48 protein-coding genes (2 of these 48 only partly in view) are annotated in these 57,671 nt (G+C 38.4%); 28 read left to right on the top strand and 20 right to left on the bottom strand.

Annotated features, from left to right (window positions below; translation table 11 throughout):
• Together H5088_RS07915 and H5088_RS07910 are read left to right on the top strand one after the other, a co-directional pair.
• A protein-coding gene (locus H5088_RS07915) for a hypothetical protein (protein ID WP_039487544.1) crosses the window boundary here: on the top strand, positions 1 to 7 show its final stretch. 263 nt of this gene lie to the left of the window's left edge; the window shows 7 of its 270 coding nt (coding positions 264-270); the start codon falls outside the window, past its left edge; it ends in the stop codon at positions 5 to 7.
• Between the two features lie 323 nt (positions 8 to 330).
• Positions 331 to 1,293 carry a sensor domain-containing diguanylate cyclase gene (locus H5088_RS07910; protein ID WP_182725352.1) on the top strand — a complete coding sequence of 321 codons (963 nt, stop codon included), beginning with the start codon at positions 331 to 333 and terminating at the stop codon, positions 1,291 to 1,293.
• Positions 1,294 to 1,367: 74 nt separating this feature from the next.
• Here H5088_RS07910 and H5088_RS07905 read toward each other — a convergent pair whose 3' ends face one another.
• Together H5088_RS07905 and H5088_RS07900 are read right to left on the bottom strand one after the other, a co-directional pair.
• Positions 1,368 to 2,408 (bottom strand): metal-dependent hydrolase, encoded by a 1,041-nt coding sequence (locus H5088_RS07905; protein ID WP_182752622.1) that lies wholly within the window; start codon positions 2,406 to 2,408, stop codon positions 1,368 to 1,370.
• Between the two features lie 107 nt (positions 2,409 to 2,515).
• Entirely contained in the window at positions 2,516 to 3,403 is an 888-nt protein-coding gene (locus H5088_RS07900; protein WP_182692513.1) for a LysR family transcriptional regulator, read from the bottom strand.
• Positions 3,404 to 3,519: 116 nt separating this feature from the next.
• Here H5088_RS07900 and H5088_RS07895 point away from each other — a divergent pair, with 116 nt between their 5' ends.
• The 6 genes from H5088_RS07895 to H5088_RS07870 all read left to right on the top strand — a co-directional run bounded on the left by H5088_RS07895 (position 3,520) and on the right by H5088_RS07870 (position 9,173).
• On the top strand, positions 3,520 to 4,692 hold the full coding sequence (locus H5088_RS07895; protein ID WP_182752634.1) for an MFS transporter: 1,173 nt from the start codon (positions 3,520 to 3,522) through the stop codon (positions 4,690 to 4,692).
• Between the two features lie 418 nt (positions 4,693 to 5,110).
• Complete coding sequence (gene dkgB, locus H5088_RS07890) at positions 5,111 to 5,926, top strand: 2,5-didehydrogluconate reductase DkgB (protein ID WP_154902884.1); 816 nt, start codon at positions 5,111 to 5,113, stop codon at positions 5,924 to 5,926.
• 78 nt (positions 5,927 to 6,004) lie between these two features.
• Positions 6,005 to 6,292 (top strand): putative quinol monooxygenase, encoded by a 288-nt coding sequence (locus tag H5088_RS07885; protein WP_002958660.1) that lies wholly within the window; start codon positions 6,005 to 6,007, stop codon positions 6,290 to 6,292.
• A gap of 772 nt (positions 6,293 to 7,064) precedes the next feature.
• Entirely contained in the window at positions 7,065 to 7,409 is a 345-nt protein-coding gene (locus H5088_RS07880; RefSeq protein ID WP_182692515.1) for a hypothetical protein, read from the top strand.
• A 456-nt stretch (positions 7,410 to 7,865) separates the two neighbouring features.
• Positions 7,866 to 8,270, top strand: a complete 405-nt coding sequence (locus tag H5088_RS07875) for a hypothetical protein (RefSeq protein WP_182752621.1) — start codon at positions 7,866 to 7,868, stop codon at positions 8,268 to 8,270.
• A 138-nt stretch (positions 8,271 to 8,408) separates the two neighbouring features.
• Entirely contained in the window at positions 8,409 to 9,173 is a 765-nt protein-coding gene (locus tag H5088_RS07870; protein ID WP_154902882.1) for a 2-keto-4-pentenoate hydratase, read from the top strand.
• 8 nt (positions 9,174 to 9,181) lie between these two features.
• Here H5088_RS07870 and H5088_RS07865 read toward each other — a convergent pair whose 3' ends face one another.
• Positions 9,182 to 9,835, bottom strand: a complete 654-nt coding sequence (locus H5088_RS07865; RefSeq protein ID WP_002958653.1) for a DUF6058 family natural product biosynthesis protein — start codon at positions 9,833 to 9,835, stop codon at positions 9,182 to 9,184.
• A gap of 172 nt (positions 9,836 to 10,007) precedes the next feature.
• Between H5088_RS07865 and dapA the strand changes: the two genes are divergently transcribed.
• Entirely contained in the window at positions 10,008 to 10,925 is a 918-nt protein-coding gene (dapA, locus tag H5088_RS07860; protein ID WP_182734785.1) for a 4-hydroxy-tetrahydrodipicolinate synthase, read from the top strand.
• 129 nt (positions 10,926 to 11,054) lie between these two features.
• Positions 11,055 to 12,359: a DEAD/DEAH box helicase gene (locus H5088_RS07855; protein WP_002958629.1), complete on the top strand. Its 1,305-nt coding sequence runs from the start codon at positions 11,055 to 11,057 to the stop codon at positions 12,357 to 12,359.
• 30 nt (positions 12,360 to 12,389) lie between these two features.
• On the opposite strand, the gene H5088_RS07850 is transcribed toward H5088_RS07855, so the two are convergent.
• Complete coding sequence (locus H5088_RS07850; protein WP_182752620.1) at positions 12,390 to 13,889, bottom strand: amidase family protein; 1,500 nt, start codon at positions 13,887 to 13,889, stop codon at positions 12,390 to 12,392.
• A 95-nt stretch (positions 13,890 to 13,984) separates the two neighbouring features.
• Positions 13,985 to 15,592 (bottom strand): NAD(P)/FAD-dependent oxidoreductase, encoded by a 1,608-nt coding sequence (locus H5088_RS07845; protein WP_182752619.1) that lies wholly within the window; start codon positions 15,590 to 15,592, stop codon positions 13,985 to 13,987.
• Between the two features lie 194 nt (positions 15,593 to 15,786).
• On the opposite strand from H5088_RS07845, the gene fdxA reads away from it, so the two are divergent.
• The 3 genes from fdxA to H5088_RS07830 all read left to right on the top strand — a co-directional run bounded on the left by fdxA (position 15,787) and on the right by H5088_RS07830 (position 20,812).
• Positions 15,787 to 16,110 (top strand): ferredoxin FdxA, encoded by a 324-nt coding sequence (fdxA, locus tag H5088_RS07840; RefSeq protein WP_002958626.1) that lies wholly within the window; start codon positions 15,787 to 15,789, stop codon positions 16,108 to 16,110.
• 136 nt (positions 16,111 to 16,246) lie between these two features.
• Positions 16,247 to 18,490, top strand: coding sequence for a carbohydrate binding family 9 domain-containing protein (locus H5088_RS07835; protein ID WP_182752618.1), 2,244 nt, complete (start codon positions 16,247 to 16,249; stop codon positions 18,488 to 18,490).
• A 567-nt stretch (positions 18,491 to 19,057) separates the two neighbouring features.
• Complete coding sequence (locus H5088_RS07830; protein WP_404936288.1) at positions 19,058 to 20,812, top strand: putative bifunctional diguanylate cyclase/phosphodiesterase; 1,755 nt, start codon at positions 19,058 to 19,060, stop codon at positions 20,810 to 20,812.
• A gap of 79 nt (positions 20,813 to 20,891) precedes the next feature.
• Here H5088_RS07830 and H5088_RS07825 read toward each other — a convergent pair whose 3' ends face one another.
• From H5088_RS07825 to H5088_RS07795, 7 genes are all read right to left on the bottom strand, one after another.
• The gene (locus H5088_RS07825; RefSeq protein ID WP_024603578.1) at positions 20,892 to 21,593 is read right to left on the bottom strand and encodes a TorF family putative porin; all 702 of its coding nucleotides are present in this window, start codon (positions 21,591 to 21,593) and stop codon (positions 20,892 to 20,894) included.
• A gap of 9 nt (positions 21,594 to 21,602) precedes the next feature.
• Positions 21,603 to 22,820: a BCCT family transporter gene (locus tag H5088_RS07820; protein WP_182752616.1), complete on the bottom strand. Its 1,218-nt coding sequence runs from the start codon at positions 22,818 to 22,820 to the stop codon at positions 21,603 to 21,605.
• Positions 22,821 to 22,978: 158 nt separating this feature from the next.
• Entirely contained in the window at positions 22,979 to 24,646 is a 1,668-nt protein-coding gene (betA, locus tag H5088_RS07815) for a choline dehydrogenase (protein WP_182752615.1), read from the bottom strand.
• Between the two features lie 11 nt (positions 24,647 to 24,657).
• Positions 24,658 to 26,121, bottom strand: a complete 1,464-nt coding sequence (betB, locus tag H5088_RS07810; protein ID WP_182752614.1) for a betaine-aldehyde dehydrogenase — start codon at positions 26,119 to 26,121, stop codon at positions 24,658 to 24,660.
• Position 26,122: 1 nt separating this feature from the next.
• Positions 26,123 to 26,698 carry a transcriptional regulator BetI gene (gene betI / locus H5088_RS07805; protein ID WP_024603276.1) on the bottom strand — a complete coding sequence of 192 codons (576 nt, stop codon included), beginning with the start codon at positions 26,696 to 26,698 and terminating at the stop codon, positions 26,123 to 26,125.
• A gap of 409 nt (positions 26,699 to 27,107) precedes the next feature.
• The gene (locus tag H5088_RS07800; RefSeq protein ID WP_002958617.1) at positions 27,108 to 27,413 is read right to left on the bottom strand and encodes a hypothetical protein; all 306 of its coding nucleotides are present in this window, start codon (positions 27,411 to 27,413) and stop codon (positions 27,108 to 27,110) included.
• Positions 27,413 to 27,670, bottom strand: coding sequence for a DUF3081 domain-containing protein (locus H5088_RS07795; RefSeq protein ID WP_008169639.1), 258 nt, complete (start codon positions 27,668 to 27,670; stop codon positions 27,413 to 27,415). The genes H5088_RS07800 and H5088_RS07795 overlap by 1 nt, the downstream gene beginning before the upstream one ends.
• Before the next feature lie 146 nt (positions 27,671 to 27,816).
• Between H5088_RS07795 and H5088_RS07790 the strand changes: the two genes are divergently transcribed.
• On the top strand, positions 27,817 to 29,097 hold the full coding sequence (locus H5088_RS07790; protein ID WP_002958615.1) for a flavohemoglobin expression-modulating QEGLA motif protein: 1,281 nt from the start codon (positions 27,817 to 27,819) through the stop codon (positions 29,095 to 29,097).
• A gap of 71 nt (positions 29,098 to 29,168) precedes the next feature.
• Here H5088_RS07790 and H5088_RS07785 read toward each other — a convergent pair whose 3' ends face one another.
• From H5088_RS07785 to H5088_RS07770, 4 genes are read right to left on the bottom strand one after another with little or no spacing between them, the layout of a single operon-like run.
• Complete coding sequence (locus tag H5088_RS07785; protein ID WP_182752613.1) at positions 29,169 to 29,972, bottom strand: DUF1338 domain-containing protein; 804 nt, start codon at positions 29,970 to 29,972, stop codon at positions 29,169 to 29,171.
• A gap of 35 nt (positions 29,973 to 30,007) precedes the next feature.
• Positions 30,008 to 31,474 (bottom strand): succinylglutamate-semialdehyde dehydrogenase, encoded by a 1,467-nt coding sequence (astD, locus tag H5088_RS07780; RefSeq protein WP_182752612.1) that lies wholly within the window; start codon positions 31,472 to 31,474, stop codon positions 30,008 to 30,010.
• 7 nt (positions 31,475 to 31,481) lie between these two features.
• Positions 31,482 to 32,516: an arginine N-succinyltransferase gene (gene astA / locus H5088_RS07775; protein ID WP_024595454.1), complete on the bottom strand. Its 1,035-nt coding sequence runs from the start codon at positions 32,514 to 32,516 to the stop codon at positions 31,482 to 31,484.
• A gap of 50 nt (positions 32,517 to 32,566) precedes the next feature.
• Positions 32,567 to 33,772: an aspartate aminotransferase family protein gene (locus tag H5088_RS07770; protein ID WP_182752611.1), complete on the bottom strand. Its 1,206-nt coding sequence runs from the start codon at positions 33,770 to 33,772 to the stop codon at positions 32,567 to 32,569.
• Between the two features lie 194 nt (positions 33,773 to 33,966).
• Here H5088_RS07770 and H5088_RS07765 point away from each other — a divergent pair, with 194 nt between their 5' ends.
• The 3 genes from H5088_RS07765 to H5088_RS07755 all read left to right on the top strand — a co-directional run bounded on the left by H5088_RS07765 (position 33,967) and on the right by H5088_RS07755 (position 36,307).
• A complete protein-coding gene (locus H5088_RS07765; RefSeq protein WP_002958609.1) occupies positions 33,967 to 34,395 on the top strand; it encodes an Lrp/AsnC family transcriptional regulator in 429 nt (142 codons plus the stop codon).
• A 266-nt stretch (positions 34,396 to 34,661) separates the two neighbouring features.
• Positions 34,662 to 35,036 (top strand): hypothetical protein, encoded by a 375-nt coding sequence (locus tag H5088_RS07760; RefSeq protein WP_182752610.1) that lies wholly within the window; start codon positions 34,662 to 34,664, stop codon positions 35,034 to 35,036.
• Positions 35,037 to 35,137: 101 nt separating this feature from the next.
• Entirely contained in the window at positions 35,138 to 36,307 is a 1,170-nt protein-coding gene (locus H5088_RS07755) for a cache domain-containing protein (RefSeq protein ID WP_182752609.1), read from the top strand.
• Positions 36,308 to 36,364: 57 nt separating this feature from the next.
• Here the strand turns inward: H5088_RS07755 and H5088_RS07750 are convergent, their stop codons facing one another.
• Positions 36,365 to 37,297, bottom strand: coding sequence for a hypothetical protein (locus H5088_RS07750; protein WP_182671206.1), 933 nt, complete (start codon positions 37,295 to 37,297; stop codon positions 36,365 to 36,367).
• Between the two features lie 386 nt (positions 37,298 to 37,683).
• Here H5088_RS07750 and H5088_RS07745 point away from each other — a divergent pair, with 386 nt between their 5' ends.
• From H5088_RS07745 to rluF, 10 genes are all read left to right on the top strand, one after another.
• Positions 37,684 to 37,986, top strand: a complete 303-nt coding sequence (locus H5088_RS07745; protein ID WP_024595450.1) for an isoamylase early set domain-containing protein — start codon at positions 37,684 to 37,686, stop codon at positions 37,984 to 37,986.
• Positions 37,987 to 37,995: 9 nt separating this feature from the next.
• Entirely contained in the window at positions 37,996 to 39,990 is a 1,995-nt protein-coding gene (gene malQ / locus H5088_RS07740) for a 4-alpha-glucanotransferase (RefSeq protein WP_182752608.1), read from the top strand.
• Complete coding sequence (gene glgB / locus H5088_RS07735) at positions 39,991 to 42,198, top strand: 1,4-alpha-glucan branching protein GlgB (RefSeq protein WP_182752607.1); 2,208 nt, start codon at positions 39,991 to 39,993, stop codon at positions 42,196 to 42,198.
• The gene (gene glgX, locus H5088_RS07730) at positions 42,191 to 44,254 is read left to right on the top strand and encodes a glycogen debranching protein GlgX (protein WP_182752606.1); all 2,064 of its coding nucleotides are present in this window, start codon (positions 42,191 to 42,193) and stop codon (positions 44,252 to 44,254) included. Before glgB ends, glgX begins: the two co-directional genes overlap by 8 nt.
• Positions 44,247 to 46,784, top strand: coding sequence for a glycogen/starch/alpha-glucan phosphorylase (locus tag H5088_RS07725; protein WP_182752605.1), 2,538 nt, complete (start codon positions 44,247 to 44,249; stop codon positions 46,782 to 46,784). Before glgX ends, H5088_RS07725 begins: the two co-directional genes overlap by 8 nt.
• Before the next feature lie 14 nt (positions 46,785 to 46,798).
• Positions 46,799 to 48,100, top strand: a complete 1,302-nt coding sequence (gene glgC, locus H5088_RS07720) for a glucose-1-phosphate adenylyltransferase (protein ID WP_002958601.1) — start codon at positions 46,799 to 46,801, stop codon at positions 48,098 to 48,100.
• Between the two features lie 80 nt (positions 48,101 to 48,180).
• On the top strand, positions 48,181 to 49,716 hold the full coding sequence (locus H5088_RS07715; protein WP_182752604.1) for a glycogen synthase: 1,536 nt from the start codon (positions 48,181 to 48,183) through the stop codon (positions 49,714 to 49,716).
• 89 nt (positions 49,717 to 49,805) lie between these two features.
• On the top strand, positions 49,806 to 51,020 hold the full coding sequence (locus tag H5088_RS07710; RefSeq protein WP_149603661.1) for an EAL and HDOD domain-containing protein: 1,215 nt from the start codon (positions 49,806 to 49,808) through the stop codon (positions 51,018 to 51,020).
• 30 nt (positions 51,021 to 51,050) lie between these two features.
• Positions 51,051 to 52,121 carry a DUF418 domain-containing protein gene (locus tag H5088_RS07705; protein ID WP_165724078.1) on the top strand — a complete coding sequence of 357 codons (1,071 nt, stop codon included), beginning with the start codon at positions 51,051 to 51,053 and terminating at the stop codon, positions 52,119 to 52,121.
• A gap of 86 nt (positions 52,122 to 52,207) precedes the next feature.
• Positions 52,208 to 53,233 carry a 23S rRNA pseudouridine(2604) synthase RluF gene (gene rluF / locus H5088_RS07700; protein WP_182752603.1) on the top strand — a complete coding sequence of 342 codons (1,026 nt, stop codon included), beginning with the start codon at positions 52,208 to 52,210 and terminating at the stop codon, positions 53,231 to 53,233.
• A 22-nt stretch (positions 53,234 to 53,255) separates the two neighbouring features.
• Here rluF and H5088_RS07695 read toward each other — a convergent pair whose 3' ends face one another.
• The gene (locus H5088_RS07695; protein WP_182752602.1) at positions 53,256 to 53,840 is read right to left on the bottom strand and encodes a hypothetical protein; all 585 of its coding nucleotides are present in this window, start codon (positions 53,838 to 53,840) and stop codon (positions 53,256 to 53,258) included.
• Between the two features lie 49 nt (positions 53,841 to 53,889).
• Positions 53,890 to 54,144 (bottom strand): MetJ regulator of methionine regulon, encoded by a 255-nt coding sequence (locus H5088_RS07690; protein WP_165724056.1) that lies wholly within the window; start codon positions 54,142 to 54,144, stop codon positions 53,890 to 53,892.
• 242 nt (positions 54,145 to 54,386) lie between these two features.
• On the opposite strand from H5088_RS07690, the gene H5088_RS07685 reads away from it, so the two are divergent.
• On the top strand, positions 54,387 to 54,719 hold the full coding sequence (locus H5088_RS07685) for a PBPRA1643 family SWIM/SEC-C metal-binding motif protein (RefSeq protein WP_182752601.1): 333 nt from the start codon (positions 54,387 to 54,389) through the stop codon (positions 54,717 to 54,719).
• A gap of 109 nt (positions 54,720 to 54,828) precedes the next feature.
• Here H5088_RS07685 and H5088_RS07680 read toward each other — a convergent pair whose 3' ends face one another.
• Positions 54,829 to 57,671: the 3' portion of an efflux RND transporter permease subunit gene (locus H5088_RS07680; protein WP_182752600.1), read on the bottom strand. It continues 226 nt past the right edge of the window; the window shows 2,843 of its 3,069 coding nt (coding positions 227-3,069); its start codon lies off the right edge, out of view — the gene reads right to left on this strand; it ends in the stop codon at positions 54,829 to 54,831.

Raw genomic sequence — 57,671 nt, 5'->3', positions numbered from 1 at the left:
AAATTAAAGTGTTTATTTTTGTAAGTATGCCAAATCCAGTGGTTATTTAAATAAAACTAAATAGCCACTACTACTTTTTAACTAGAAAGTAGTAATGTTGTATCAACCACTACTCCCACCTGTTTTCATCATAATTTTTTGCGGATTTAATCTTATCTTTATTTAGGTACGACTTACTGATATTCATAAGTATTTATTGCTATTTTAAGGTAATGTTCTAGTTTTAATAGACAGACTGTTTATAATTTAAATAAGTTTATGGGTTATATACTCGAAAATATTCGCTCCCATTTCGTAATTCATAAAACACTTAAAATTAATTGAGCTTTAATGATTAAACCTGAGATCCCAAGTAACGAAGCAGAGCGATTACATGCGTTAAAAACATTAAAAATTCTAGATACGTCGCATGAAGAGCGCTTTGATCGTGTTACTCGTATTGCCAAGCGTATGTTTAATGTTTCTATTTCATTGGTTACTTTAATTGACGAAGACCGCCAATGGTTTAAATCTAGGCAGGGGCTTGATGCGCCTGAGCTTCCTCGCGAAACCTCATTTTGTGGCCATACCATAAATCAAGACGAGCTCTTAATAATCCCAGATACAGCCCAAGATAAAAGGTTTTATGATAACCCTTTTGTTGCAGGCGATCCTAAAGTACGCTTTTATGCAGGCTTTCCTTTAAAATTAAGGCAAGGGGTTATTATAGGCACTTTATGCCTTGCCGATAATAAACCTAGACACCTTAATGATGAAGAAAAACAATTACTAAGAGATTTAGGCACGTTGGTTGAGCAAGAGATTCAATCAATTCAACTAGCTACAATTGACGAGTTAACAAGAATCTCTAACCGGCGTGGCTTTTTGAACCTTGCTGAGCATACGCTAAATGTATGTAGGCGAAACAAAGTATCAATGTCGTTTATATTGTTTGATCTTAATAAGTTTAAACAAATTAATGATGTTTATGGACACCACGAAGGCGATTTTGTATTGAATAAATTTGCGCAAATTATGCTTAGTTCATTTTGTGATTGTGAAGTAATAGGCAGACTTGGCGGAGATGAGTTTGTAGTAATGCTAAGTGATTTAGATGAAACAAAAGCTGAGTTTGTTTTACAAAGGTTTGCGGATGCAATTGCGCATGCCAATAATACCTTAAATAAGCCATACAAAATTGATTACAGTGTAGGGGTAACACACTTTAAATACGATACAGGTAAATCGGTTGAGGATATGATTCAAGATGCTGATGTTGCAATGTATCAGCAAAAAAAGCAGCAATCACTTTAGTGAGCTATTTAGTTTAATTGCTGCTTGAACTTCACTTAACTTCCTCATGCTAGTACGAATCTTATAATAGGTAGTTATTGGCTATTGCAGTCATTTTTTGCAGAGGGTGATGCTAAAGACACATTTGGTTGCCAAATCCTGTCCCATATTTTATGAAGATTGTTTAAGTTTGGTCTTTGACTTATTTTTTCAAAGTTACCAATGCTCACCTCTGAATCATTTTTTTGACCCACTACAAAATTAAACACATAGTTGCATTCCATGCCCATACGTAAATCAGAAAGTACAATATTGCTTTGCTGTTGACGCACCGAATAAAACCCTTTAGTAAACCACTGCAAGCGCTTTATAGCCCATTCATCGCTAATATTATTTAACAATGAAGGCGTTGTTTGATAAGGCGTTAATGTAACATCGTTGGGCACGTCAAATACTGATGCATAACCTTCGTAGTATTGTCCGTCAGACATCACAACAATACGCCACAGCAAAGTGGTTAGCGGGGCAGGCGTACTAATATACGCATTTACTGGTATTTGCCTGTTGTTGAGTGCTGTTTTTACCTTGTCATCAATACTTACTTTTAAAATTAAAGCACAAAATAAATATAGACTACTTAAAACTAAGGCCGCTGCATTTATATGATAAGCCGTTGCTGCTTGTATTTTGGGTATTAGCGTACATATTACGCCAATTAATAAAGGAAGCGTGTAAGCGGGGTCAATAATAAACACACTAGAAACCGCAAAGGGATACTCAGTAAAAGGCCAAAGTAATTGTGTACCATATACCGTTAGGCTGTCTAATATGGCATGTGTAGATAAACTTAAAAATACTAGCCAAAACCAGCGCACTTTATAAATTTGCATTCCCGCGTGTATTTTTAATATTAGCCATACAATGAGCGGACTAATTAATAAATGTATTAATAACGAATGGCTAAAGCTACGGTGGTAAGTAAATGCTTCTACAGAGCCACCATAAGGCAAAAATACATCTAAATCAGGAAGTGTGCCTAAAATTGCTCCCCATAAAACGGCTTTTCGACCTATTTTATTGCCTAATACCGCATAACCTACAGCACTACCTAATGCTACCTGCGTTAAAGAATCCATTTTGATTAATACCTTTAATTGCGACTTTTATTATTTATACTTTTTGATTATTAAAAAGCGTCAAAAAATAATGTGAAATATTTGATAAGCACATCAATGCCCAAAATTTATAAACTAAGCCTGGGCTTTATAAAATCTAAAAACGCTGTAATGCGAGACGATACCGCACTATTTTTATAATACACGGCTTGTATAATTTCTCGGTTATTAGGTGAGCTAACTGCACTGGGTAACACTTCAACTAATTTACCTGTTTTTAGATCATTGCCAATCATAAAGTGAGAAAGTAGCGCAACGCCTTGGTTTGCAATACATAGTTGCCGCACTGTTTCGCCGCTGCTTGCGCTAAGCGAAAACGTAAATAAAGCGGGCTTTACTAACGGCCAAGTGTTTAATTTAGGGGAGTCACTAAAACCAATTATCTTGTGATTTTGTAAGTCATCTATTTGCGTAATTGTTGCGTTGTTTTTTATATATTCTGGGCTGGCTACAATACGTAACTGGCTGCTGCCAAGTTTACGAGCATGTAAATTTGAGTCTTTTAAATCACCAATGCGTATGGCTAAATCGGTTTTATGTTCAAGTAAATCAATAATGCTGTCGTGTGAGGTTATATCAAGCGTTATGTGGGGGTATTGCTTGGCAAATTCGCCAATTAAAGGTGTAAGTTGGTGCAATACAAAAGGGCTTGCCGCATCTATTCGCAGCTTGCCACTTGGCGCTTGTTTTAAAAGCTTTATGGCTTCTTCACCGGTATAAAGCGTATTTAACCCTTCGCGTGCAAATTTTATAAAAGTATGGCCTTCTTCGGTAAGCTCTAACCGGCGTGTTGTTCTGTTTAGCAAAGTACATTGCAGTGTATTTTCAAGGCGTGATACAGCTCGCGACACTTTAGCCACCTGCTGATCGAGCAAGTTAGCCGCCCCGGAAAAGCTTCCGCAATCTACTACCGTTATAAACGTTTCTAAATCTTCAGTTTTTGAATGAACTGCCATAAGTATACCAACACCATCTTTGCATTATTAACAAAAGTATTTTGTCACTAATGCTATTTTTTGCAAACGATATTTTAGCCAAACTACATTCTTCAAATATTAATGAGGATATAACTATGCCATTGGCTTTGTGGGCGCTTACCTTAAGCGCATTTGCAATCGGAACAACTGAGTTTGTAATAGTGGGATTAGTACCCACCATTGCAAACGACTTAGGCGTAAGCCTACCTTCAGCAGGTTTGCTTGTAAGTTTATATGCGGTTGGCGTTGCCATCGGTGCGCCGGTGCTAACGGCTTTAACGGGTCGTTGGAATCGTAAAGTGGTACTAATAAGCTTAATGGGCTTATTTGTTTTAGGTAACTTACTTGCATGGCAAGCGCCAAGTTACGAAACATTAATACTTGCGCGCATTTTAACAGGGCTTGCCCATGGTGTGTTTTTTTCAATCGGATCGATGATTGCCACAAGTCTAGTAAGCAAAGACAAAGAAGCCAGTGCAATAGCCATTATGTTTACCGGGCTTACTGTAGCACTCGTAACTGGTGTGCCACTAGGTACATGGATTGGACAACACTTTGGTTGGCGTGCAACGTTTTTAGTTGTGTCGGTATTAGGTTTAATTGCATTAATCGGCAGCTCTATTTTAGTGCCAAAAAATTTAAAACAATCAATACCAGCGACGTTTAAAGAGCAACTACAAGTAATCGTAAAACCGCGTTTATTACTGGTGTATTTAATGACGATATTGGGCTATGGCGGCACGTTTACAGCGTTTACTTATTTAGCACCTATTTTAGAGCAACAAACAGGTTTTGCGCCTTCGGCTATTGCCTTAATAATGCTTGTTTACGGTGTATCGGTAGCGGTAGGTAATATTTGGGGTGGAAAGTTGGCCGACAAACGCAGCCCAATTAGCGCACTGAGCATTATATTCAGCGCTTTGAGTATTATTTTAATGATATTTACTTTTACGATGGAATCAAAAATTGCTGCTGTACTTACTATTTTAGTATGGGGCGCATTTGCTTTTGGTAATGTGCCAGGCTTGCAACTTTATGTAGTAAAGCAAGCGCAAAAGCACACGCCCAATGCGGTAGATGTTGCATCAGGTTTAAACATAGCCGCATTTAATATTGGTATTGCACTTGGCTCAATTATTGGCGGTAGCGTAGTAGAGAACATGACCCTGCAAGATACAGCATGGATAGGCGCCGTTATCTCTGTTTTAGCACTTGGTGTTACACGCTACAGCGGTATGCTTGATAAACGTGAAATTCAGCAAGCATAAAGCCTTAGCAGGGTCTGTTGACCTTTTAGGATTAAATTTGTTCAATCTAGGGATGATTTAATCACGGAGCGAGGTTTGTAACCTAGTGGGCTAAGTAAAAATCGAGGGACAAAGAGTAAATCCACCCTAGGAAGAACCTACAGGCAGCGCGTATTTGGCATTTATGCTGCGTTATCGCCTATTAATGTGGAACAACCACACTGCATAGGCTCTGCCTTGCCTAAATACCAAATACACTGCTGCAAATGTAATCTCTAAAGATTAACAGACCCTAACCTTGAAACTAAAATTAATGACCTCATACATGTTATGAGGTCATAGATTTTTAAGTGACAGTCGTAATAAGAAGTAAAAGGTGTATTTCGTAAAACTTTTAAAAGTTTGTATTTCAAAACCGATTATTTTATAAGGATAAACCATGACAAAACGTGTAATAGAAATGCCAGAACTAGGTATGGGAACATTCCGCTTAGAGGGCGACACTGCCTATAACTCAGTAAAAATGGCACTCGAAGTTGGGTTTCGCCATATTGATACCGCACAAATTTATGGCAACGAAGAGCAAGTAGGTCAAGCCATAAAAGATAGTAATATTCCGCGCAGTGAAATATTCTTAACCACCAAAGTGTGGAATAACAAATTAAATAAAAGCGACTTTATCCCAAGCGTTAAAAAGTCACTTGAAAAGCTACAAGTTGATTCGGTCGACTTACTGCTAGTTCATTGGCCATCGCCTGCTAACGACGAGCCAATGAGTGAATACCTCACTGAATTACTAAAAGCGAAGCAGCTTGGTTTAACTAAGCACATTGGTGTATCAAACTTCACCATTGCAAACTTAAATGAAGCAATGCAAACACTTGACTCGCGTGAAATATTTACCAATCAGGTTGAGGTTCACCCATATTTAACTAATACTAAATTGCGTGCATTTTGTGCTCAGCACGATATACACGTGACAGCGTACATGCCATTTGTAGTAGGCAAAGTACTTAAAGATCAAACCATTATCGACATTGCTAAAAAGCACGATGCAAGTCCAGCACAAGTTGTTTTAGCATGGGTTAACGCAAGCGGCATGACGACAATTCCATCATCAACTAAGCGCAAAAACTTAGAAGATAACTTTAACGACCACGTTAAGTTAGATGATGAAGACATAGCCCGCATTGATGGTCTTGATTGTGGCGACCGCCAAGCAACACCAGACTTTGCGCCGCAGTGGGATCAGTAAACTTACCTCAAACGCAAAGTTAAACTAAATATTTTAAGGTGTAGATTATCTACACCTTAACTTTTAAAAGGAATACACATGTTAACGGTTATAGCGGCACTGTCGTGCAAAAATATTGATGCAGATGTGATGCTTACAGCACTTGAAAACTTACAAAAGTCATCGCGCCAAGAAGTAGGGTGCTTACGTTATGAACTATCTGTAAAAAGTGATGATGAACATACCGATTATGTTGTTAGCGAACAGTGGGCGTCTGACGAGCACTTTGAAGCGCATAAAAACGAGCCACACTTTAAAGCATTTGGTACGCAAGTTACTGGGCTTTTAACCAATAGTAGTATTGATGTATATAAATCAATTGGTTAAATTCTTTTTATAGTGCCTATTATGGTACGTATTAAAATACTTAGCTAAATTACATATCATAAAGTAAATACTCAAATAGGTGCTGTTATCTTACATCACCTTTTATTCTTACACTCCAACCTGCCTAAATACCCAACTTCGCCAATATCAATGAAACCTATTAGGACTCTTTTTTGTTAATTCGCATTCGTAGTGCTTCGAAATCAAAAGAGGTTCATAACTTTATTAAGAGTCGTTTTGCTATCACAACCCACTCTAATAAATAGCCTATTTAATTTGTTGTTTACATTAAAATTCTCTGGTGTAAATTATAGAAATATAACATGGCATTTTAGTCAGCCGTAAATAGTTCGAGTGGTACTGAATAAGAGACTCAAAATAGCAAACTATTTATATATTTTTTGTGTGTTATATTTTTAGAGCTGAGTTAATTAAACTAATAATGGAGACATGGGTATGGAAATTAATAAATCAAATCAATCTATTCTTATTTTTGTAATCCCTTTATTAACTGCGTATTTCGGATCAAAAGTTATATTTCACTTATTTGCTTTTGAGTATCTTGTGTTTACAGATACTTTTGACATTCTAAAGCTACTCATTGATATTAGTGTATTTGGAGTGTTGTTCTATATTAGTTCGCTGGGCGTTGGTTATGTCATCAGAGCTAAAACATAAGTTTTTAATCATTATCTGGTAAATTGCTAGCTAAAAAATCACAGCCAATAAAGCCTTAACAGCTTTAAACTGTATAATTTATATGGAGATAATAATGAAAAAATTAATCGCAATAGTAGCGTTGTTAGGCTTTGCCTCATTTGCACAAGCTAATGATAGTTTTGTAGTGAATGCTAAATTTTATGATAATAAAAACTTAATTGGTTCACCTGTTTTAGTAGTCAATTCAAATGAAGAGGCGTCAGTTTCAGTTGATAATTTGTATAGTTTTGCTCTTACAGTAACGCCAATTGATGATTCTACTGTTAGTTTAGCAACTGACCTAAAACTAGGTGGAAAACATATGGCTCCCTCTTTAGTTGTTGAAATAGGCAAAGAAGCAAGTATTAATGTTGATGGTAAAGAACTGTCAGTTTTAGTAAGCAAATCAAGCAGCTAATAATACCAACCTGCATAAATCTTTGATCAATTTAACGAATTAAATTGCACTATAACGTCGTTAAAAATTTTTTATTTAGAACAACTAGATATAAAAATTTTTGCCTAGTTCTAGCGTAATTTTCTTAACGTTAAATAGACCCCATATATAAGCAGATTGGTATAAGTTAAAAATTAGGAATATAACTAATGAGAAATTCAAAAAATGAGATAGTAAAATATGGAGTCTCTTTTGGTACGGCCCTAGCAATTGCTATTTCATGGAGTGCTAATGAGTCTGTTTTATGGGCAATTTTGCACGGTTTTTTGTCTTGGTTTTATGTTATTTGGCATGTAATTACGCGATAAGTATTTTCGCGTGTGTACTCATTGATTATGTATATTTCGGTCAATGTTAATACTCGAGCAATTACCATCTAAAACTATTAAGTTAAAAATATAAAAGGAATAATTAATAATGAAAGGTGCTGGTGGAAGCTCTGGTGGTATTGGGCATTTTTTTATTGGTTTAATTATGATGTGCGGTGGATTTTATATGCTGCTAAACGCAATTTCGGTGACCTCTAATTTTGAACTAAGTTCTCGCATTTATAGTGTTAATGCTTTAGGTGGCTTTGGCGTTACAGGCGGCATGGTTATGATCCCGTTTATTTTTGGTGTGGGTCTGATTTTTTATAATTCTAAAAATATTTTAGGCTGGGTGCTATCTCTTGGCTCGTTAACCGCACTCATATTTGGTGTTATATCGAGTGTTCGATTTAGTATGCGAACTATGACGTCGTTTGATTTGATTGTTATTATAATTTTAGCGTTTGGTGGCTTAGGGCTGTTTTTACGATCGCTTAAATCTATTGATACTTAAATAATTACCACGTTTTGTTTTAAATACAATTTTAATTATAGGCATTTAACATGATGTTCCAATGCCTAAACTAATATATGAATAATGTAACCCTTCCTATTTACTGCTTAACCAGTAACGTATTTTAAAGAGATTTATGTGAACAACTCAATACAGCTAAAACTAATTGCTACTCACTTATTAGCACAAAGAGAAGAAAACCCAGCGCGTTCAAACTTTCCTAAAGAGTTAGTACTAGACTCGACTGACGATGCGATTGAAGTACAAAAGTTGATGATTTATTTAAATGATCAAACTGTATATGGCTGGAAGTGTATGCTGCCTTTAGATGATGGCTCAATTATATTAGCGCCTCTTTTACATGCACCTATAAAACAAGCTGAAAATTGCCCACTGTATACAACAAATAACAAAGCGCTGATAGAACCAGAAATTGCATTTATTTTACAAAGCGATTTACCAAGTAATAAAACCTATACAAATGAAGACGTAGATACTGCATTTGCCAGCGCCCATTTAGCACTTGAGCTTATTCAAAAAAGGTTTGATGAAGGCACTCCAAGCACTCACATTGAAAAGCTGGCTGATGGCCTATCTAATCAAGGCGTGTATTTAGGCCCACAAATAGATAAAGCCAAAGCGTATAACGCAAATACTGTAAATATTAACGTTAAGCAAACTGAGCTGGAGTTAAACTTGGCAGGTGTGCATCCTGCAGAACTTGCACAGCTTCCACTTTATTGGGCGGTTAATTACTTATCAGCAAAGGGAATTAATTTAAAAACTGGGCAAGTGTTTATAACAGGCTCTTATTGTGGTGTTGTTGAGCTTAATACAGATCAGTTAACCACGGTTAGTTACGAAGACTTAGGGTCTGTTAGCACTACGTTTTTATCAAAGTAAATTTAGCGTTACTTAATAGATAAATCATATTTTAAAATAAGCGCATCTATATAGCGGGTGCGTAATGTGTGTTGTTTTTCATGATCGGCGCCATGCCCTAACGCTTTGTTTAAAAGCTTCATGGCGGGGTGTAGTAGCGCTCTTTCTTCTTGGTTTAAACTCGCTTTACTGCGCAGTTCTGTAATGTCGTCAACTAATAGCCTGCCAATGTCTACCGAGACTATTTCGTCTATTAATCCATTTTGAGTAAGTACGCCATATTTACTGCATAAAAACTGTTGCCAAACTTGCTGTAAGTGCTCGTCTATTTCACAGCCAAATAGCTCTTCGCTAAACGTAAATCCTTGCTGAGCGAGTTTAGTTAGGCTTGCAGTATATTGCTGCGCAAAATAATTAAAAGCATGGCTTGATGATTCTATTTTTTGTTTTAAAAGACCTTGCCCCCAATTAACACAGCCGCGCGGATAATAGTCGTCATATTCTTCGCATTCATACAAACCCGAATATGAGCTGCAGCTAAGTTGACTTTTAATACAGTAACTTGGTTTGGGGAACACACTTCGCTCTTGCCAAGCTAAAAGTGTATCTGCATCTATGTTTAATGCTTGGCACAGTTCATCGGTGTTATAAAAATGAGTTGCTAAGTAGTCAGATAAACGCATAAAGCCTCTGGTATCGTTAAAAATAAAAGTACTGTCTATATATACAGTTATTCATTTTGTATTACCAAACTCAATAACACAAGCGATTTTACAATTAAATGTGCGCTTATACCTCCAAAAATACCGGCAAGTATGTTACAAATAGCGCAAGTTTTATAAATAATGAATTTTTATGCGCACCCTAGACCAAATTAAACAAGCAAGCCTTATTACAGCTATTAAAACGCCATATTTAGCAAACGGTGAAATTGATCTCGCAAAGTACGATGAACTCGTTGAAATACAAATTGCAGCGGGCGTTGATGGCATTGTAGTCGGTGGCACAACAGGCGAAGGCCAGTTAATGAACTGGGAAGAGCATTTAATGCTTATAGCGCACAGTGCAAACAAGTATGGTGACAAACTGGTTATTGTTGGTAATACCGGTAGTAACAACACCCGTGAAGCGATTAAAGCAACTAAATATGGCTTTGCCAGCGGTATGGATGCAGCACTGCAAATTAACCCATATTACGGACGTACGTCAATCGCGGGTGTTAAAGAGCACTTTAAACGCGTACTTGATATTGGACCTGCCTTTATTTACAACGTAGCCGGTCGCACAGGTCAAGACCTAACACCTGATATTATTGAACCATTAGCACAGCACTCGAACCTAATTGGTATTAAAGAATGTGGCGGCAATGAGCGCATTGCACACTATGAGCAGCAAGGTATTGCATGTTGGTCGGGTAACGATGACGAAAGTCACGATGCGCGCCACACACATAAAGCGCACGGTGTTATTTCGGTTACTTCTAACTTAATACCTGGGTTATTTCGTCAGTTAATGGATACGCCAAGTAACGAGCTAAATGCGTCGTTACAACCATTAATGAACTGGTTGTTCTGTGAGCCAAACCCTATTGCTATTAACACTGCGATGATGATGACAGGTGCAGTAAATCCAGTATTTAGATTACCGTATTTACCGCTTAGTGATGAGCAACAAAAAGTAGGTTTGCCATTAATAAATGAGCTTAACGAACGTGAAGTTGTCGGTGGTAAAGCACAGTTATTAAAACAAAATGAGGTATTAACGCTTTCTTGAGTTGATAATCAATATTTTAATGACTTAACAAACTAATTTTTAGCTTTTAATCCAGTTTAAAGCTAACTGTTGACTCGTTTTTGCTGTATAATTTGCGACCCTTGATAATGTGGCCGTAGGTTATACAGCATGAATTTTAAATCTTTTAGTTTCGCTCCTGAAATCATCCAGGCGTTGGACGAACTTAACTATCACACTCTTACGCCCATTCAGCGCGCAGCAATCCCTGCTGTTCGTAAAGGTAAAGACGTTTTAGCCAGTGCACAAACTGGTACCGGCAAAACTGCCGCGTTTGCTTTACCTATCATCCAAAAATTGGTTGAGTCTGAACTCAGCACAACGAATGCACCTCATGCGTTAGTACTTGCTCCAACGCGTGAACTTGCAGAACAAATTGCAAATAATTTTAGAGATTTTGCAAAGCATACATCACTTAAAGTCGTTAGTTTATTTGGTGGTGTTAGTACCGCCGGCCAAGCAAACGCTTTAAAAGAAGGTGTTGATATTGTTGTTGCAACACCAGGTCGTTTATTTGATCATATTCGTTTAGGTAACTTAAGCCTTGCAAGTGTTAAGCACCTTGTTCTTGATGAAGCCGACCGTATGCTTGATATGGGCTTTATTGAAGACATGCAAAACGTGATTAAAAGCTGTGCAGAAGAGCGCCAGATTTTACTTTTCTCTGCTACTTTCCCTGCAGCAATTAAACAATTTGCATCTAAAGTATTAAAACAAGCTGAAATAGTGCGTGTTGATCAAACTAACAGTACAGCAAGTACTGTTGAGCATGTTGTTTACCCTGTTGAAGAACGTCGTAAGCAAGAACTACTTTCTGAATTGATTGGTAAGAAAAACTGGCAACAAGTGCTTGTCTTCGTAAACATGAAAGAAACAGCTGACGAGCTTGTTAAAGAGCTTAACCTTGATGGTATTCCGGCAGGCGTTTGCCACGGTGACAAATCTCAAGGTAACCGTCGTCGTGCTTTACGTGAATTTAAAGAAGGCAAAGTACGTGTATTAGTAGCTACAGAAGTGGCTGCTCGCGGTATTGATATTGATGGTTTACCTCGTGTAATTAATATTGATTTACCTTGGCTTGCAGAAGATTACGTTCACCGCATTGGCCGTACAGGTCGTGCTGGTCGCCAAGGTCAAGCAATCTCATTTGTTAGCCGCGAAGAAGAAAACACTTTGTTTGAAATTGAAACGTTAATCGGTCAAAAAATCAAACGTGTATATTTAGAAGGTTACGAAGTAAGTAACCGTGAAGTACTAATTGATAAAATTGGTAAAAAACCAGCGCATTTACGCCGTACACGTTCTAACAAGTTATCAGGACAAGCAACCGGTGAAGCGAGAGCAGTAAATCGCTCACGTATTTCAAGCGTTCGTAAAAGCTTAAAAGGCGAAAAACTGTCACTCAAAAAGTCATAGTTAACGCCGTTTAGTTTAAAAAACCTGAGTTTACTCAGGTTTTTTTGTGCCTGGTGATAACACCTCATCAATAATATTTGCGTATAAATAAGCCGCTTGCTCGCCCTCTTTATTTGCTATTATGGACAAACCAACCGGTAAACCACTTACTTTTCCGACAGGCAGAGTTATGTGCGTTGTGCCTGCAATAGCAGATAGCGAACTACTACTGCCATTAAAATTATCACCATTAACTAAGTCTGTTTTCCAGGCGGGTGATACTGTAGGCGCTATAACAATATCAAGCTTGTTGTTTTTATATACATTAACAATGGCTGTCGTTGCTAAAGTGCGATAGCGTTCTTTAGTCTCTTGGTATTTTTGTTTGTTTGTTAAATCAATAGCCTGCGATTGAACTAGGATATCTTGCCCAAAGTGGGGCATTTCTGTATTTTTATTTTGAATATTAAAATTAATAAGTGCTTTTAGGCTTTTTACACCCACTTGTGCTGGAGTGATTGCAAGATAATGATTAATTTCGGCTTTAAAGTCGTAAAGTAAAATATAGTATTCATCAACAAATAGCGTATCTAAGTTATCAGTAATATCTACATTAATAATAGTGTGCCCAGCCTGTTTTAATGCTTGTAACTGCTTGGCATAAAGGCGCTGCGTTTCAACTGTAAATTTGTCGCTAGGCAGTGCACCAATAATAAGTGACGATTTTGATTTTAGATTACCTGTTTTTAATTCAAACCCTGTAGTTGTTGCATCAAGGGAGTCTTCACCTTGCAAAACTGATAAAACCAGCAATGCATCTTTAAGTGAATGCGCCATCGGCCCTACTGAATCTTGGCTACTTGAAAGAGGTATAACGCCTGAGCGTGATACTTGGCCCATACTCGGTTTTATTGCATAAACTCCATTTACTGAGGCAGGGCACGTAATTGAACCGTCTGTTTCAGTCCCTAATGCTATGGGCGCAAAGTTAAGTGCGACTGCCACAGCAGAGCCTGCACTAGAACCACATGGATTACGTGTTACATCGTGCGCATTATGTGTTTGTCCGCCTACGGCACTCCAGCCTGACGATGAATAGGATGAACGAAAATTTGCCCATTCACTTAAATTAGCTTTACCTAAAATTATAGCGCCCGCATTACGTAGTTGTTTAACAACAAAAGCATCATTATTAGTAACGTTATTTTTAAGTGCTAAAGAGCCAGCCGTTGTGGGAAGTGTGCCTTTTGTTTCTATATTATCTTTAAGAAGTACAGGTATTCCATGTAATGGTCCAGCCCAAGTTCCTTTGGCGGCAAGTTCATCTAACGTTTTAGCTTGAGCAATCGCTGTAGGCTCAATACTAATAACTGCATTGTATTGTGGGTTAAGTTTATTAATTCGGTCTATATAATTTTGGGTGAGTTGCTGTGCATTAATAGAATTATTTTTATATGCACTGTGGATTTCATCGATGGTTTTTAGCTCTTGTGCTTTAGCGTTAAAAATTGCTAATACACTAAGCAACGAAAAGGTAAATGTTTTGATCATTGTTGAGGTGCTTGAGTTGTTATTATTTTCTATACATTTAGCACAAAAAAACCTCACAAAGTGAGGCTTTTCGATAAACAGCTTAAAAAAGAGGTTTAAGCGCTTTCTAACATAGACAGTGCGACTGCTTCAGCTACTTTAATACCATCAATACCCGCTGATAAAATACCGCCAGCGTAACCTGCGCCTTCACCTGCAGGGTAAAGCCCTTTGGTGTTAATACTTTGGAATGTTTTATCACGCTTAATACTAATAGGCGACGAAGTACGTGTTTCAACACCGGTTAATAAACCGTCGTTAGTTGAAAAGCCACGAATTTGTTTATTAAACGCTGGTATCGCTTCGCGAAGGGCATCAATTGCAAATTGTGGTAACACTTTACTCAAGTCAGTTAACTTAATACCAGGTGTGTAAGAGGGTTGTACTTCACCTAAGTCTGCAGATGATTTACCTTTTAAGAAATCTCCAATTAACTGCGCTGGTGCATCGTAGTTGCTACCACCAAGCTCATACGCTTGCTCTTCAAGTTTGCGTTGTAAGTCTATTCCAGCAAGTGGATCACCCGGAAAATCTTGCTCTGGTGATATACCTACCACAATAGCGCTGTTAGCGTTGCGCTCACTTCGTGAATATTGGCTCATACCGTTGGTAACAACACGGCCTTCTTCAGAGGTTGCCGCAACTACTGTGCCACCTGGGCACATACAAAAGCTGTAAACGGTGCGGCCATTGTCGCAGTGATGAACAAGTTTATAATCGGCAGAGCCTAAAATTGGGTTTCCTGCATTTGTGCCAAAACGACATTCATCGATCATTGATTGTTTATGTTCGATTCTAAAACCGACTGAGAATGGCTTTGCTTCAACATAAATCCCTTTTTTGTGGATCATATCAAACGTGTCACGTGCGCTGTGGCCAACGGCTAATACAACATGTCGAGTGTTTAGTTGCTCGCCATTTGAAAGCGTTAAACCTGTTACTTGCCCGTCGTCTAAATGAATATCGTCAACACGTGTGCTAAAGCGAATTTCGCCGCCAAGCTCTATTATACGAGCGCGCATTTTTTCAATCATGGTGACAAGTTTAAACGTACCAATGTGTGGCTTACTTACGTATAAAATTTCATCGGGTGCGCCTGCTTCTACAAATTCAGTAATGACTTTTCGGCCATAATGCTTTGGATCTTTTACTTGGCTGTATAACTTACCGTCTGAGAAAGTACCTGCGCCACCTTCACCAAATTGTACATTTGATTCTGTATTAAGTGTGCGTTTACGCCAAAAGCCAAACGTGTCTTTTGTACGTTCACGTACTTCTTTACCGCGCTCTAATATAATGGGTTTAAAGCCCATTTGAGCAAGTAATAAGCCCGCAAATAAACCACAAGGACCAAAACCAATCACGACAGGGCGCTCTTTGATATTATTGTTAGCTTGGGCTACAAATTTATAACTTGTGTCTGGTGCTACTTTTACATGTTGGTCTTTTTCAAATGCTGCGAGTAGCTCGGCTTCGTTATCAACTTCTATATCGAGTGTATAAATAAGTAAAATAGCTGATTTTTTACGTGCATCATAACCACGTTTAAACACATTAAAACTGTGCAATTGTTCAGGTTGGATTTTGAGTTTATTTACAATTGCTTGACCAATTGCGTCTTCGTCATGATCAAGTGGCAGCTTTATTTCGGTTAAACGTATCATTTATATCTCTTTTAGGTGTCATAGCGGGGTATTATTACCGCTCACAATAAGGGGATGCAGGGCACAACGAGTGTGCAAACATTAGGCGCGCATTTTACGTTAAAATAGCCTGATATGGCACTTATTTATTGTATTTTTGGGGTGGATGGGTATGATCCACAACTGTTGTTCAAAATCTTAGGTATTAAAATAGTATGGCGTTTGTTGTCACCGAAAATTGTATAAAGTGTAAGTACACCGATTGCGTATCTGTGTGCCCAGCAGATGCATTTTTTGAAGGCCCTAATTTTTTAGCAATTAGCCCGATTGATTGTATTGATTGTGGCTTATGTGTCCCTGAGTGTTCAGCTGATGCGATATACCAAGAAGATGAGCTACCAGAGTCTCAAAAAGAGTTTACTGAATTAAATGCTGAACTTGCACTGGTCTGGCCGCGCATTACAGAGGTTAAACCTGCACCAGAGGACGCTGATGTATGGAATGGCATAGACGATAAGCTTAAACTACTCGAAACATAATACATAACAATTAGTTACTCCTTTATCATTAAATAGTTAATTTTTCATTTCAAAGTATTAACAAATGTACCTGGATAAATTACAATCCTCAGCTTAAGTTGCTCCTTATGAGTAATTACAGTCTAAATGGATGTTTATGCAGTACTTTATAACTATAATAAAAAAGTTTACCTTCCTATTTTTAAGTTTTGCTTTATTACTTTCAAGCCTTGATGTAGCGGCTAAAAAACAGCAAGTATCCTTGTCTCGTATTGATTCAAATATCACCGTTGATGGTGTTATGGATGAGGCGCACTGGCAAAATGCAACACGTATATCTTTACTCTACCAAGATGAGCCTAACGAAAAAGGCACCCCCCCTGTAAAAACTGATGCCTTTATTTACGAAGATGGTACAAACTTATATGTTGCCTATGTTGCACAAGACCCAGACCCTGAGCAAATTCGTGCATCACTTCGTGACCGCGATACGCTATGGGAAGACGACGTAGTTATTCTTGTTATTGATACATTTAATGATGAACGCAGTGGTTATGAATTCCATGTTAACCCGCTGGGCGCGCAAGGCGATATACGAATGACCGACACCGATGGGTGGAGTTCTGATACCTCATGGAATGCTATTTGGGATAGCGCAGGACAAATTAACGACAAAGGTTATGTTGTTGAAATGCGTATTCCTTTTAAAGCACTGCGTTTTCCTGAAAATAAAAATGAGCTAACGTGGGGTTTTTCTGTAATGAGAAACTACCAACGTGATGTGCTATATCAGCTATCAAATATGGGGTTTGATAGAAATGTGAAATGCAGCCTTTGCCAGTTTGATAAGTTAGTTGGCTTTAGTGACATTGAATCAAGTAAAAATATCCAATTAACACCTACATTAACAACACTGCGTAACGATAATAAATCTGCGTTGCCAGGTGATTGGGATAAGGGTGATATAGATACTGAAGTGGGTTTAGATTTACGCTGGGGTTTAACAAAAGATGCTGTTTTAAACGCGACAATTAACCCTGATTTTTCGCAAGTAGAAACTGACTCTTTAGAGCTTGATGTAAATACAACCTTCTCAATTTATTACGCTGAAAAACGTCCTTTCTTTTTAGATGGTGCTTCTTACTTTAAAAGTAGCTTATTTGAGCTTTTATATACACGTACAATTGCAGAGCCTACTTTAGGTGCAAAGCTGACGGGTAAAACGGGCGATCATAGTTATGCGCTAATGCTAGCTGATGACGACAATAGTAATATTTTACTGCCAACGAATCAGGGCTCTGGCTTTGCAAGCTTAAACGAAAAAACGAATGCAGCCGCAGGGCGTTATCAATATGACTTAGGTCAGCAAGGTACTATTGGTATTTCAAGCACGCACAGAGAAAGTGATGACTATCACAACACTGTATTATCAGTGGATGGTAGCTACTGGTTTAATCAATCGGATACTCTTTTGTATCAAGTGTCATCTGCTGATACTCGTAACTCTGAATTTTTAATTCAAAACTATAACTTATCTGAAACTCAATCAGATGAAGCTTATGCTCTAGAACTTACCCGCGATAAACGTGATTACAAATTATTTGCATCTTATGAAAATATTGGGCAGGACTACCGCACTGATTTAGGTTATCAAGCTAAAGTCGATTATGAAAAAGTAGGCTTTGGTGGCGGACAAACATGGTACAGAGATGAGTCTGATTTACTTACCTCATGGTCATACGAAGCTGACTGGGATAAAACGTGGGCGCAAAATGGCGACTTACTTGAAGAAGAATACGAAGGCTTTTTGAGTTTTAAAGGTCAAAAACAATCTATTTTTGAAATTGGTTTAGTACACCGTTATGAAAATTATAATGACAATTTTTATAATCAAAATATTGGTTACATTTATACGGGCTTTAAACCCACTAAAGATTTAAAGTTATCATTATATGTTGAATACGCTAGCCGCATTGATTATGCAAATGAGCAATTAGGCGATGCGTTTGACACCCAAACCCAAATGGTGTGGGATATTAACGACCATTGGCAGCTCGATGTAAAACATAACTACAGCCAATTAGATAACCCACAAGGGGAGCGTGTATTTACAGCTAACTTAGTTGATTTTAGGCTCCATTATAAATTTAGTATGCGTTCAATTCTTAAGCTTGTTTTACAATTTGAAGATATTGATAGAGACGAAAATGCCTACTTTTATCAAGTTAGCCAAATTAACAAAGACTACGGTAGTCAGCTTGTTTACTCATATAAAATTAATGCGCAAACACTGTTTTATTTGGGTTACTCAGATAGAGGTTACCAAGACGATTCTCTTAAAAATATTGAGCGAGATCAACGTACCTTATTTACAAAAGTTAGCTATGCATGGCAGCTTTAAATATTAATAATAATTTTATTAGCGATAATTCCTACTAGTTTGAGTAGCAATGCATAATGCGCAAGAATAATTTTTAAATGATGTACGACAGCGGAGCAAATGCGATTAAGGTTGAGTAAATATAAGTACTTAAAGCTGTAGTGGTGAGGCATAGATTAATGCGGCAAAAAAACGACAAAGCTTATATACCGAATGTATTAAATTTTAAACAATTGAAACGTTTTTGTTTATTTTTATTAATCCCACCTATACTATATGTAGATATAGTTAGTTAATCCATTATCGTTACAATTTTTTGTTATTCTAATGGCTTAGGATTATATCAATGCTTGCGTAGTACTAAATGCAAGCGATATAATCCGCTTTTGGTAATAGGTTTGATAGGAGAAGCAAAATAGATGGATTTTTTTTATGAATAAACTTAAGCCGCTCGGTTTTATTTTCTTAATCATAGTTCTATTTTGTTTCTGCATAAACATAGAGTTAACTAATCAGATCAACCGTATAAATCTATTTCAGACTAATATTGATATACGAAGTTTCGAGATCACGAATACCTCCCTTGATATGGCTCCTTGGTATAATCCCATTTTAAATGGCCATTATATAATTGAGCAGCCAACAGCTGATTTTTTACTTATCAAAACCACTGATACCCAATTTGTAGCCGCTGATTCTAATAAGTTAATCATGATGACGCTCTCATCACCCATGAACTTTTTATTTTTATGTATATTGATATTTGGCTCAGGTATCTACTTACGTAGAGAACGTAGAAAACGTCATTATAAAAATCAAATAGCGGAGCTCAACCGCCAAGCCAATAGCTTACTTACTGCATTTAATTTACAAGTTAAACCGGCAGAGAACCCATTAGGTGTAAGCAGCTTAAGTCAATCTATAAATAGCTTAAATTCACACGTAGTTAATTATGTAAAACAAACTCAAACAAGTATTTGTCAAGATAAACTGACGCTGTTAATTGACCGCCATGCATATATTGAACACATAGACAGACAAATAAATCATGCTAATCAGGAAGATCTCAAATGTGCGCTTCTATTTATCGACTTGGATGGCTTTAAACAAGTAAATGATTCGTTTGGCCACAGTTTTGGTGATGAAATATTAGTTCAAGTGGCCAGTCGACTTGCAAATGTTTTACGTCACCATAAGTTAAGTAATATTAATAGCGCTAATCAATTAGAGCAAAACTTATCAAGATTAGGTGGAGATGAATTCTCCATATTTATAGAACTACTTGATGATAGCGACAGAGTTGTTGACATTGCGAAGCACGTGTTAAGTGAGCTTGAAAAAGACTTTGTGCTTGGCAATAAAATAGTAAAAATTAGTGCTAGTATTGGTATTGCTGCTTACCCAGAAAGTGCGTCAACCCCACAAGCACTTTTACAATTAGCTGATGTTGCTATGTACAGAGCTAAGAGTGATGGTAAGGGAATATTTAAAGTTTACTCGCCAGAAATGGGTAACAAAATGCGCCGTTACCATTATTTACTCGAAGAATTGCGTTTAGCGCTCGCGTGTAAAGATTTTTACTTGTCTTTTCAGCCAATTGTACATGTTGAAGATTGCATGATTGATTATTTTGAAGCACTTACCCGGTGGGACCATCCAGTTGAAGGTATGATCCCACCTTCAGAATTTATTCCAATAGCAGAAGAGTCGAATTTAATTTTAGAGCTTGGCGATTGGATTATGCTTGAATCGTGTCGGCAAATGGCTGCATGGCATAATGCAGGTATGCGCAAAGTTAAAATATCAGTTAACGTTTCGGGCATTCAGTTAAAGCACCGTGATATTTATGATTGGATAATGAAGAAGCTAAAAAAAACCGGCTTACCGGCGACGTCTCTAATGCTTGAAATTACCGAATCAACATTTATTCAAGCCAGTCCTAGAATAATCAAAGAGCTAAGTAGATTAAGAGAAGAAGGCATCACTATTGCAATTGATGACTTTGGTACAGGTTTTAGCTCGTTGAGTACATTAGCGGATTTACCAATTGATGTTATTAAAATTGATCGCTCGTTCATAGCTCAAGCCAATAAAAGCCAAAAATATAGCGATATATTAAATACAATTAGTGAGCTTGGACAAAAGCTGGGCCTTAAAATTGTAGCTGAAGGCGTTGAAGAAATAGGGCAGTTTGAGCTTGTTAAAAAAATGGGTGTGAGTTCAGTTCAGGGGTATTTAGTGAGCCGTCCTGAGTCATCAGTTAATGTAGGCAATAAAGTATTACGTAATAACACCAGCAATCTTTCTGCATCGGGTACAAGTGCGTGGGATATTGTTAGTTAGTTAGTTAGTTAGTTATTTTACAAATAAAAATGCCACTCTAAATAGAGTGGCATTTTTTGTTTAATCAGTAATTAATGTATTAAAGATCAAATGTGCGTGAAACAGCAAGTACAATACGCTCATCAGCATAATCGTAATCTAAGCTAGTGTTTTCAGCAGCCACTTCAATACCAAAACCTTCGTAGCTTGTTTGATAAGCTAGGCGGTAGTGCTTGTACGATTTTTTCTGGTTTGTATCCCAAGCCCACTTTTCACCATCAAGTGAGTTTGAAATATCAAAACTTGCACGTAGTGCGTGATTTGGAGCTAGTTCATAAGTGTGAGCAACCATTGAAATTACATGACCCGCACCTGTTCCAAAGTAATCCCAGCTATACCAAAAGTTAAGCTCAGTTTGGCCGTATTCACTTGCATAACCAAACTTAGTGTAAGCTTCAGCGTAGTTACCGTCACTGTTATTACCTTGATAAGTGTAATAAGCGATACCGTAATCAACGCTGAATTGCTCATCAAGTTGTACATATTTACCTAAGTAAGCATCAAGCTCAAAATCAGTGTCGTCACCAAAATCTACGTTTGAGGCCCAAACACCAGCGTAAACACCACTATCAAAGGCATAATCTAAGCTGCCTTGAATTGCAGGGTCGCTATCGGTCTGTGTTACACCATTAAAAGTGTAGTCAGACGCTGCAGTGATTGTTGTTGACCAATCAGCTGCTGCAGTTGTTGATAAAAGTGCAAATGGTAGTGCTACTACAAGTTGTTTTAGTTTGTTATTCATTATTAATCCCTAGTGTACTGTGTCTATTTTTGTGTAATCAATTGCGTTTGCTTTTGGTGAGCTATCTATATTCGTTACTGTTTTAAATTTACTGTAACCAATAAAGGCTGCACAGATAAAGAACAAGCCGATAACTAATGCGCCTACCCACTGAATTTGTAAAAATTCTAATTTAAACAATAGTGTAAGTAATGATAGACCAACAACATTTCCGATTATGTATTTCATTTTGCCAAAACGCTTTACGGTAAAGTTTAGGTTATCTGTATATAAACGCACTAACGAATCAAGTGAGTTAATTACAAATACAATACCTACAAATACCATAGCGAAGTTTTTAATACCTTGAGTTGGGATGCCCGCTTCATGGTAGTGATAAAGTACGCTAAACCAAATCGCAATAGGAATAGAAGGGAAAATCAACATTGCACCTAATACTTGGTATGTTTTAAGTCCACCAACAAAGCGTGATGTAAATTGACCAATCATTATGCTCCACGCAAACCACCAGAATAAGTAAAACTCATGGTAATCATTAAGCGGTAAAACAAATTCATTAATGTTTGCAAAGTAAGTACCAATAGAACCTAAGTTATCTGTAAATGCTGACATTTGACTATCACCTATCACAAATGCGACAGTCCACATAAAGGCGATTAAAGCTAAGAATAACCACGTAGTAGAAATACTTAAAATACGTACATATTTAATATCAGTACTTGAGTACACAGCAAAACAGATAGCAGCAAACACAATTAAGTAAAACTCAGAAACTATACTTGTTCCATCACCTAATTCGGGTAAATACCACGGTAGGTTTGTAAGCAGCAAATAAGCGGTAAATGCACATGTACCAATAATTACAACGTTATTGATAAATTTAACCCAAGGAATTTCGAAAAATTTCACTTTAGGTTCTATTACACAGAAATAAAAGCACGTAAGAAAGTAAAATCCCCAGATCAAAAATCCCCAGTAGCCAAACTCAATAGCCAGTGGATTTGCAAACGCGTATTCTGGGCTTGCTTTTATGTCTGCATAACCTGCAAACTCAGTTAAAGGAAACATAATAAGGCCAACATCTAGGCCAGAAGTAAATAGTATTGCTATAAAGGTAAAGGTTCGAACTGGTGTTACACCTACTACGCGAACATTACCCCATTTAATTAAAATAGTGATAATAGCAAGTAAGGTAAAAATGATGCCTGCATTAAGCCAAATAGTCATTGTTACCCTCCAGTAATGAATAAAAATAATTCATAAGCACTCCGTATTTTATTGTTTTATTCTCGCATTAACACAACGTAACCTATTTACATCGTGTGCCACTGCAAGGCACGCATTGGTTTAGCCCGACGAGACTAAACCTAAGCATGTGGCTAAAGTTAGATCTCCGTACTACGTTGTGTTTCTTGCCAGTTTGTTGTTATGGCAACATTCACATCCGATTTCTGTAATGGTTCTTTACCTAAAATTATGTCAGCTGCTTTTTCGGCAACCATAATAGTAGGCGCATTCAAGTTTCCGTTAGGAACTGTTGGGAATATAGATGAGTCAACAACACGTAGTCCTTCAATACCATGTACTTGCGTATTTGAATTAACAACGGCCATATCATCTTCACCCATTTTGCATGAGCAAGAAGGGTGGTAGGCACTTTCTACGGCTTGGCGTACAAAGGCATCTATTTCTTCATCTGTTTGAATATGTTTACCTGGTTGAATTTCTTCATCGCGGTATTCATCAAAGGCACTTTGTTCGATTATGTCGCGTGTTAAGCGAACGCACGCTCTAAAGCCTTCAATATCGTCTTGGTGTTCAAGGTAATTAAATAAAATGGTTGGTGGTTGCTCAGGGTTCGCAGAAGCAATAGTCACACTACCACGGCTTTTTGGTTTGTTATGACCAACATGTACCTGAAAACCATGACCTGCAAATGCACTTCTACCGTCGTAACGCATAGCCGCTGGTAAAAAGTGATACTGAATATCTGGCCATTCAACACCTGGTTTTGAGCGAATAAACGCACACGATTCAAAATGATTCGTTGCACCTAAACCCGAACGCGTTAATAACCAGCGCGCGCCAATCAAACCTTTTGAAACAATGCCTAGCTTGCCGTTAAGCGTGATAGGTTGCTTACACTTGTATTGAAAGTAAAACTCAAGATGATCTTGTAAGTTTTGACCTACACCTGGTAGATGATGCTGTACTTCAACGCCTGCTTTTTCAAGCGATTGAGTATCACCAATACCAGAGAGTTGTAAAATATGTGGAGAGCCGATTGGGCCTGCACTTAATACAACGTCTTTTTCAGTATGTGCTGTTTTAACGTCGCCATTTACTTTGTATTCAATGCCTGTGGCTTTTTTACCATCTAAAATCACGCGCTGTGCTAGTGCACCTGTAATAATTGTTAAATTACTACGCGATTTAACAGGGTCTAAATACTCACGCGAAGCAGAGCTGCGCACGCCGTCTTTTACAGTCATGTGCATTGGGCCAAAACCCTCTTGCTGCGATGCATTATAATCATCTGTAGACGCGTAACCGGCTTGTACACCTGCTTTGATAAAGGTGCGGTAAAGCGGGTTTTTCATTTCGTTGCCGTTATTAACGCCAAGCGGGCCTTTGCCACCACGGTAAGTATTTTCACCAAGATAAAAGCTTTCTGCTTTTTGAAAATACGGTAAACACGATTGGTAATCCCAGCCGTTTGCACCGTGTTGCTGCCATTCGTCAAAATCTTTTGCATGGCCACGTACGTATACCATGCCGTTGATAGATGACGAGCCGCCTAATACTTTGCCTCGAGGACAATGCATCTCACGGTTATCTAAATGAGGCTCAGGCTGCGTATGAAACTGCCATGCATATTTGTCACTATTCATAGGAATAGATAACGCGGTTGGCATTTTTATAAAAATACTTTTATCACTACCGCCAGTTTCAAGTAGTAACACGCGGTTACTTGAATCTTCAGATAAACGGTTTGCTAAAACACAACCCGCCGAACCCGCGCCAACAATAATATAGTCGTAATGATTACTCATAGTAGGGCGCCTTAAAATGGGCTTTCTATGTCGGCCATACCAACATAAATAGACTTAGTTTGCGTGTATTGATCAAGAGTTTGTATACCATTTTCACGGCCAATACCCGATTGCTTATAACCGCCAACTGGCATTTCAGCAGGTGAGTTACCGTATGCATTAATCCAACAAATACCAGCTTGTAACTTGTGAATAACGCGGTGCGCACGTTTAATATCGCTAGTAAATACGCCTGCGGCCAAGCCTAGGTGGGTTGCGTTAGCGCGTGCAATAACATCGTCTTCGTCGTCAAAAACAAGCACGCTCATTACAGGGCCAAATATTTCTTCTTTAACGATTGTCATATCGTCATTACAATCAATAAACACAGTTGGTGCTACAAAGTATCCATTAGGTGCAGATTCAGGTGAAAGCGTTGTACCACCAGTTAATAGCGTTGCACCTTCTTCGATGCCTTTATTAACGTAGCTCATTACTAGTTCTTGGTGCTTTTTAGAGATAAGTGCGCCAAAGTTAGTATTTAAATCTTGTGGGTCGCCAGCAATAATGTTTTTCTCAGTGCGCGCTTTAAGCTCATCAATAAACTGCTGATATACATTTTTGTGAACGTAAATACGTGTACAGTTAGTACAAATTTCGCCTTGCGTATAAAAGTTACCTAACATAGCAGCGCTAACCGCTTGCTCTATGTTGGCATCATCAAATACTAATAGTGGAGATTTCCCACCAAGTTCCATCGTGACATCTTTTAAAGTACCGGCAGCACTTGCTACTACTTTTTTACCTGTGCCTACTTCACCCGTAAACGATACTTTATCAATCTCGCTATGCTGCGTTAGCCACTGGCCTACATCGCCCGCGCCTTGAACCACATTAAACACACCTGCAGGTACGCCAGCTTCAACAAATACTTCTGCAAGTTTAAGAGCGCCCAGTGGTGTTTCTTCTGATGGTTTGAATATAAATGCATTACCAGCAGCAAGGGCAGGGCCCGACTTCCAACATGCAATTTGTAGTGGGTAGTTCCATGCACCAATACCCGCACAAATACCTAATGGTTCTTTGCGTGTGTAGTAAAAGTCATCACCAACCATTTGTTGTTGGCCTACTTGTGCTGGCGCAAGACCTGCAAAGTATTCAATTACATCAGCGCCAGTTTCAATATCAACACAATTTGCTTCTTGCATTGGTTTACCGGTGTCGAGTACTTCTACAAGTGCTAGTTCATCGTTGCGCTCGCGTAAAATAGCCACTGCTTTTAATAAAATGCGGCTACGTTCAATGGGTGTCATTGCTGACCACTGAGCAAAACCTTGCTTTGCACTCTCAATGGCTGCGTTTTGAATAAATTCGTCGGCAATTTCTACTGCGTAAATAACCTCGCCCGTTGCTGGGTTTGTTACATCAAATGTTTTGCCGTTCTGGTTTGCAAGAAAATGGCCGTTAATAAAATTTTGATAGACAGGTGTAGTCACGCTAGGCTCCATATTGCTTGATAAGTGAAAGTACATAGCTTTTTGCTAACTTTTCACAGTGTTTAAACTGATTATTGTCTGATTTACTCAGTACTGCTCTTAACCATAGGCCATCGATCATTGCGGCGCTAAGTTCTGCAGCTTGATTTGCTTGCTCAATAGGCATTAATTGTTTAAAAGAAAATGCTAAATTACTTTGCAAGCGTTTACTGTTTACATTTTGTAGTCGGTGTAATTCTTCATCATGCATCGATTGCGCCCAAAAACTTAACCACGTTCGGGTTGTATCATTACGCTGTTGTACAAGCGCAAAGTTGGCTTCGATAATAAACATTAAACGTTCAGTCGCATTTGTTTGATGATTTACTTTGCCTATCAAGTCTTGTTTTAAGCTTGTTAGTAAGTATCGAACAGTGGCTTCAATCAACCCCTGCTTACCACCAAAATAATGACTAATAATACCCGACGATAAACCTGCATTTTTACTAATGCTGTTTATAGTCGTTCCTTGTAATCCATTCGTCGCAACAGATTCTATAGTTGCGTCAATTAGCTGCTGACGCCTGACAGGTTCCATTCCAACTTTAGGCATAATTTTTATTAATTGAACGTTCAATAAAGATAAGCTTAAGGTAATAGCTCTAACAATTCAAGGTTGAGGTAAATATCTAGATGCCAAAATGTAGATTAATCATTAATAAAAGAGCAATTAATAGGACAAAGAAGATGTGGTTTTTATTTATTTAATTTTATTTAAAACAGTAGCTTGAGAATTTAATTTTTAAATTTAATAATAGTAATGATTTGTTTACAGCAATAAATGAATAAAATGTCAAAAAACCATTAGAACAATAATAGTTAGAGTACTAATAGTATTATTTTGATACAAAAGAACACTAAACCTGCAATTGCTTAGTGCTCTAATAAATTTATATGGAGAGTAAACTTTGTGGTTTTATCGCTTTAAAGCGCTTGGTATTGAAAGGTTAGGCATTATTAATAACGCCTTTAAAAAGTAGGGGGTAACGTCTTAGTCTATTGCCAATGTAGTCATCAGCTAAAATTTGCTGGCAAATGAAATCAATATCTTTGCTTGCTTCAAATACCCAATCAAAGCGCTCTATAGCCAGTAAAAAACCACGCTTTAAATGAGTTTGAGAACGGTACTGTTCTAGGTTGTCTTGAATAATAGAGACTTTACTTGGATTAGCTTTAAGCTCTTCTACTACTTGATTAATAAAAGTAGTATTGAGCTTACTGGTCGGGCGGTGTCTGAGTTTTCGTGGGTGCATTAGCTCTCGTTTGCAATGTTATATAATTTTTTCAAAAAGTCGTCTTTATGCTTTTCATGTTCGTAGTCAAGGTGGTAAGTATTATGAAAACCAAAGCGCAGTTCTACGCCGCTACCTTGTAGATATACGGTGTAACCGTCTACGTCTGAATAAGCAGTAACGCCTTGATAATGCTTACCTTCATCAGTCATTTCACCTTTTTGAATTATGCGTTCATATACGGCTAAAATCTGTTTATTGTCGAGTTCGTTTTTCATATTTTATACCTTTTATTAAAAAGCTAATACGATATAGATATGAGGGTCGATCATCTTAAAAACAATAGCTAAAAAAATGTGATATTGCTTTGTAATTTGGCCTTTTTAAATTATGCTCAAAATTCATTTATTGTTGAGCTTACACCATGATAGACAAGGCGTTACTACTAAAAACTCGTGAGTTATCGGATCAATTAATTGCATTGCAAACGCCTATTAGGATACTCGATGCTATTAATTGGGATAAACAAACTAAAGAGGAGTTTTTTAGACAAAAATGTCAAAAAAATCCACTGATCGATCGTGCATACTATCAACAGCGCGATCTTGGTTTTGTACCTAGCGAGTTACGCCAAGCGTTTTCTACTTTGCACCGTAACATTATTAATCAATTGGGGCAGTTAAATCCCATTGCTCAATACATGGGAAAAATGTGCACAGAGTATAAAACAGTATTAAGCATGCTTGAGTATCGTGGCACACCAGAGTTTCATGACTTATCGGTGGAGTTATTTGGTCACCCTAAAGATTTATTTCATGCCGGTGAGCCCTCACTTTCTGAGCTAGCTAATATGCTAGATAAACCGCTGCAAAATTTACTTATAGCCGACATACTGCCTGACGACCCTAAAAATATTGATGCTGTTGATGCAGTGCGTATTCTGTCTGAGCAAGTAACCGCTAGTATGGCAGGCATAAACGTAGAGGTAATGCTTAGCGATGGTATTGTTAGTGATGCAGCCGCAGGTGCTAATAATATAAAGCTTAATCAAGATGTTAAGTTTTCGCAGCGTGAACTTGATATATTGGAAGTTCACGAAGGGTGGATACACGTAGGTACCACTCAAAATGGTTTAGCTCAGCCTTATTTAACGTGTTTGAGTAAAGGTACGCCTAGCTCTACTATTACTCAAGAAGGCCTAGCGGTATTAACCGAAATTATTACTTTAAAATCGACCCCAAGGCGCTTATCTAAATTAGTTAACCGTATTCAAGCCGTTACAAAGGTTATAGATGGCGCTGAGTTTGTAGACATTTACCGTGATTACGTAGCGCAAGGTTTATCAAAAGATGACAGCTACACACTCGCGCAGCGTGTATTTAGAGGCAGTACGCCAACAGGTTTGCCTTTTACAAAAGATATTGCCTACATTAAAGGCTTTGTATTGGTTTATAACTTAATACGCGTTGCAATACAGCTTGGTCGAATAGATAGACTCCCTTTATTACTGGTAGGTAAAATATCGATAGATGATTTTAGATTAATATCGCAGCTTCATGATTTAGGTGTAATAGAGAGCCCACAATTTGTGCCACCACACTTTAAAGACTTACGTGGTTTGGCAACTTGGTTGAGCTTTGGCCGCTTTATTGGCGATTTATCGTTTGAAAAGTTAGAAAACGATTATAAACCGTTATTTTTATAATTAATCAACATAACCTACCGACATAAAAAAAGCCCATAACGGGCTTTTTAAATAAAGTACTTTAGGTTTTGCTATCGAGCATTGGTGCTTTCAAATATTTTGTCAGCTGAGGCTGCAACAAAACCAGTATAAAGCTCACCGTCGGCTTTAGGGTAACGAATAGCAAACTCATAAAAACAGCTAGGGATGCTCATATCACCGTCACTAAAGGTAACAGAGTATTCATCAGCAAGTGTTGACGATTGCTCTAGTAACACCTCTGGTGAGCCTTTAACTTCACCGCCTGACGTATTAAGCGAAAAGCCGGCGTCTTTTAGGGCTTGGTTAACATCATGAATGTTATCAAACTTAGCAAGCGTATTAATATTTACGGTAAAGTGATTGGCACGGTAACCCCACGCCGACATCCACGCTGCATATTCGCTTTCAGCTAGCAGTTGTTTGTAAGTATCGGTGCTTACTTGCCAATGCGTGCCTGAATATAAAAAGTTGTCTGCTGTAACTGCACTTTCGTCAATTTGACTTACCATATCTGTCACGATGGCTTGTAACTCTGGCGAGCATTTTTCTACTAATAGTTCAGAGATAAATACTTTTGGCTGACTAGGATCGCTATGCTCATAGTGTTTTGCGTAAAGTTTTTTAGCTTCAAAGTGGTACTCACCACATTCTTTGTAACCAATTGCTAAAAAGTGAGCGGCGAGCTTTTCAAGACCCACTTTTTCTATATTAAATGTACGCAGCGCAATATGATCGTTAATGATGTCATCTTTTTGCGTTGACCCTAAAAGGTCATGAATTTTATCTGCCGATGGAGTTACGTTTAAATAGTTTTCCCAAAGGTTCTCAAATAATGTGTTTACATCAGTATGCATGTTAAGTCCTTAAATCTAAAATTTGGTTTTATTACTTATTCAATTATTAAGCCCGGCGCTAGGGTTTGCGGTAAGCTCACTTTGTCTGACTCAACAGATGCGACAGGGTATGCGCAATAATCGGCGGCATAATAGGCACTGGCTCTGTGATTACCACTGGCGCCAATACCGCCAAATGGAGCTGCACTTGAGGCACCCGTAATAGGGCGGTTCCAGTTAACAATACCGGCACGGATGCGCTTTAAAAAGTGAGTGTAGTCATCTTCGTTATCAGCCAATAAACCTGCAGATAAACCAAAGCTTGTGTTATTGGCTTCAATGATTGCGCTGTCAAAGTCATCAAAGCGATACACTTTAATTAGTGGTCCAAAATGTTCTTCATCTGGCATGTCGGTAATGTTTGTTACATCAATAATGCCTGGACTTACAAAACCTGTGCCTGATTTTAATTGCTTAAGTTCAACAAGGATTTGCGCGCCTTTTGAGACTAATTCACTTTGCGCGGCAACCATACCCAGTGCTGCTTTTTCGCTTATCATCGCACCCATAAAAGGCTGCTCTGTAGCAAAGCTGTCGTCTACAACTATATTTTTAGTTGCGCTTATTAGCTTTTCTAAAATAGCATCGCCGTTGGCTGATTTTTCAATAAATAAGCGGCGCGCACACGTACAGCGCTGACCTGAGGTAATAAAGCCTGATTGAATAATATCGTGCACAGCAGCGCTTACATCACTCACATCTTTTACAATCAGTGGATTATTACCGCCCATTTCAAGCGCTAAAATCTTACCGGGGTGTCCAGCAAACTGTTTATGTAGTAAGTGACCTGTGTTTGAGCTACCGGTAAAAAACAAGCCATCTATATCTTTATGAGAGGCAAGTGCTTTACCTGTTTCAATTTCACCTTGCACAAGGTTAATAACACCCGCTGGTAAGCCCGCTTTTAGCCAAAGTGAGAGGGTAAATTCTGCCACGTGCGGAGTAAGCTCTGATGGCTTAAATACCACTGTGTTGCCAGCTAGAATTGCAGGAACAATATGTCCGTTTGGTAAATGCCCAGGAAAGTTATACGGGCCAAAAATAGCCACAACGCCATGCGGTTTGTGTCTAATAAACGCTTTAGCACCGGGCATTGGGTTTTCGGTTGTACCGGTACGCTCATGGTAGGCTTTTACAGATATAGCTACTTTACCTGTCATTGCGCCTACTTCGGTGCGGGTTTCCCATAATGGCTTTCCTGTTTCGCGTGCAATTATGGTCGCAAATTCTTCGCTGTGTTCTTTTAATTGTGCTGCGAAGCTTTCAAGAATGACTATACGCTCTTCAAGTGGTTTGTCTGCCCATTGTAATTGCGCAGCTCTGGCTGCTTTTATAGCAGAACCTACTTGAACAGCGTTTGCGCCATTACCTTGCCATACCACATCGCCATTACTTGGATTGATTGACTCAAATGCTGGACCAAGTCCCACATGCCACTGATTATTAATTAGGTGTGTATTCATAAATTATTTACAGGCGGAAAAATCGCGCTGCGTCTCCTTGGCTTAAATTAAGCGCCTTAGCCACATCTTGGCTAATGACGAGAGTATGTTTTGCATGATTGTAGTGTGCGTCTTTGGTGAATGTTGCTCTAAAGCCACTTACGCCTTGATTACATACAGCCAGCGTATCAGAGCTATTTTGTGATATGTGATCAAGCTCGCCAATCGTAACAGGGCAAACTTGAGAGTCGCGAATGCTGCGAATATTTCCAAGCTTTGCTTCAACTGTTGGGCCTGCATCAAATAAATCAACGTAGCCTCTGTGCTCAAAACCTTCCTTTTCTAATAGTTTTAGCGCAGGTTTTGTTTTTTCATGCACATGCCCAATCACTGCTTGGGCTTTTTTACTAAGCAAGTTCACATAAATAGGGTACTTAGGCATTAACTCGCTAATAAACACCTTATCGCCTAAGCCAACTAAGTGATCCGCTTGTGGAAATTCGATACTAAAAAAGTGCTCTTGTAGCCATTGCCAAAAAGGAGAATGACCGTCTTCGTCGCTAACACCGCGCATTTCTGCGATAACAGTATCGGCAAAACGCTCGCTGTGCTGAGCCATAAACAAAAAGCGTGAACGAGATAAAAATCGACCCGTTAGGCCTTTACGGCTATTTTCGCGCAAAAATAATGTACATATTTCTGAGCAACCAGTGTAGTCGTTACACATGCTTAAAATATCAACGGTGTTATATACATTTAAAGTAGGCGAGTGGTGTACTGTTTTACCCAAATGATAATGATATAAAGGCACCGATAAACCTACCGCGGCTTCTATAGCGGTTGTGCCAATAACGTCACCTGTTTCACTGTCTTCTAAAACAAATAAATAGCTTTCATCAAGTGGCTGGTTAATGTTTTTGGCAAAGCTTTTTTCAGCACGTTCAATTTTTTCTTTAAGCTGTGTATCGTCCACAGGTAAAGAGGTAAACCCATGACCGGATTCAATCGCTATTTGTTTAAGCGCGTCAAAATCATTGGCAGTAATAGGACGTAATACTTGCATTTATTGCTTGCTCCAATAGCACGCCATTAGGCGTGCTAATTTAAACTATATTAACCGTTTACTACGTCGCTAACGGCTTTTTCAAAGCGCGCTAAGCCTTCTTTAATATCTTCAAACGGAATAATTAAAGACGGTGTAAAACGAATTACATTCATACCCGCTACAAGATTCATCAAACCATTATTAGCACTGGCTATTAAAAAGTCGCGTGCGCGGCCTTCAAATTTGTCATTTAGTACTGCGCCAATTAATAAGCCTTTACCACGTACTTCGCTAAATACGTTATATTTTTCGTTAATTGCGTTTAATCCGTCACGGAATAATTGCTCGCGCTCTTTAACACCGTTTAGTACGTCTGGTGTGTTTACTGTATCAAATGCCGCTTCGGCCACAGCACAAGCAAGTGCGTTTCCGCCATAAGTAGAACCGTGAGTACCAATTTTTAAATGCTCAGCAATAGGTGTACGAGTGATCATAGCGCCAATAGGAAAACCACCACCCAATGCTTTTGCCGTTGTTAAAATGTCAGGAACAACCCCTAAACCTTCATAGGCGTATAAATCGCCTGTGCGACCAACACCCGTTTGTACTTCATCAAAAATAAGTAACGCGTTATGTTTAGTACAAAGTTCGCGTACTTTTTTAGCAAATTCATCTGTTGGTGAAATAATACCGCCTTCACCTTGTAATGGTTCCATCATAACAGCACATGTTTTATCGCTGATCAGCGCTTCAAATGCCGCTATATCGTTAAAATCACAATGTACTATGTCCGCAGGTTTTGGACCAAAGCCGTCAGAATAAGCCGCTTGCCCGCCCACAGTTACTGTAAAGAATGTACGACCATGGAAACCTTTATTAAATGCAATAATTTGCGTTTTTTCAGCGTCATATACGTCCAATGCATAACGACGCGCTAGCTTGAGGGCTGCTTCGTTTGCTTCTGCACCTGAGTTTGCAAAGTAAACTTTATCAGCAAATGTTGCTTCAACCATTTTTTGAGCTAAACGAAGTGCTGGCTCATTGGTCATAACATTTGATAAATGCCAAATTTTTTCGCCTTGCTCTTTTAATGCTTTAACTAATGCAGGATGACAGTGACCCAAACAGTTAACGGCAATACCACCGGCAAAATCAATGAACTCATTGTTATTTTGATCCCAAACGCGTGAACCTTCACCACGAACTGGGATAATTGCTGATGGGTTATAGTTTGGTACCATTACGTCGTTAAATAAGTCTCTTGTTACTTGCATTTTTACACCTAAATTTAATGGGCTTAGATAAAAGATTAGTTGCTAACTCAAAGAAGAATATAGCCTTTATTCTTCAGCAAACACGTTATTATTTCTTATAGAGGTCATTATCGAAGGTTAGCTGTTAAAATTGCAGTGCTATTTTGTGAAAAATGATTAAAATAAAAGTCAAAATAACGAAGAAAATAACCATTATGATAACTCCACAAGATGAAAAGCTACTTTCTGTACTAAAAACAAATGCAAGAGCGAGTATTTCTGATCTTGCGCGAATGCTTGACTTGTCTCGTTCAACAGTACAGAGCCGAATGCTCAAATTAGAAGAAACCGGTGTAATTAAAGGCTATAGCGTTGATTACGGTGACGACTACCTTAGTAAAATGGTATCAGCTCATGTGTCTATAAAAGTAAGACAAAAATTAACGACTAAAACAAACATTGAGCTTAAGCAAATTGATGCTATTTCACAGCTATATGCCATAAGTGGTGAGTTTGATTTAATTGCGGTGGTACAGGCTCAAAATTTAGAACAGCTTAGTCATTTGTTGGACGATATAGGAAATCTTGATGGGGTGGAGCGCACAACATCTTCTGTTATTTTAGAAACTAAATTTAAGCGTTAATCTCCCTTTACACTTGAGTCGTTAAATGCTGTTTACATATTTAGGGTCACTATAAACATTGCTAAATAAATTGTTTATAGACTCTTGCTTTATTTCGCTTGAGTGATAAAATCAGGTACAGTTTTTAATTGCGTTTTTAGTAATTATTTAACAAGGATTTATTTAGTATTTACATGGATGTAGAGAGTCTCACTCCCTCGTATTTATGTAAAAATTCGTACTATTCTATAAAAAATATAATATTAATTATTATTTTAAGGGAAATTATGAAAACGGTTTTTACAGTGATATTATCAATCATACTTATAGGCTATTATTTAACTGCCAAAGCTAGTCATTTTTCTTCAAAGAAGAATACAGAAGTTAATTCGTATAGCGATATCTATTTTAAACTCGAAACATCCTCAGTAAATATCAATGAAATAATTGCTGGCGCTACAGACTTTGCTTTAACTATGTGCGCAGATAAAGCCTATCAGGAAGCGTTAGGTAATACTGTTGCTAGCTGCAATTCTCAATTTGAAGAATCTAAAAATGTTTGCTCAAAACATATTATGAAGAATGCTAAGCAGCACTATACAGACAAAGCTACGGTAACACTGATAACAGAACGGTTTATTAACTGTGTCAGCGCTGCATAGCGAGGAAAGTAGAGCTGTTACCTAATAATTACAGCAAATAATGCAATTTTAATCTGTTTGGCTACACTTATTTTAATTTGTACATTATTTAGCAATAGATTATGCCCGCATATTTTTTTACTCTTTTATTAGGTTTAACTGAGCCTCTCCAGTTTGGGACAAACTTACCCACCACGGCACTTAATAATGCAGTCAACCAAGTCGAGTGTATTTTATTTGAAATGGGAGCTCCTTTCCAGCTACAAACCTTGCCATGGTTACGTGCTCGTAGAGAAGTAAAGTTAAAGCGCTTAGATGGATATTTCACAACCCATTTAATGCCTGAAATGAAAGCTTATGGACGTATATCATCCCCCATTTTTTTAGAAAGCTGGTACTGGTTTACTCACCCAGAGAGCATTAATAAACCAAAAAATAAAATGCTTTATGGTGCAGTAAGAGGAAGTTATCAAGCAAATTGGTTTAAAACTCAAAATATTATTGCTGAGGTAGAAGTAAATTCATTAGAAGAAATAGTAAATGTAATGCACCATAAACGGATTGATAGGATCCTACTTGATTTAGATGATTTTGAATTAGCAGCCTCTAATCTAGGGATTAATAAAGACGAGTACCAAAAAGAATTTTTTAGATATGTACCTTTGGGGTTATTTGCTTCGCATTCCCTTATCAAACGCCTTCCTGAATTTATGCAGCAGTTCGATGAAAATATAAATACTTGTGCGCAAGCTCCATTTTCACTATCAAAAAGTGAAGAAAAGCAAATACTTGATAGGCTCTACAGTAGCGCTAAAACCTTATTAAACTTACCTAGTTTAGTCGAAGAAGTTCAAATAAGTAATGAGTCTCCTTTGAGTGAGCCTGAAATTATGAAACGAGACCAGTTATGGATAAAAGAAAGTAAACACGTTGGGCATGCTGATGGGTTAACTATGTTTGATTTACCGTTATCTAAGCTATTTAAAAAATGGCAATCGCAGTTTAAAGGTGTTGTTACTGAGCTTATATTGACTGATAGCCAAGGAAAAAATATAGCAATAAGTAAGTTAACCAGTGATTACTGGCAAGGAGATGAGAATAAGTTTACTAAAATATTTAAACAGTCAAAGGACTATAACTTTGATAGCGTTACATATGATGCATCAACACATCATTTTCAAGTACAGCTAAGTTTTCCTGTTTTAGATGATAATAATAGTCATATTGGAGTGTTGATTTTAGGTGTTGATGTAGAAAAAGCACTCCATTCGTCAAACGAAAAGAGTAACTAACTCGATACCTTTCATAAGTTAGCTAAGCTTTAGAACTTTAGCTTAGCTAACATTATATTATGGATGTATTTTTTCTGAGGTCGGCTTTTTTCTTATAATTTCTTTTTTGGCTTCATCAAGCTTTATAAAATAAGCATTACCGCCAATACCTTTAAATTCTTCATCTGTAAATACAATAGTATTGTCATCAAAAAAAGTGATAGCTTCTTTTTGAGTCACTATTCCTAAGTCAATTTTTGATACATCGCCAGAAAAAAACTTATCACCCTCAAAATTTTCGAATAGCCAAATACTGGTTGAATCAAGTAATATTAGTTTTTTACGATCAGGGCTTAAAGCGGCCGATGTTATCCAGCATAGCTTTTCTAAAGTGGTACATGTTTTAAATGAGTCTATTAACTCTGCTTTAAAATTAGCGGCATGATCGCCCACTTTATAAACCTTAGTAATACCGTCAAATGGCTCTGTGCGGTTTTTAGTAAATAAATATAAGTGACGTCCTAGAGCTACAAATGCCTCTAAATCAAAATTACGGTTATTGGGCTTTATAGGACTGCCATCCATTTCGGGGTAGGTAAACTTAATTATTTCTGCTTGAGTCGTATCTGTTTTTATATCTATCGGGTTTTCTATTTTATAAATAGTGAGCCATCTACGATCGTTTTTGTTGTTACCAAAATCGCCTAAAAAGAAGTGCCCAAATTTGTTTTGGGTCATGTCTTCCCAATCAATGTTTTTAGCGTTTTCAACTAAAATTTCTTTAGCAATAGAACCGTCTTTATTGAGTCTGTATAGCTTTGGTTCATTGCCTCCGTCGTTAATAGCCCATAAACGTTGCTGTTTATCAAATTCTATTCCTGATATTTCTTTTAATTTAGGGTCAACTGAAATTTCTTTTTTACTGTATAGGGTATAAATTGAGGTACCAATAAATGCAGCTACAACTAAAAAAATGATGGTGGTAGTTATTAAAATGGTTTTTTTCAACATGAAATTAATGATATTTCAGAGTATTAGAATGATGTGTATTATCCATGATGAAGTAATATAAAAAAAGTAATTTAGGATTTTAAATTTTCTTCGGATATTTGCAGCTATAAATATTTATATATTGAACTAATGAGGTTTTTAATAGTTTGTTGGTTTGAATATTGCTCTGTATGTTAAGTATCATTTAAAGCGTATTGTATATAAGGTTAATGCACCTTTTTGGTGCAATTGAAATATTATTTGCACTGTAATAAAGCGTAAATAAAGTTTTGTTTAACTAATAACACGTTTAATGATTTTTAGATGGTTACCACATCGCCTTTTTGTTTAGTTGTATGGCCTGTGGCAAAAATTAAGTACCCTTTTTGGTTTAGTTGGAGCCTGCTATGTTGAATAAACGTTTTTTTAAAACAAAAGATGAAGCTGAAGTTACTTTTGAATTTTCTCATCCAGAGGCAGAAGAAGTTTGCTTATTAGGTGAATTTAATGATTGGAAACCAGTGCCAATGAAGCTTTATAAAAAACAAGGTGTGTTTAAATTTAAGCAACGCTTACCTATCGATCAACAATTTCACTTTCGTTATCTGATTAATGGAGACATTTGGGATAACGACCATCAAGCTGACGGTTATATCGGCAATACATTTGGCACAGAAAACAGCATAGTAAATACTCAACGCACTAATTAAGGCGATTCAATGGATGCTCTTTCGCAGTTGTTTTACCTGCATGGTATTGGCTTTGAATTCACTAAGTATACAGGTGAACAGGTATTTTTTAGCGAAGAAACGCGTAAACGTGCTTTGCAATGTTGTGGTGTTGATACAAATAATGAAGCAGGAATAGCTCAACTAACTTATGATTTAGATGCATCGCTTTGGCTTGATTTAGTACCTAGTGTGAGTTTAGTTGAGCAAACTGCATGTTTGTTTAAGCTTCGTATAGATGAACGTCAGCAATATTTAGCCGCTAATATCGATGTCCCTTCACTTGGAATGCATTTAGCATTTGATAACCTTTATAACTTGGCTGTCACTGGTGAATATTACTTGCATGGCGTTCGCTATATTGAGCTGGCACTACCCATTGGCAATATGCCAATTGGCTATCATGACGCTAATGTTCAGGTAGGTGAGCAACACGCTATTACACAAATTTGGTGCGTGCCTGAGCAAGTCTATCAAGTGGGAGACACAAAGCGCACTGGATTATCTATTCAGCTTTACACATTAAAAAATAGAGCGAATTTTGGTATTGGCGACTTTGACGATTTATTAGCGCTTACAAAACTATGCAGCTCCCAAAACATGGATTATATATTACTTAATCCACTGCATTTGTTATTTGCTGATATGCCAGAGCGAGCCAGTCCTTATAGCCCTAATAGTCGCGCTTTATTAAATCCTCTTTATATTTCTATCGTACTAAGCGAAGACGCAATAAATAACGAAAACCTTGACGCCATTATGCAGCAAGATGATGTCGCTGCACTTATTAAAAGTAATGATCAGTTTATAGATTATGAAAATGTAAGCCGTATAAAGTATACGTTATTTGAAGCGCTTTATAATCAGTTTGAATTAACGGCAAGTGATGAGCGTCGCCAAGCGTTTACTGATTTTTGTAATGCTCACTCTACTACGTTAAATACCCTCGAATCAGATAACCTAACATTTGCTTATTACCTGCAATGGCAAGCGCATATGCAACTTGCACTGTGTCAAAAAAGTTGCGCAGAGAGAGGCATGGCTATTGGCTTAATAAACGACTTAGCTGTTGGTTGTGCTGGCGATGGGGCTGAATTTAAAAACCAGCAATCGCTGTTTAGCCAAGGTGCAAGTGTAGGCGCTCCACCCGATCCATGGGCTGAAGCAGGTCAAAATTGGGGCCTCCCAGCCCTCAATCCCCAAAGCCTTAGTAATAATCACTACCAATTTTACCGCTCGCTCATTCGCGCAAACATGCAAAACGTAGGTGGGCTTCGAATTGACCACGTAATGGCTATTAGGCGCCTATGGTGGTGCTTTGAAAGCAATGGCGAACAAGACGGCTGTTATGTTTACTATCCGTTTGAGCATTTACTTGCCATTTTAAAAATTGAATCGCATATTAATCAGAGTATTGTTATTGGTGAAGATTTAGGCATCGTACCGCCAGAGGTTAGGGAAGCTTTGGCATCTAGCGGTATTTTTTCCAACAGCTTATTTTATTTTGAGAAACAACACAGTGGAGAGTTTTTATCGGTAGATGAGCTAGCAACACATTGTTTGTTAATGATAGCCAATCACGATGTTCCTCCATTTACAGGCTGGTGGCAACATGATGATTTAGATATTAAGCAACAATATAAGCTTATAACTTGCAATGAATACGAGCAACTAAAGCAACAGCGAATAGAAGAGCAACAAAGGTTACTACGTTTTATTAATCACCATGGCAATACAACTGAGCTTTTATTACATAGTGAAGCTGTGACTGTTTATAGCGCACTTGCATTGTGTTTAGCAGGCTCTCAATCGCGTTTATTTGCAATACAAATAGATGACTTAGATGAGCAAAAGTATCCGGTTAATATCCCCGGGACAGATAAAGAATATCCTAATTGGCGACGTGTATTAACGCATACCAGTGAAGAAATTTTTACCAAAAATGCCTCACTTTTAGCTGCTATCGATTCAATAAGGAAAGGTTAAATGAGCAGTACAACTAATGAAAATAGTTATGATGCACAAGTACACGCATTAAATATAGGGCGATTTAAAGACCCATTTAGCTTCTTAGGGGCACATAAAACGGATGCTGAGGTTGAAATTCGTTTTTATCTACCTTGTGCAATAAGCGTAAGTGTTACATTAAATAATAAAAGTATTAAGGCGAAACGCTACCAGCAAAGTGACTTATTTATAGCCAAAGTTGATGCTTTGCCCACTGCGCCATATGAATGCATTGCTCAGTACACAGATAGCAGCGTTACCTTTTATGATGAATACAGTTTCCAAAGCACACTTGATGCAGAGGCAATGTATTTATTTAACGAAGGCAGTCTTGAACATGCTTACTCGCATTTTGGTGCACATTTTAGTACTCAACAAAACGTAGACGGTGTACGTTTTTGTGTATGGGCGCCTAATGCGGCAAGTGTCTCTATTATTGGTGAGTTTAACTTTTGGCAAGCGAATCGCCACTTTATGCGCTTTCATCCTGCAAGTGGTGTATGGGAGTTATTTGTACCAGGCCTTAAAGCTGACATGTGCTACAAATTTGCAATTACCGCGCAAAGTGGAGAGGTGCTCGAAAAAGCCGACCCTTATGCATTTAAAATGCAACAAGCACCTGGCACTGCAAGTGTACTGCAGTATAAACCAGAACCTATAAAGCTTGGCGAGCAGGCTCTTCAAAACAGACAAAAGCGTAACCATATAGATGCACCAATTAGTATTTATGAAGTGCATTTAGGCTCATGGCAACGGGCTGAAAACAACCGCTATTTAAGTTACACAGAGCTTGCCGACAAACTCGTTAGCTATGCCCTTGAAATGAATTTTACTCACCTGCAACTTATGCCAATAAGTGAATACCCGTTTGATGGTTCGTGGGGGTATCAGCCTGTTGGATTATTTGCACCTACCAGCCGCTTTGGCGACTACAACAGCTTTAAATACTTTGTAGAGAAGTGCCACAAAGCTAATTTAGGTATTTTGCTTGATTGGGTACCAGGGCATTTTCCAAGCGATCCGCATGGCTTACATCGATTTGATGGCACCCATTTATATGAGCATGCTGATAAGCGCCAAGGGTTTCATCCTGATTGGAATACCTACATTTATAACTACGACCGTCCTGAAGTTAAAAGCTTTTTAATATCAAATGCTATGTATTGGCTACATCAATTTGGTTTAGATGGCCTGCGTGTAGATGCCGTAGCTTCTATGTTGTATTTAGATTACAGCCGAAAAGAAGGCGAGTGGGTTGCTAATTGTTACGGCGGGCGTGAAAACTTAGGTGCAATTGAGTGCCTAAAGCAAGTCAATATGCGCAGCTATAAAAACAACCCAGGCATTATGATGGTGGCTGAGGAGTCGACAGCATGGCCGGGTGTCACCCAAAGTGTTGAGCACAACGGTTTAGGCTTTGGTTATAAGTGGAACATGGGTTGGATGAACGATAGTTTGCATTACATGCAGCACGACCCTTTATATCGTCAGCATCATCATCATGAAATGACTTTTTCGATGGTATACGCGTTTAGCGAAAACTATATATTGCCATTAAGCCACGATGAGGTAGTACATGGTAAAGGCTCGTTAATTGAAAAAATGCCAGGCGATGATTGGCAAAAATTTGCAAATTTACGCTCTTATTACGCATTTATGTGGGCACACCCGGGTAAAAAACTCTTATTTATGGGCGGTGAAATTGCACAGCGAAAAGAGTGGGGGCACGATCATTCTATCGATTGGCATTTACTTGAGCACCAAAGCCACAGCGGTATAAAGCACACCGTAAAAGCGCTCAATACCGTTTATAAAACCCAACCCGCGTTGTATGAGCTTGATTCGAGCGCGGCTGGTTTTACCTGGATAGATAACAATAATAATCAGCAGAGCATTTTAAGCTTTGTTCGCTATGCTAAAAACGCAAAAAACTTTGTGGTTGTTATTGCTAATTTTACCCCCGCGTCCTATGAAAACTACGTTATTGGCGTACCGAGTAAAGGGCGTTACAAGGTCATTTTAAATACAGATGATACTCAGTTTTTTGGCTCTGGCGTTGAGGTAACTAAAGATTCTTCGCTGATAGTTCAGGCAATAAACGAATCAAATCATGGTTTTAAACACAGTATTTCAATTGCCATTGGTGGCTTAACTACTATTTATTTACAAAAGGTTGATGATGAGTAACCGATTTGATGTAGCACCCGGTAATGTAGAACCACTTGGCTCTAGTGTTATTGATAATGGGGTCAACTTCGCGCTTTATGCGCCTGGGGCGAGCCAAGCTTATGTATGCCTGTTTGATAAAAGTGGCCATTCAGAAATACTAAAAATGGCGATGAATATCAACGAAGGGGGTATTTGGAGTATTCATATTTCGCCATTAAACGCCGGTGCGCTTTATGGTTTTAGAGTTGAGGGTGAATATAACCCTAAAAATGGTCAACTGTTTAACGAAAATAAGCTGCTGATAGACCCATATGCAAAAGACTTGTTTGGTGAGTTTACTTGGAGTGAACGCCATTACGGGCAAATGCCCATCGGTACTAAAAGCACTGTAAATAATGCGATTGATATACCTAAATCAAAAGTAGCGGCTCCTACGTTGTATAGGCATAAAAAGCCTAACCACCGTTGGTCAAACACGGTTATTTATGAGTGTCATGTAAAAGGTACAACGTGTCGTCATCCTAAAATTCCCAAATCTCTACAAGGGAAGTTTTTAGGGTTAAGCCACCCAAGCTTTATTGAACACTTACAAAGCTTTGGTGTTACAGCCGTTGAGCTTTTGCCTGTTCATTCTTTTATTAGTGAGCAATTTTTAACAGGCAAAGGTTTGCAAAACTACTGGGGTTACAACACGCTTAACTTTTTTACGCCCCATAAAGACTATTTGGTAAACGATGATATAAACGAGTTTAAGCAAATGGTTCAAGAGCTCCATGCTGTAGACATAGAAGTCATATTAGATGTTGTTTACAACCATACAGCTGAAGCAGGGGCGGATGGCCCTATACTATCGCTTAGAGGCTTTGATAACTTAGCCTATTACCGCACAGTAGAGGGGCAGCCTGACGTATATATAAACGATACCGGCTGTGGTAATACCATAAATATTGACCACCCTAAAACACTGCAACTTGTACTTGATAGCCTTCGTTATTGGGTTGAAGAAATGGGAGTTGATGGTTTTAGGTTTGATTTAGCGACCATTTTAGGCCGCTCAAAAGCAGGCTTTAGCTCCGCACATACTTTTTTACAAGTAGTTGCCCAAGACCCTGTGCTTAACAAAGTTAAGTTAATAAGTGAGCCTTGGGATATAGGCCCAGGTGGTTATCAGCTTGGTGCATTCCCGCCGCCATGGCGAGAATGGAACGATCAATACCGCGATGTAATTAGACGTTTTTGGCAAAGTGAAAAGGGTATTATTGCCAACGTTGCAAAACGTTTGCATGGATCGTTTGATATTTTTGAGCACAGCCAACGTGGGCCGCTCAATAGTATTAATTTTATAACGAGTCATGATGGTTTTACCCTTGCTGATTTAGTGAGTTATGAGCATAAACATAACGAAGCTAATGGCGAGCAAAATCGAGATGGGCACAGTGCAAATCATTCGTTTAACTGTGGGGTAGAAGGTTTTACCAGCGACTCTAAAATAAACGCACTGCGCTTACAGCAACAAAAGAACTTTTTACTTACTTTAATTCTCTCAAAAGGTGTTCCCATGATTGCTGCTGGTAGCGAAATGGCGCACTCGCAAGGGGGGAATAACAATGCTTATTGCCAAAATAATCGCACTAGTTGGCTTGCCTGGAAAGATTCTCAACTTAATCATTCGTTAACACGATTTATTGATGATGCATTAAAAATTAGACGTGCGCACAGTGCGTTTAAACACAGTGTATTTTTAGATGATATAGACGAGCGTTTTACCGTTAAGTGGTTTACCGAACAAGGTAAAACCATGACTGATGCTCACTGGCATGAAGATACCAGACAGTTTTTAATGTATAGCTTACTTGATAAGCAAAACAATCATGCATTGCTGATTGTATTTAATGCCAGTGAAAAAACAATTTTTTGTCAAATGCCCCCATCGCCAATTAATGCGCCGTGGCAAATGATTCTATCAAGTGTACATAATGCATCTGTGAGCAGTAATGAAGATGCGATGGTTGAAATTTCAGCACAAAGTAGTTGGGTTTTTAGTGCCAATTTAGAGGATGTTAGTCATGGTTAAACAAAGTGATCAAGTGTGTGTAGTAAAGAGCTGGCAAGAAGGGCCCGTTATTGATGAAAGTACGCTTAAAGATGACTTAACACGGCATTTTTATTATACCCTCGGCCGAGATAAGGTGGGTGAATCGCAGCATTATTTGTATCACGCATTAGCGCTTACTATTCGCGACAGACTTGTGGCCCGCTGCAGAGAAACGAATCAACAAATTAAGCAAGAGAAACGCCGCAAAACGGCTTACCTTTCTCTTGAGTTTTTGATGGGGCGTGCGCTAGGTAATGCTGTTTTAAATCTAGATTTAGATGAACAAGTAAGCTCAGCACTACAAGAGTACTGCACAACAATAGAAACAATTGAAGACGCCGAGCACGACGCTGGCCTAGGAAATGGTGGGCTAGGGCGCCTTGCAGCCTGCTTTTTAGATAGCTGTGCTAGTTTAGCGTTGCCTGTTATTGGCTATGGCCTACGATACGAATACGGCATGTTTAATCAATCGATTAAAGATGGTAACCAAATTGAGCAACCAGATAACTGGCTACGTGAAGGACATCCATGGGAGCTAAGCGCACCAGAGCATGCAAAACGTGTGAAGTTTGGTGGCTATGTGCAAAGTTACACAGATAAATTTGGCAGAGAGCACCGTCAATGGATGGGCTCACAAGATGTATTAGCTGTACCGTACGATGTACCTGTCCCTGGGTATAAAAACAATATCGTAAATACACTACGTCTGTGGAAATCAGAGGCAACAGATGAATTTAATTTAACCGAATTTAATGCGGGCAGTTATTCAGAAGCCGTCGCACAAAAAAATCTAGCCGAACAGATCACCATGGTGCTGTATCCAAATGACAGCAGCGAAAATGGTAAGGAACTTAGGTTACGCCAACAATACTTTTTATCATCGGCGAGTATTCAAGACGTAGTAGACCAATGGGTTTCCCAACATGGCGAGAGCTTTAGTGACTTTGCTGATTTTCATGTTTTTCAGTTAAATGACACGCATCCAAGTATTGCTGTTGCAGAGCTAATGCGTATTTTAATTGATGATTACGAATTAAATTGGAACGATGCTTGGGAAATAACAACTAAAACAATGGCTTATACAAATCATACACTACTTCCTGAAGCGCTTGAAAAATGGTCTGTTTCGTTGTTTTCAAAATTATTGCCACGCATTTTAGAAATAGTTTACGAGATAAATGCACGCTTTTTAGCACAAGTTTCACAGCAATGGCCGGGAGATGTTGAAAAGCAACGTGCATTGTCACTGATTGAAGAGGGTGATGAGCCGCAAATTCGTATGGCTTATTTAGCTATTGTAGGTAGTTACTCTGTAAATGGCGTAGCAGCACTTCATACTGAACTGTTAAAAGCGGGATTATTTAAAGAATTTTATGCACTGTGGCCAGATAAGTTTAATAACAAAACAAATGGTGTAACGCCTCGTCGATGGCTTGCGCATTGTAATCCAGTATTAAGTGAATTAATTGGTGAAAAAATTGGCCATGATTGGGTTAAAAACTTTTCAAAAATTAGTGACCTACGTCGTTTTTATGACGACAAGGCATTTCATGAGCAGTGGCAAAATGCTAAACGTGAAAACAAACAACGTTTAGTTGATTTAGTTAAGGCGCGCTGCGATATCGATTTTGATGTATCAATGATGTTTGACGTACAAGTAAAACGTATCCACGAATACAAACGTCAGCTATTAAACATACTTCATGTGATTCATTTATATGACCGTATTCGCCGTGGGGATACCCAAGGGCTTGTTCCTCGTTGTGTTCTATTAGGTGGTAAAGCAGCGCCAGGTTATTACATGGCTAAAAAAATTATTAAGCTTATTAATAACGTGGCAGAGGTTATAAATAAAGACCCTCAAGCTGCGCCATATTTACGCGTCGCCTTTTTGCCTAATTACAACGTAACCGCAATGGAAGTTATTTGTCCTGCAACTGATCTCTCAGAGCAAGTATCTACCGCAGGCAAAGAAGCGTCTGGTACTGGCAACATGAAATTTATGATGAATGGTGCATTGACAATAGGCACGCTGGATGGCGCAAACATTGAAATTAGAGATGCTGTTGGTGCTGATAACTTCTTTTTGTTTGGCGCACAAGCGCACGAAATTGACGATATTAAATCACGTTATAATCCAGAGCATTTAATATCGCAAAATAGCGATTTAAAGAATGTGATGCAATTACTCGAGAGCGGGCATTTTAATTTATTTGAACCATGCTTATTTGACGACATAACAAATGCAATTAAGAGCCCGCACGATCCATGGCTTGTTGCTCACGATTTTGAAAGTTATGTAGCAGCTCAAAAAGAAGTTGATAAAGCTTACGCAGATCAGACCTACTGGACACAAATGAGTATTTTAAATACAGCAGCCAGTGGTATGTTTTCAAGTGACAGAACCATAAGCCAATACAGTGAAGATATTTGGCATTTAGAACCCCTCAATATTAGTGAAACAGACTTAACGACAACTAAAAGCCATGCCACTAACAGCCTAGACTAAATGGAGAGAGTATTATGCCTAATTATGCAAATCGCTACATAAGTAGCCTAACCAGAGAAACTTACGCGTTAATACTGGCAGGCGGTCGCGGTTCTCGCCTGCATGAGTTAACCGATTGGCGAGCAAAGCCAGCAGTTTACTTTGGTGGTAAACATCGAATTATCGATTTTCCACTATCAAACTGCATTAACTCGGGTGTGAGACGTGTTGGTATTGCTACACAATATAAATCACATTCATTAATACGCCATGTAAACCGCGCATGGGGGCACTTTAAAAAAGAGCTAGGAGAGTCGGTTGAAATACTACCTGCATCTCAGCGCCAAGGTGATGATTGGTATTGTGGAACCGCAGATGCTGTTTTTCAAAACATAGATATTATTCGTCACGAGCTTCCTAAATATGTGATGATTTTGTCTGGAGATCATGTGTACCGTATGGACTATGGTGCTTTATTGGCTGAACATGTGCAAAAAGGCGCAGATATGACTGTGTGTTGTATTGAAGTTCCAGTAGAGGAAGCCGCAGACACGTTTGGTGTAATGACCGTTGATGAAGAAAATAGAGTGTGTCGTTTTGATGAAAAACCAGCAATGCCGAGCTCCGTACCCGGCAAGCCAGGTACATGTTTAGCATCAATGGGGAACTACATCTTTAATACTGAATTTTTGTTTGAGCAACTTAAAAAAGATTCTGAGAATGAAGGCTCTGGACGCGATTTTGGTCACGATATTATTCCAGCGATTATAGAAGAGCATAATGTATTTGCCTTCCCATTTAGAGATCCAAACCAAGAAGGGCAACCTTATTGGCGAGATGTAGGTACGCTTGATTCGTTCTGGGAAGCTAATATGGAACTGGTAATGCCAGAACCACAACTTGATTTATACGATCCAACGTGGCCAATATGGACTTATCAAGAGCAACTACCACCTGCTAAGTTTATTTTTGATGATGAAGATAGACGTGGTATGGCTTTAGACTCAACAGTCTCGGGTGGGTGTATTATTTCGGGCTCTGCGGTTAGAAAATCCCTGTTGTTTTCTAACGTTCACGTTCGCTCATTTTGTACCATTGAGCAGTCGGTTATTTTACCCGGTGCGGTTATAAACCGAGGTTGTAAAATTAAACGCGCAATAATAGATAGAAGCTGTGAAATACCGGCAGGTCTTGAAATAGGTTTTGACAAAAAAACAGATGAAGAAAACGGCTTTAGGGTATCTAAAAAAGGTATCGTTCTTGTTACACGTGATATGCTCACTGAGCTTGCAAAAAAGTTAGAACGCCAAGCGCGAGAAAATAAAAAGCTAGCGTAACAACAAGTTAGATAAGCACGACAACATAGCTTGCTCATTTGTGAGCAAGCTCACACAGGTTTAAAGGAAATAATAAATTAATGCATGTATTAATGGTTGCAGCAGAAAATGACGCGTTACCAGGCGCAAAAGTAGGCGGTGTGGCAGATGTAGTACGCGATGCACCTAAGGCTCTCGCAAAGCAAGGTATAACGGTTGATGTTGTTATTCCTGATTACGGGTTTGAGCCGCTTGAGCGTATTTATATAGGTGAAGTAACCGTTGCATTTAATGCTCAACCCCATGTATTAACCATTTTTAAAGTACAACAAGCCGAAAATAATGTAAGCCAAATTGTTATTAGCCACCCGTTATTTAGTGAATCAGGCAGTGTATATTGTAATGATGCACCGGGGAGGCCTTTTGCAACTGATGCGACTAAATTTGCTCTATTTAACGCAGCCGTCTGCGAAGCGTTATTACAAGGTGTATTAAAGCGCCCTACAGCGCTGCATTTACATGATTGGCACAGTGCCTGCGTTGCAGTTTTACTTAAGTTTGAGCCACGTTATAGCCCACTTAATACCTTACCAATTGCCTTCACAGTGCATAATATTGCACTGCAAGGTATTAGACCTTTCAACCATGATGATTCAAGCTTAGAGGCGTGGTTTCCATCACTTAGTTATAATGGCCAGCAATTATGCGACCCGCGTTACCCTCATTGTTTTAATCCTATGCGCAGTGCAATAAATCTATGCGATAAAATACATGTTGTATCGCCAACTTACAGCCAAGAGGTTCTTGAACCTAGCAATTACGAACATGGTTTTTTTGGTGGCGAAGGGCTTGAGCAAGATCTGCAAAATGCAGCAAGCCAAGGCAAGCTTGTTGGTATTTTAAATGGCTGCGAATATCCAAGCAATGCACTTGAAGGAGCAACTCTCGCTGATTTTTATAGCCAAGCAGAGAGTACTTTGTTTGGTTGGATGGCCAATTACGAGCAGTTACAAAGTGGTTACTATATTGCCCACCAACGACTACAACAATTTAAAGCAACGGTTAATAACGGTCCATTAGTTACAAGCGTTGGCCGTCTTACTGAGCAAAAAGTGTTGTTATTGTGCCAGCAAGTTAATGGGGTTTTAGCTATTGATAAAGTGTGCCAATTAATTAATGAGCATAACGGCAGACTTATTATTCTCGGCTCGGGTGACAAAGAGCTCGAAAGTATATTTACCAAAGCAATGGCGCGTAATTCCAATCTTTTATTTTTAAAGGGGTATGGGCAAGGTGTTGGCGATTTAATGTATCAATTAGGTGACTTATTTTTAATGCCAAGCTCGTTTGAACCGTGTGGTATTAGCCAAATGCTAGCAATGCGAGCGGGGCAACCGTGTTTAGTACACAGTGTTGGTGGATTAAAAGATACTGTTAAACACCACGAAAATGGTTTTAGCTTTAATGGAGACACGTTGGCAACGCAAACGCGTAATTTAATTAGCTGTTTAGACGAAACTCTCTTAATTAAAAAGCAAAATCCTAAAAAGTGGCATAAAATTAAGCACAGCGCAGAGCAAATGCGTTTTTCGTGGCCACAAGTGGCAACTGATTATATAACAACCTTATACCGGTAAATCGTTTCTGTACTTTAAAGTTTAGTGACAAATCTACCTGCTTAGGGTTTAATTACTTAGTATTATATAAAGGCTAAGAAGTAGGTAATGTGTCTGTATTTGTTGCAAGGCAAGCAATATTCAATCGAAGTAAAAAAGTAGTAGCCTATGAGCTACTTTTTCGTGATAGTCCAAAAAATTATTTTCCAGATATTGCAGAAGGCCAAGCAACAGCAAGGCTTATTATGGAAAATCAATTAAATTTAGGTACACGCCATATTACATCAGGCAAAAAAGCGCTTATAAATATAGGACCTGAATCATTAAAACTCGATTTATGTGCTTTCTTACCATGCCAAGACGTTGTGATTGAGTTGCTCGAAACCATAGAACCTACCGACGACAACTATGAGCTATGCCGAGGTTTATTTCATAGTAACTACAAACTCGCGCTCGATGATTTTGTATATAAACCACAATGGGATCGTTTTCTAAAGCTTGTGAAGCTCATTAAATTTGATATTGCAATTACACCTCTTAGCGAAATACAGCCCATAGTTACTAAGTTACAAGCGCATAAACAAATAAAAATACTAGCCGAAAAAATAGAAACACAAGAAGACTATGAGCTTGCCTTTGATATGGGGTTTGATTATTTTCAAGGCTATTTTTTTGCAAAGCCTACCATGATCAAGCAAAACGACATTGATTATAATTATGGTTTAGTCGTCGCTATTTACGCAGAAATAATGAAGCAAAGCCCTGACATTAAAACAATCGCAAGCCTGTTTGAGCTAGATGCTGCACTCGCATATAAGTTACTAAGATTAATAAACAGCGGTGTGTTTCCTATACAAAGCCAAATATCGTCATTAAAGCAAGCGCTCGTGTATTTAGGACACGAACGCCTTAAAAAGTTTGTGAGCCTTATTGTTACTGCTCATACAGCGGGTAAAAAGCCAGCAGAGCTAATGCAAGTATGTGTTGTACGTGCTCGCTTTTGTGAGCTTGTGGCAAAAAAGGTTAATAAAAGTCAGTCAGGCGAAGCATTTTTAACAGGATTATTTTCACTGCTAGATGCAATCCTTGATCAACCAATGAGCTTGCTTGTTGAAAAGCTACCTTTCCCTGATGAAATAAAAACGGCATTATTAGGGGACAAAAACACACTTTATTATATTTTAAACGTTGTTAAAGCATATGAAACAGGAAGCTGGTGGGCACTTGAACAAGCTGTACTTTTGTTGAATATTGACAGTGCTATACTACCTCCACTTTACCAGCAGTCAGTCGATTGGGCTGACAGTTATAAGAATAATATTTAACGGATAATAGCTTTAATGCGCAATTATAATATGGACTTTATTCGCGGCGTTGCCGTGCTTGGCCTCGTTTACATGAATGCTTACGCCTTCGGCATTTTTGAATATGGGTATTCCTCCTTAACTAATCCTCCTGTTAGCGACTCAATTATTCACACCCTTAGCAGCGTGTTTGTAGACGGGCGTTTTAGAACGCTGTTTAGTTTGCTTTTTGGTGCTGGGCTTTATATTCAGTGGCAACGTTACAAGTCTGAAGTGCAAATAAAAAGCAGGCTCTATTGGTTAATCCTCTTTGGTTTAGCGCATGGTTTTTTACTTTGGGCCGGTGATATTTTATTTGTTTACGGTGTATCTGGCTGGTTTGTTATTAAATATTTAGAAAGTGATAGCAATGTACTTTTAAAAAGAGGGCTTGCATTTACCTTGTTGTCGGCTGTGGTTACCTTACTTGTTATATCTAGCGTACCCGATGAAATAATTTACCGCGATACAGCACAGTTTATTGAATTATATAACCCACACTATATTGATTACTTTATTAGTAACCTTGCTATGAACACGTTAATGCTTGTTATGGTGCCAATAATGACAATGTGGATGTGCGTGGGCCTTATGCTCATTGGCATTTATTTATATAAACAAGACGTTTTTAGTAAAGGCTTAACGACTCAGCAATTAATAGTTTGCGGTGCAATGACCCTTGTTTTTTGTGGAATCAGGCTTTATGCATCACAGCTTAATGGCAGCTTAGGATATGGGGTGCAAGAATTTATAAATATGTTTGCGGCGCTAGGTATGGCTACGCTGTATATTCATTTAATTGTTAAATTTTGCAATAACAGCGCACATGTTGGCAAGCTTATTCAACAAGCGGGGCGCTTAGCATTTACTTTATATATTAGCCAAACACTCATACAACTGTTGTTATATAAAGTGCTATTTACACACTGGGTGCTCAATTTTGATCGTATTGACTACTGGTTAGTTGCAACGGCATTAGTTGCACTGCAGCTCATATTTACCTTTATATACAGCCGTTATTTTAACCAAGGCCCGCTTGAATTTGTATGGCGTAAATTAACGAAAGCAAAAATTAATGCTTAAACACCTATAAATTTTAAATTAGGGGCGAAAAAATAGTGTGGGTGGTTTACACTACTCGCCTTAAAAATTACTACGCTATAAGTGCCATGACCGAATTAAAACGTTTAAATAAATTTATTAGTGAAACAGGATTTTGTTCACGCCGCGAAGCCGATAAATATATTGAGCAAGGTCGTGTCAGCGTTAATGGCTACTCGCCTGAAATGGGCGTAAAAGTTGCTGCTACCGATGTTGTATTGGTTGATGGCAAGCCACTTAAAGCCACACCAAAGCGCGTTTATATTGCTTACAATAAACCCGTTGGTATTACGTGTACTACCGAAAGTAAAATTCAAAGTAATATTATTCGCGCGGTAAATTATCCTACGCGTATATTTCCAATAGGGCGTTTAGATAGACCTTCTGAAGGGCTTATATTTTTAACTAACGAAGGTGACATCGTTAATAAAATTTTGCGTGCGGGTAATAACCACGAAAAAGAATATGTTGTTACGGTTGATAAACCGCTTAATCGTCAGTTTGTTACAAAAATGGCCAATGGTGTGCCTATTTTAGATACCGTGACTAAAAAGTGTAAAGTGACACAAACGGCCCCTAAAGAATTTAAAATAGTACTTACACAAGGTTTAAACCGCCAAATACGCCGTATGTGTGAATATTTAGGTTACGAAGTGGTGACGTTAAAGCGCACTCGTATAATGAACGTAACACTAAAAGGTTTAAAGGTAGGGCAGTGGCGTCATTTATCTGATACTGAAATGGCGCAAATAAACGACTCGATTTCTGACTCAGGTAAAACTCAAGAACATTCGCTTGATGCTAATAAACAATCAGAAAATAATACGCCGTCGATTCCTAAAAAGCGTGATTTTCAGGGTGAAAATCCTCGCCGTTTTAATAAAGGCGAACAAAGTGGCGAGCGTAGTACTGAGCGAAATTCAAGTCGCAACTCTGATCGCAGTAATGCTAATGGCGAGCGCAAAAATGAGCGCAGTAAAGCACCTTATCAAAAGCGTTCTACCACGTATGTTGGTAAGCCAAAAAGTATTAAAGAGAACAAGTCGTCACAGTCAAAACTTAGCTCGGGGCGTACCCTTAGCTTAAAAAAATAATCTGCAGCTAAGTGGTATTCTACTACCACTGTATTTCTTGTACTATATTACCAAGTGGGCTTGTAACGCCCACTAAATTTATATTGTTATTTTGCAAAGTCACCAATTTATTCTTATCTAAATACCATCTAAAAGTGTATTTTCTGTAGTTCTGTAAACTAAGCACAGTTAGCGTTGCACAACTGTACTCATAATCAGTTGGGCAACTACCTACTTCAAGTAATTGATGCTCTTGCTGCCATATATCATTGCTGTGTTTATTGGCCCATAATTTCACAGAAATACAGACTGACGTCCATAACCATAAGTAAATTAAAATAGGCAAAAACAGTGGTATAAATGCGCTGCGGAACTTCCCCTGCTCAGCAATATAATTTTTAACTGTATGTTTAAATTCAAAGTTATTATTGTATTTTTTATATAGTTGCCTTAATAAAACAACCGACAACACTATCGCCGTTATTGGAAATAACGTAAATGTTAAGGTGTTATATATACTGTTGGGGATAAAAGCGGGATCGGCTTGTTCATCCCATGCAAGTAAAGCAAGTGGGGGAGCCGTTGCTAAAAATAGCAGAGCGCTATTGAATAGTTGTTTAAATGTCACAGGTTATCCGCTTATAAAGTGTTGCTTTGTATAAAGCTTCAATTAGCTCTTAAATGCTAAAACCAATGTAAAATAAGAGTATACCTAAATAAATTGCAATCGCCGATAATGCGTTTTTAGAGCGCAGGCGTTTAGCTATATCGCGTGTACCATCAACCATGCCGGAAACTACCAGCAATAAGCCTCCTGTAAATCGGTAGTTGTTTAAGTTCACGTTACCATTTTCATCAGTTATAAAGCGTAAATAACCAAAAAGTATAAAAAGGCTGCCCGCTATTAGAAGTGCAATTTTAAAGTTTTCCAAGGCTTTTCCATAATATTGAGTTAGATATTAAAACGCCACTGAGTCTAGCTAGTATAATTTTACTATATTTCGAATTCAAATTTTGCCTAAATCCATTAAATGTACTCATTATGTCGCTATATTAGGCGCATATACGCTAAAGCTTGATTTATATTGTGCATTAGCAAGTACACCTTAGTTATATGTTGGGTAAGCTGTTAAGATGCGCCGTCTTAATAATGTAGAAAGGTTATAGAAGTAACATGTCAAAATTTTTCTTTATGGGTAAGCCCGACATAATGGGTAAAAATAACAGTAATGGATTTGCGCCAAATCGTACCGCAAAGGTAGGCACAGAGTTACACCCGTTAACGCTAATTGTAAACTCAACTGAACGACAATCAGAAATAGAAGCCATACTAGCAGAGCATTCGCTATTTGCTTCAATTGAAGTTAAAGCTGAAGTACCAGAAGATATTCGCGAACTAGACTTTGCGCTTAGCAAGTCAACACCACAAGTATTTGATAAAGTACCAGAGCGTAACGCACCTTGTGTATGTGGTAGCGGCAAAAAATATAAGAAGTGTTGCGGTTAGTTTCTTAACAACTAAATATGTAGCCTTTCTTTTTTCATCGGTATTAAATAAAAATGCCACTGACCTTGAGCCAGTGGCATTTTTTAATGTTAACCGATTATATGTTTAACTACTTACGTGGCTCGTAATCAATTCTAAATATAACCGTGTAAAGTACTGGCACCACAATGAGCGTTAGTATGGTAGCAAAGCCCAAACCAAACATAATTGTTACCGCCATTGACTGAAAAAACACGTCAAATAACAGCGGGATCATACCTAAAATAGTAGTTATAGCCGCCATAGCAACTGGGCGTACACGGCTCACACCAGAGTCAAACACGGCTTCATAAGGCGATTTACCTTCACTCAATTCGAGATTTATTTGATCAACTAATACAATACCGTTTTTAATAAGCATACCGCTTAAGCTTAATAAACCAAGTAGTCCCATAAAACTAAACGGAGCATTCATAGCTAACAAGCCCGCGCTTACACCAATAATAGCTAACGGAACCGTTGCCCAAATCACAAGTGGTTGCTTAAGCGAGTTAAAAAGTAATACGGTTACTGCAAACATCGCTAAGTAACCCAGTGGTAATGAGCCAAATATTGCTTTTTGAGCCTTGCTTGAAGATTCAAACTCGCCGCCCCATTCCAGTTCGTAACCGCGCGGTAATTCCATGTTTTCTATTGGTCCGCGAATACGTGCAAATAGTTTAGCGGGTGTTTCGTCCCCTAATACATTGTGATCGGCCATTACTGTAATAGTTCGTTTGCGATCGCGGCGCATTATTAGGCTGTCTTCCCACTGCACATCAAATTCGTCTACAACTTGAGTCACTGGTACAAATACCCCCAATACTGGGCTGTATATTTGTAGGTCGTGTACGCTTTCTACGTTTAAGCGCTCGTTAGCAGGAGATCGTGCAATAATAGGCAGCAACTGCGTGCCATCGCGATATACGCCCACTTGTTTACCCGATAAACTTGTTAGTAATACATTGTCTAAGTCAGATTTACTAATACCTAAGCGGCGTGCTTTTTGCTCGTTAAACTGCGGGCGAATCATTTTAGTACGTGCACGCCAGTCATCACGAATATTGTACGCGCCATCGTCGTTACCAATAAGTTCTTCAGCTTTAGCAGCCAATTGTCTTAAAATAACAGGATCAGGGCCTGAAAAACGCGCTTCTATTTTTGCATCAGTAGAGGGGCCGATTTCCATTGGCTTAATTTTAAGCTGTGCAGAGAGTGCATGATTATTTGAGTAATCACGTACAGTTTGCATTACAGTCGCTACGGCTTCTCTGTTGGCTACACGAATAATTAATTGCCCGTACGCGGGATATGACTTTTCTGGTGCGTAGGTAAGCATAAAGCGTGGAGCGCCTTGGCCTGTTGTACTTGTTACTTCTTCAACAAGGTCTTCTTTTTGCAAAAACTCTTCAAGTTTTTTAACGCCCTCTAGGGTTGAGCGAATATCAGATCCTTGCTCTTGCCAGTAATCTACATAAAACATAGGTGTATTAGAGGCAGGAAAAAACGACTGTTTAACAGAGCCAAAACCAACAACCGCAGTACACAGTAAAACAACCATTAATATAAGCGTGGTTTTTCTAAAGTGCAGCGCTAAATCTAAAATCGCTTTGTAACCGTTAAAAATAAAACCTTTGTATGGGTCTTCATCTTCTTGGCCTTCTTCGTTTTTAAACTCGTTTTCTTTGAACATTAAATTGGCAAAAAATGGCGTTAACGTTATGGCTGTTATCCAACTTAATAAAAGCGAAATAAACAACACCCAAAACAAGCTGCCGGCAAATTCACCACTGGCATCAGAGCTTAAACCAATTGGCGCAAAGGCAGTGACTGCAATGACTGTTGCACCTAGTAAGGGCCATTTTGTTTGCTCAACAATATTAACCGCTGCTTTGAGTTTTGTTTGCCCACGTTTAAGGTTTATTAGTATCCCTTCGGTTACAACTATTGCGTTATCAACCAGCATCCCTAGGGCAATAATAAGTGCTCCAAGTGATATGCGTTGCAAGTCGATGGCAAACAACTTCATAAATATAAACGTACCCAGTACAGTAAGCAGTAAAATACCACCAATTAAAATACCGCTTTTTAAACCCATAAATAACAGCAGTACTACAATAACAATCGCAATAGCTTCAAGTAAGCTGATAATAAAACCATCAACCGATTTTTGAACCTCTTGTGGTTGGTTGTATACCGAATTTATGTCAATACCATGAGGGCGTTGATACTCAAGTGAAGCTAAGTGATCGTCAATGTGTTTACCCACATCAACTACGTTAACTCCTGACATAAACGACACGCCAATAAGCAAAGCTTGCTGAGAATTATAACGAATAACATTGTTAGGTACTTCTGCGTACTCTCTATAAACCTTTGCTACGTCGCCTAAATAAATAAGCTCACTTGCACCAGGTTTTGAAATTAATAGCGTTTCGAGCTCTTTTACATCTTTAAATTCGCCAGTAGGGTGCAAGCGAATTGACTCATCGCCTACGCGAATTTTACCCGCATTAGAAACCGTATTTTGCGATTGCAGTAACTGAAATATATGACTTGGTGCAATACCTAATTGAGCTAATTTACGCGTTGAGACTTCAACCATTACTTGCGGTTGTTGCTCACCTGCAACCGTTACTTTACTTACGCCTTTAACCAAGACTAGCTCACGTTTTAAAAAGTCTACGTAGTCTTTAAGCTCGTCATATGAGTAGCCATCACCGGTTACCGAATACATAACACCGTAAACATCGGCAAAGTCATCTAAAATAGTACTTGGGTAAACGCCGCTGGGAAGCGAAGGGGAGAGGTCGTTAATTTTACGACGCATTTCATCCCAAATTTGGCGAAGTTGCTCTTTTCGATAAGTGCTTTTCATCTCTACCGAAATTTGCGACTTGCCGTTAGATGAAATAGAAGTAACGTAATCAACAT

It is taken from the genome of Pseudoalteromonas sp. SR43-3 (genome assembly GCF_014163875.1).
Lineage (GTDB): Bacteria > Pseudomonadota > Gammaproteobacteria > Enterobacterales > Alteromonadaceae > Pseudoalteromonas > Pseudoalteromonas distincta.
The sequence above is the reverse complement of the archived record's forward strand: the minus strand, read 5'-3'. Positions and strand labels throughout refer to the sequence as shown.

Bases quoted from the DNA above. Each gene is read 5' to 3' on its own strand.
- astD (WP_182752612.1), bottom strand. From the start codon at position 31,474: ATGAATACACACCTAATTAATAATCAGTGGCATGTGGGACTTGGTCCA.
- H5088_RS07850 (WP_182752620.1), bottom strand. From the start codon at position 13,889: ATGATCAAAACATTTACCTTTTCGTTGCTTAGTGTATTAGCAATTTTT.
- H5088_RS07855 (WP_002958629.1), top strand. From the start codon at position 11,055: ATGAATTTTAAATCTTTTAGTTTCGCTCCTGAAATCATCCAGGCGTTG.
- H5088_RS07770 (WP_182752611.1), bottom strand. From the start codon at position 33,772: ATGCAAGTAACAAGAGACTTATTTAACGACGTAATGGTACCAAACTAT.
- H5088_RS07885 (WP_002958660.1), top strand. From the start codon at position 6,005: ATGTTAACGGTTATAGCGGCACTGTCGTGCAAAAATATTGATGCAGAT.
- betA (WP_182752615.1), bottom strand. From the start codon at position 24,646: ATGAGTAATCATTACGACTATATTATTGTTGGCGCGGGTTCGGCGGGT.
- betI (WP_024603276.1), bottom strand. From the start codon at position 26,698: ATGGAACCTGTCAGGCGTCAGCAGCTAATTGACGCAACTATAGAATCT.
- fdxA (WP_002958626.1), top strand. From the start codon at position 15,787: ATGGCGTTTGTTGTCACCGAAAATTGTATAAAGTGTAAGTACACCGAT.
- H5088_RS07685 (WP_182752601.1), top strand. From the start codon at position 54,387: ATGTCAAAATTTTTCTTTATGGGTAAGCCCGACATAATGGGTAAAAAT.
- dapA (WP_182734785.1), top strand. From the start codon at position 10,008: ATGCGCACCCTAGACCAAATTAAACAAGCAAGCCTTATTACAGCTATT.
- H5088_RS07820 (WP_182752616.1), bottom strand. From the start codon at position 22,820: ATGACTATTTGGCTTAATGCAGGCATCATTTTTACCTTACTTGCTATT.
- glgX (WP_182752606.1), top strand. From the start codon at position 42,191: ATGAGTAACCGATTTGATGTAGCACCCGGTAATGTAGAACCACTTGGC.
- H5088_RS07790 (WP_002958615.1), top strand. From the start codon at position 27,817: ATGATAGACAAGGCGTTACTACTAAAAACTCGTGAGTTATCGGATCAA.
- H5088_RS07800 (WP_002958617.1), bottom strand. From the start codon at position 27,413: ATGCACCCACGAAAACTCAGACACCGCCCGACCAGTAAGCTCAATACT.
- H5088_RS07755 (WP_182752609.1), top strand. From the start codon at position 35,138: ATGCCCGCATATTTTTTTACTCTTTTATTAGGTTTAACTGAGCCTCTC.
- H5088_RS07865 (WP_002958653.1), bottom strand. From the start codon at position 9,835: ATGCGTTTATCTGACTACTTAGCAACTCATTTTTATAACACCGATGAA.
- H5088_RS07765 (WP_002958609.1), top strand. From the start codon at position 33,967: ATGATAACTCCACAAGATGAAAAGCTACTTTCTGTACTAAAAACAAAT.
- H5088_RS07900 (WP_182692513.1), bottom strand. From the start codon at position 3,403: ATGGCAGTTCATTCAAAAACTGAAGATTTAGAAACGTTTATAACGGTA.
- H5088_RS07760 (WP_182752610.1), top strand. From the start codon at position 34,662: ATGAAAACGGTTTTTACAGTGATATTATCAATCATACTTATAGGCTAT.
- malQ (WP_182752608.1), top strand. From the start codon at position 37,996: ATGGATGCTCTTTCGCAGTTGTTTTACCTGCATGGTATTGGCTTTGAA.
- H5088_RS07895 (WP_182752634.1), top strand. From the start codon at position 3,520: ATGCCATTGGCTTTGTGGGCGCTTACCTTAAGCGCATTTGCAATCGGA.
- H5088_RS07880 (WP_182692515.1), top strand. From the start codon at position 7,065: ATGAAAAAATTAATCGCAATAGTAGCGTTGTTAGGCTTTGCCTCATTT.
- H5088_RS07725 (WP_182752605.1), top strand. From the start codon at position 44,247: ATGGTTAAACAAAGTGATCAAGTGTGTGTAGTAAAGAGCTGGCAAGAA.
- H5088_RS07745 (WP_024595450.1), top strand. From the start codon at position 37,684: ATGTTGAATAAACGTTTTTTTAAAACAAAAGATGAAGCTGAAGTTACT.
- H5088_RS07835 (WP_182752618.1), top strand. From the start codon at position 16,247: ATGCAGTACTTTATAACTATAATAAAAAAGTTTACCTTCCTATTTTTA.
- H5088_RS07715 (WP_182752604.1), top strand. From the start codon at position 48,181: ATGCATGTATTAATGGTTGCAGCAGAAAATGACGCGTTACCAGGCGCA.
- dkgB (WP_154902884.1), top strand. From the start codon at position 5,111: ATGACAAAACGTGTAATAGAAATGCCAGAACTAGGTATGGGAACATTC.
- H5088_RS07845 (WP_182752619.1), bottom strand. From the start codon at position 15,592: ATGATACGTTTAACCGAAATAAAGCTGCCACTTGATCATGACGAAGAC.
- H5088_RS07910 (WP_182725352.1), top strand. From the start codon at position 331: ATGATTAAACCTGAGATCCCAAGTAACGAAGCAGAGCGATTACATGCG.
- astA (WP_024595454.1), bottom strand. From the start codon at position 32,516: ATGCAAGTATTACGTCCTATTACTGCCAATGATTTTGACGCGCTTAAA.
- H5088_RS07905 (WP_182752622.1), bottom strand. From the start codon at position 2,408: ATGGATTCTTTAACGCAGGTAGCATTAGGTAGTGCTGTAGGTTATGCG.
- rluF (WP_182752603.1), top strand. From the start codon at position 52,208: ATGACCGAATTAAAACGTTTAAATAAATTTATTAGTGAAACAGGATTT.
- H5088_RS07750 (WP_182671206.1), bottom strand. From the start codon at position 37,297: ATGTTGAAAAAAACCATTTTAATAACTACCACCATCATTTTTTTAGTT.
- H5088_RS07795 (WP_008169639.1), bottom strand. From the start codon at position 27,670: ATGAAAAACGAACTCGACAATAAACAGATTTTAGCCGTATATGAACGC.
- H5088_RS07825 (WP_024603578.1), bottom strand. From the start codon at position 21,593: ATGAATAACAAACTAAAACAACTTGTAGTAGCACTACCATTTGCACTT.
- H5088_RS07705 (WP_165724078.1), top strand. From the start codon at position 51,051: ATGGACTTTATTCGCGGCGTTGCCGTGCTTGGCCTCGTTTACATGAAT.
- glgB (WP_182752607.1), top strand. From the start codon at position 39,991: ATGAGCAGTACAACTAATGAAAATAGTTATGATGCACAAGTACACGCA.
- H5088_RS07830 (WP_404936288.1), top strand. From the start codon at position 19,058: ATGGCTCCTTGGTATAATCCCATTTTAAATGGCCATTATATAATTGAG.
- glgC (WP_002958601.1), top strand. From the start codon at position 46,799: ATGCCTAATTATGCAAATCGCTACATAAGTAGCCTAACCAGAGAAACT.
- H5088_RS07875 (WP_182752621.1), top strand. From the start codon at position 7,866: ATGAAAGGTGCTGGTGGAAGCTCTGGTGGTATTGGGCATTTTTTTATT.
- H5088_RS07785 (WP_182752613.1), bottom strand. From the start codon at position 29,972: ATGCATACTGATGTAAACACATTATTTGAGAACCTTTGGGAAAACTAT.